The 57,671-nt window shown below is 63.6% G+C and carries 48 protein-coding genes and 3 pseudogenes (2 of these 51 running past the window's edge); 26 read left to right on the top strand and 25 right to left on the bottom strand.

Annotated elements, in window-relative coordinates; all coding sequences use genetic code 11:
• The 7 genes and pseudogenes from OVA12_RS17360 to OVA12_RS17390 all read left to right on the top strand — a co-directional run.
• Positions 1-353 carry the 3' end of an IucA/IucC family protein gene (locus OVA12_RS17360; RefSeq protein WP_268139520.1) on the top strand. Its footprint begins 1,495 nt before the window's first position, so the window shows 353 of its 1,848 coding nt (coding positions 1,496-1,848); the start codon falls outside the window, past its left edge; its stop codon occupies positions 351-353.
• A gap of 15 nt (positions 354-368) precedes the next feature.
• Positions 369-1,325 (top strand): GNAT family N-acetyltransferase, encoded by a 957-nt coding sequence (locus OVA12_RS17365; protein ID WP_268139521.1) that lies wholly within the window; start codon positions 369-371, stop codon positions 1,323-1,325.
• Positions 1,322-3,094 (top strand): IucA/IucC family protein, encoded by a 1,773-nt coding sequence (locus tag OVA12_RS17370; protein WP_268139522.1) that lies wholly within the window; start codon positions 1,322-1,324, stop codon positions 3,092-3,094. Before OVA12_RS17365 ends, OVA12_RS17370 begins: the two co-directional genes overlap by 4 nt.
• 169 nt (positions 3,095-3,263) lie before the next feature.
• On the top strand, positions 3,264-5,477 hold the full coding sequence (locus OVA12_RS17375; RefSeq protein ID WP_268139524.1) for a TonB-dependent receptor: 2,214 nt from the start codon (positions 3,264-3,266) through the stop codon (positions 5,475-5,477).
• A 61-nt stretch (positions 5,478-5,538) separates the two neighbouring features.
• Complete coding sequence (locus OVA12_RS17380) at positions 5,539-6,813, top strand: MFS transporter (RefSeq protein WP_268139526.1); 1,275 nt, start codon at positions 5,539-5,541, stop codon at positions 6,811-6,813.
• Positions 6,810-7,925 (top strand): siderophore-interacting protein, encoded by a 1,116-nt coding sequence (locus tag OVA12_RS17385; protein WP_268139527.1) that lies wholly within the window; start codon positions 6,810-6,812, stop codon positions 7,923-7,925. The genes OVA12_RS17380 and OVA12_RS17385 overlap by 4 nt, the downstream gene beginning before the upstream one ends.
• Before the next feature lie 225 nt (positions 7,926-8,150).
• Positions 8,151-9,246: pseudogene (locus OVA12_RS17390) on the top strand (IS3 family transposase).
• A gap of 119 nt (positions 9,247-9,365) precedes the next feature.
• On the opposite strand, the pseudogene OVA12_RS17395 reads toward OVA12_RS17390, so the two are convergent.
• Positions 9,366-9,629: pseudogene (locus OVA12_RS17395) on the bottom strand (transposase); the annotation flags it as partial.
• A 186-nt stretch (positions 9,630-9,815) separates the two neighbouring features.
• Positions 9,816-11,152 (bottom strand): annotated as a pseudogene (locus tag OVA12_RS17400) (IS1380 family transposase).
• A gap of 134 nt (positions 11,153-11,286) precedes the next feature.
• Between OVA12_RS17400 and OVA12_RS17405 the strand changes: the two are divergent.
• The 3 genes from OVA12_RS17405 to OVA12_RS17415 all read left to right on the top strand — a co-directional run bounded on the left by OVA12_RS17405 (position 11,287) and on the right by OVA12_RS17415 (position 14,937).
• Positions 11,287-12,456: an ABC transporter substrate-binding protein gene (locus tag OVA12_RS17405; RefSeq protein WP_268141395.1), complete on the top strand. Its 1,170-nt coding sequence runs from the start codon at positions 11,287-11,289 to the stop codon at positions 12,454-12,456.
• Positions 12,457-12,547: 91 nt separating this feature from the next.
• Positions 12,548-14,254 (top strand): ABC transporter permease, encoded by a 1,707-nt coding sequence (locus OVA12_RS17410; protein WP_268139529.1) that lies wholly within the window; start codon positions 12,548-12,550, stop codon positions 14,252-14,254.
• Complete coding sequence (locus tag OVA12_RS17415; protein WP_268139530.1) at positions 14,254-14,937, top strand: ATP-binding cassette domain-containing protein; 684 nt, start codon at positions 14,254-14,256, stop codon at positions 14,935-14,937. The genes OVA12_RS17410 and OVA12_RS17415 overlap by 1 nt, the downstream gene beginning before the upstream one ends.
• On the opposite strand, the gene bfr is transcribed toward OVA12_RS17415, so the two are convergent.
• Positions 14,907-15,392, bottom strand: coding sequence for a bacterioferritin (gene bfr, locus OVA12_RS17420; protein WP_268139532.1), 486 nt, complete (start codon positions 15,390-15,392; stop codon positions 14,907-14,909). The genes OVA12_RS17415 and bfr overlap by 31 nt on opposite strands.
• A 75-nt stretch (positions 15,393-15,467) precedes the next feature.
• On the bottom strand, positions 15,468-15,659 hold the full coding sequence (locus tag OVA12_RS17425; RefSeq protein WP_268139534.1) for a (2Fe-2S)-binding protein: 192 nt from the start codon (positions 15,657-15,659) through the stop codon (positions 15,468-15,470).
• A gap of 151 nt (positions 15,660-15,810) precedes the next feature.
• On the opposite strand from OVA12_RS17425, the gene OVA12_RS17430 reads away from it, so the two are divergent.
• From OVA12_RS17430 to OVA12_RS17440, 3 genes are all read left to right on the top strand, one after another.
• The gene (locus tag OVA12_RS17430) at positions 15,811-16,584 is read left to right on the top strand and encodes an SDR family NAD(P)-dependent oxidoreductase (RefSeq protein WP_268139536.1); all 774 of its coding nucleotides are present in this window, start codon (positions 15,811-15,813) and stop codon (positions 16,582-16,584) included.
• 358 nt (positions 16,585-16,942) lie between these two features.
• Positions 16,943-18,556, top strand: coding sequence for a methyl-accepting chemotaxis protein (locus OVA12_RS17435; protein WP_268139538.1), 1,614 nt, complete (start codon positions 16,943-16,945; stop codon positions 18,554-18,556).
• A 391-nt stretch (positions 18,557-18,947) separates the two neighbouring features.
• Positions 18,948-21,395 carry a methyl-accepting chemotaxis protein gene (locus OVA12_RS17440; RefSeq protein ID WP_268139540.1) on the top strand — a complete coding sequence of 816 codons (2,448 nt, stop codon included), beginning with the start codon at positions 18,948-18,950 and terminating at the stop codon, positions 21,393-21,395.
• A 67-nt stretch (positions 21,396-21,462) separates the two neighbouring features.
• On the opposite strand, the gene OVA12_RS17445 is transcribed toward OVA12_RS17440, so the two are convergent.
• The 5 genes from OVA12_RS17445 to OVA12_RS17465 all read right to left on the bottom strand — a co-directional run bounded on the left by OVA12_RS17445 (position 21,463) and on the right by OVA12_RS17465 (position 27,527).
• Positions 21,463-22,260 (bottom strand): FAD binding domain-containing protein, encoded by a 798-nt coding sequence (locus OVA12_RS17445; RefSeq protein ID WP_268139541.1) that lies wholly within the window; start codon positions 22,258-22,260, stop codon positions 21,463-21,465.
• 83 nt (positions 22,261-22,343) lie between these two features.
• A complete protein-coding gene (locus OVA12_RS17450) occupies positions 22,344-24,707 on the bottom strand; it encodes a xanthine dehydrogenase family protein molybdopterin-binding subunit (protein ID WP_268139542.1) in 2,364 nt (787 codons plus the stop codon).
• Positions 24,708-24,846: 139 nt separating this feature from the next.
• Positions 24,847-25,335, bottom strand: a complete 489-nt coding sequence (locus OVA12_RS17455; protein WP_268139544.1) for a (2Fe-2S)-binding protein — start codon at positions 25,333-25,335, stop codon at positions 24,847-24,849.
• Positions 25,336-25,456: 121 nt separating this feature from the next.
• Positions 25,457-26,161 carry an SRPBCC family protein gene (locus tag OVA12_RS17460; protein WP_268139546.1) on the bottom strand — a complete coding sequence of 235 codons (705 nt, stop codon included), beginning with the start codon at positions 26,159-26,161 and terminating at the stop codon, positions 25,457-25,459.
• A gap of 403 nt (positions 26,162-26,564) precedes the next feature.
• On the bottom strand, positions 26,565-27,527 hold the full coding sequence (locus OVA12_RS17465; protein ID WP_268139548.1) for a GAF domain-containing protein: 963 nt from the start codon (positions 27,525-27,527) through the stop codon (positions 26,565-26,567).
• 223 nt (positions 27,528-27,750) lie between these two features.
• On the opposite strand from OVA12_RS17465, the gene OVA12_RS17470 reads away from it, so the two are divergent.
• Genes OVA12_RS17470 through OVA12_RS17480 form a run of 3 tightly spaced genes read left to right on the top strand, consistent with a single transcriptional unit; the run spans position 27,751 to position 30,458 of the window.
• On the top strand, positions 27,751-28,719 hold the full coding sequence (locus OVA12_RS17470) for a class I SAM-dependent methyltransferase (protein ID WP_442793892.1): 969 nt from the start codon (positions 27,751-27,753) through the stop codon (positions 28,717-28,719).
• Positions 28,716-29,552: a TrmH family RNA methyltransferase gene (locus OVA12_RS17475; protein WP_268139550.1), complete on the top strand. Its 837-nt coding sequence runs from the start codon at positions 28,716-28,718 to the stop codon at positions 29,550-29,552. The genes OVA12_RS17470 and OVA12_RS17475 overlap by 4 nt, the downstream gene beginning before the upstream one ends.
• Before the next feature lie 39 nt (positions 29,553-29,591).
• A complete protein-coding gene (locus OVA12_RS17480) occupies positions 29,592-30,458 on the top strand; it encodes an SDR family oxidoreductase (protein WP_268139552.1) in 867 nt (288 codons plus the stop codon).
• 13 nt (positions 30,459-30,471) lie between these two features.
• On the opposite strand, the gene OVA12_RS17485 is transcribed toward OVA12_RS17480, so the two are convergent.
• Both OVA12_RS17485 and OVA12_RS17490 read right to left on the bottom strand, forming a co-directional pair.
• Positions 30,472-30,876, bottom strand: a complete 405-nt coding sequence (locus tag OVA12_RS17485; protein WP_268139554.1) for a GFA family protein — start codon at positions 30,874-30,876, stop codon at positions 30,472-30,474.
• 53 nt (positions 30,877-30,929) lie between these two features.
• Entirely contained in the window at positions 30,930-31,565 is a 636-nt protein-coding gene (locus OVA12_RS17490; RefSeq protein WP_268139556.1) for a peroxiredoxin, read from the bottom strand.
• Between the two features lie 355 nt (positions 31,566-31,920).
• Here OVA12_RS17490 and OVA12_RS17495 point away from each other — a divergent pair, with 355 nt between their 5' ends.
• Positions 31,921-32,121, top strand: coding sequence for a cold-shock protein (locus tag OVA12_RS17495; protein ID WP_268139558.1), 201 nt, complete (start codon positions 31,921-31,923; stop codon positions 32,119-32,121).
• Between the two features lie 94 nt (positions 32,122-32,215).
• Here OVA12_RS17495 and OVA12_RS17500 read toward each other — a convergent pair whose 3' ends face one another.
• The 3 genes from OVA12_RS17500 to lepA all read right to left on the bottom strand — a co-directional run bounded on the left by OVA12_RS17500 (position 32,216) and on the right by lepA (position 36,408).
• Entirely contained in the window at positions 32,216-33,538 is a 1,323-nt protein-coding gene (locus OVA12_RS17500; protein ID WP_268139560.1) for a methyl-accepting chemotaxis protein, read from the bottom strand.
• Positions 33,516-34,043: a PAS domain-containing protein gene (locus tag OVA12_RS17505; protein ID WP_268139562.1), complete on the bottom strand. Its 528-nt coding sequence runs from the start codon at positions 34,041-34,043 to the stop codon at positions 33,516-33,518. Before OVA12_RS17505 ends, OVA12_RS17500 begins: the two co-directional genes overlap by 23 nt.
• Before the next feature lie 559 nt (positions 34,044-34,602).
• Complete coding sequence (lepA, locus tag OVA12_RS17510; RefSeq protein WP_268139564.1) at positions 34,603-36,408, bottom strand: translation elongation factor 4; 1,806 nt, start codon at positions 36,406-36,408, stop codon at positions 34,603-34,605.
• Positions 36,409-36,576: 168 nt separating this feature from the next.
• On the opposite strand from lepA, the gene OVA12_RS17515 reads away from it, so the two are divergent.
• Positions 36,577-37,104, top strand: a complete 528-nt coding sequence (locus OVA12_RS17515; RefSeq protein ID WP_268139566.1) for a GNAT family N-acetyltransferase — start codon at positions 36,577-36,579, stop codon at positions 37,102-37,104.
• Positions 37,105-37,111: 7 nt separating this feature from the next.
• On the opposite strand, the gene mepA is transcribed toward OVA12_RS17515, so the two are convergent.
• The 5 genes from mepA to OVA12_RS17540 all read right to left on the bottom strand — a co-directional run bounded on the left by mepA (position 37,112) and on the right by OVA12_RS17540 (position 41,563).
• Positions 37,112-38,158, bottom strand: coding sequence for a penicillin-insensitive murein endopeptidase (gene mepA, locus OVA12_RS17520; RefSeq protein WP_268139568.1), 1,047 nt, complete (start codon positions 38,156-38,158; stop codon positions 37,112-37,114).
• A gap of 88 nt (positions 38,159-38,246) precedes the next feature.
• Positions 38,247-39,332, bottom strand: a complete 1,086-nt coding sequence (locus tag OVA12_RS17525; RefSeq protein ID WP_268139570.1) for a patatin-like phospholipase family protein — start codon at positions 39,330-39,332, stop codon at positions 38,247-38,249.
• A gap of 178 nt (positions 39,333-39,510) precedes the next feature.
• A complete protein-coding gene (locus OVA12_RS17530) occupies positions 39,511-40,077 on the bottom strand; it encodes a GNAT family N-acetyltransferase (protein ID WP_268139572.1) in 567 nt (188 codons plus the stop codon).
• Positions 40,078-40,154: 77 nt separating this feature from the next.
• Positions 40,155-40,733: a helix-turn-helix domain-containing protein gene (locus tag OVA12_RS17535; RefSeq protein WP_268139574.1), complete on the bottom strand. Its 579-nt coding sequence runs from the start codon at positions 40,731-40,733 to the stop codon at positions 40,155-40,157.
• Positions 40,734-40,765: 32 nt separating this feature from the next.
• Positions 40,766-41,563, bottom strand: a complete 798-nt coding sequence (locus OVA12_RS17540; protein ID WP_268139576.1) for a class II glutamine amidotransferase — start codon at positions 41,561-41,563, stop codon at positions 40,766-40,768.
• Positions 41,564-41,903: 340 nt separating this feature from the next.
• Between OVA12_RS17540 and OVA12_RS17545 the strand changes: the two genes are divergently transcribed.
• Complete coding sequence (locus tag OVA12_RS17545; RefSeq protein ID WP_268139578.1) at positions 41,904-42,491, top strand: hypothetical protein; 588 nt, start codon at positions 41,904-41,906, stop codon at positions 42,489-42,491.
• Between the two features lie 165 nt (positions 42,492-42,656).
• Positions 42,657-43,715 carry an aromatic ring-hydroxylating oxygenase subunit alpha gene (locus tag OVA12_RS17550; RefSeq protein ID WP_106753904.1) on the top strand — a complete coding sequence of 353 codons (1,059 nt, stop codon included), beginning with the start codon at positions 42,657-42,659 and terminating at the stop codon, positions 43,713-43,715.
• Between the two features lie 289 nt (positions 43,716-44,004).
• Here the strand turns inward: OVA12_RS17550 and OVA12_RS17555 are convergent, their stop codons facing one another.
• The 6 genes from OVA12_RS17555 to OVA12_RS17580 form a co-directional block, all read right to left on the bottom strand.
• A complete protein-coding gene (locus OVA12_RS17555) occupies positions 44,005-44,859 on the bottom strand; it encodes a DUF1186 domain-containing protein (protein ID WP_268139580.1) in 855 nt (284 codons plus the stop codon).
• A gap of 118 nt (positions 44,860-44,977) precedes the next feature.
• Positions 44,978-47,515, bottom strand: coding sequence for an ATP-dependent helicase HrpB (hrpB, locus tag OVA12_RS17560; RefSeq protein ID WP_442793893.1), 2,538 nt, complete (start codon positions 47,513-47,515; stop codon positions 44,978-44,980).
• On the bottom strand, positions 47,493-48,524 hold the full coding sequence (glk, locus tag OVA12_RS17565; RefSeq protein WP_268139584.1) for a glucokinase: 1,032 nt from the start codon (positions 48,522-48,524) through the stop codon (positions 47,493-47,495). Before glk ends, hrpB begins: the two co-directional genes overlap by 23 nt.
• Complete coding sequence (locus tag OVA12_RS17570; RefSeq protein WP_268139586.1) at positions 48,521-48,976, bottom strand: methylglyoxal synthase; 456 nt, start codon at positions 48,974-48,976, stop codon at positions 48,521-48,523. The genes glk and OVA12_RS17570 overlap by 4 nt, the downstream gene beginning before the upstream one ends.
• Before the next feature lie 186 nt (positions 48,977-49,162).
• Entirely contained in the window at positions 49,163-49,990 is an 828-nt protein-coding gene (locus OVA12_RS17575) for a DUF1194 domain-containing protein (protein ID WP_268139588.1), read from the bottom strand.
• A gap of 155 nt (positions 49,991-50,145) precedes the next feature.
• Positions 50,146-50,979: a DUF1194 domain-containing protein gene (locus tag OVA12_RS17580; RefSeq protein ID WP_268139590.1), complete on the bottom strand. Its 834-nt coding sequence runs from the start codon at positions 50,977-50,979 to the stop codon at positions 50,146-50,148.
• 537 nt (positions 50,980-51,516) lie between these two features.
• Between OVA12_RS17580 and OVA12_RS17585 the strand changes: the two genes are divergently transcribed.
• The 6 genes from OVA12_RS17585 to OVA12_RS17610 form a co-directional block, all read left to right on the top strand.
• Complete coding sequence (locus tag OVA12_RS17585) at positions 51,517-52,473, top strand: sugar-binding transcriptional regulator (RefSeq protein WP_268139592.1); 957 nt, start codon at positions 51,517-51,519, stop codon at positions 52,471-52,473.
• Between the two features lie 105 nt (positions 52,474-52,578).
• A complete protein-coding gene (locus OVA12_RS17590) occupies positions 52,579-53,577 on the top strand; it encodes a BMP family lipoprotein (RefSeq protein WP_268139594.1) in 999 nt (332 codons plus the stop codon).
• Positions 53,578-53,738: 161 nt separating this feature from the next.
• A complete protein-coding gene (locus tag OVA12_RS17595; RefSeq protein WP_268139596.1) occupies positions 53,739-55,274 on the top strand; it encodes an ABC transporter ATP-binding protein in 1,536 nt (511 codons plus the stop codon).
• Positions 55,275-55,288: 14 nt separating this feature from the next.
• Complete coding sequence (locus tag OVA12_RS17600) at positions 55,289-56,410, top strand: ABC transporter permease (RefSeq protein ID WP_268139598.1); 1,122 nt, start codon at positions 55,289-55,291, stop codon at positions 56,408-56,410.
• Positions 56,411-56,420: 10 nt separating this feature from the next.
• Positions 56,421-57,389, top strand: coding sequence for an ABC transporter permease (locus OVA12_RS17605; protein WP_268139600.1), 969 nt, complete (start codon positions 56,421-56,423; stop codon positions 57,387-57,389).
• Positions 57,386-57,671, top strand: partial view of a cytidine deaminase gene (locus OVA12_RS17610; protein ID WP_268139602.1) — the 5' portion only. 104 nt of this gene lie beyond the right edge of the window; the window shows 286 of its 390 coding nt (coding positions 1-286); it begins with the start codon at positions 57,386-57,388; its stop codon lies beyond the right edge, outside the window. Before OVA12_RS17605 ends, OVA12_RS17610 begins: the two co-directional genes overlap by 4 nt.

The following is a 57,671-nucleotide window of genomic DNA, read 5'->3' on the forward strand; positions in this document are numbered from 1 at the left end:
GCCACGCGGAGAACGTGGTGCCGCCGGAGCTGGGTGACGGGCTCTTCTGCTACTACGTCATCGTCAACAATCTGATGAGCGTAATCGCCACACTGGTGCTGGATGGGCTCATCCCGGAAGAGCGAGCCAACCGCTGCCTTCTGACCTTCCTGCAGCGGGAGAAGGCACAGAGCCGGGGCGACACCAGCCTGCATGACTTCCTGCTGAACTGCCCCACCTGGGTGAGCAAGGGCAATTACCGCACCAGCCTGAGCAACGTGAACGAAGCCTCGGGCGATGGCTCGGGCCAGCTCGCCGCCTTCCTTGAAATGCCGAACCCGCTGCTGCCGCTGATGCGCGCAGACGGGAAGTGACACGGAGACAAGACCATGAACATTCATGCTGCCAGCACCACACAGGCGGAAGCCCTCGTGACCACCCGTCTCGACAGCACCGGGGAAACACCTGTTCTGTCGCTGCGCCTGAACGGAGCAGCGCCCGGCGCAGACGAGCTGACCGGCGCCGTACTGCGGGCACTGGAAGCGGCCTTTGCCGCTGACGGCAGCCTCCACCGGCTGATCCTTGATCCGTCCGGCGTGCCGCTCACCCTCCGCGATCTGCCCTTCGCCCATCCGGTCATGGGCGGGCTGGAGGTGCGCCGTGATGGCTTCTACCAGACAGACATGCTCTGGCTGGGACACAAGCCTGCGGGGCGGCTGCGCACCGGGCTGGTGCCGGGCCCTGATGGCCGCGACCACCCCTTGCGCCCGCCTCATCCGGTGGGCGTGGTCTATGAGCGCTATGACCCGGTGGCCGATCTCACCGTTTCCTTCCGCACCGTGGACATTGACCGGGACCTCGACATCTTCCACCGCTGGATGAACGACGGCCGCGTCGCCTATTTCTGGGAGCTGGCCTGGGAAAAGCCGAAGCTGCGCGACTATATCGCCGCCTTCGCGGAGCGGCCGCACACCTATCCGCTGATCGGCTGCTTCAACGGCGAGGATGCGGGCTATTTCGAGACCTACTGGGTGCGGGAGGACCGGCTTGGCCCCTTCTATGACAGCGGCCCCTGGGACCGGGCCTGGCACGGGCTGATCGGCGAGCGCCGCCATCTCGGCCGGGCCAAGACCGGAGCCTGGCTGCGCGGGCTCATCCACTATCTCTTCCTCGACTGCCCGATGACCGAAAACATCATGGGCGAGCCCCGCGTCGATAACTCCAAGCTTTTGAGCTACGCGCGCGAGGTTGGCTACGAAAAGGTCAAGGAATTCGACTTTCCGCACAAGCGCTCGGCCCTGATGCGCTGCACGCGCGCCCGGTTCTTCTCGGAGGTGCGGCTGTGAACGCGCCCTTCGCAGTGACCGCAGCCGCAGACAGCCGCAATGCCGCTGACGCCCGCTGGCTGGAGGTCTGCCAGACAGCTCTTGCCAAGATGCTGGACGAGCTGACCTATGAGGAGGTGCTGGCGCCGGAAGCAGAAGGCGACGGCGAATATGCCCTGCGCCTCAAATCCGGCGTCACATGGTGCTTTGCAGCCCGCACGGGCGCCTGGGGCAACCTGCTGACAGACCGCCGGACGATCCGCCGTGAACCGGCCGGGGCCATTTCACCCCTGCAGTTCACGCTGGACGCAAGGGCCGAGCTTGGAATGGCGCCGGAAACCCTCGCCACGTTCCTGCGCGAACTTTCCAACACCCTGCGGCAGGACGTGGTCCTGCGGCAGAAGATGGAAGGGCTGAATGCGGAGCGGCTGCTCGACTTGCCGGTGCATGTGCTGCACGGCTTGCTGGAAGGGCACCCCAAGGCCGTCGCCAACAAAGGCCGCCTCGGCTGGGGCGCGGATGACCTTGCCCGCTATTCGCCGGAGGCTGCCGAGCCCTTCTCCCTGTTCTGGCTGGCAGCCACCCGGCAGAATTGCCGCATGGGCGGAGAAGGCGACGAAGCGGCCTTCCTGCGCCGCCAGCTCTTAGAAAATGAGGCGGCAAAGCTTCTTGCCCGGCTGGCTGAAAAAGGGCTGAGCCTTGAGACCCATACGCTGATCCCGGTGCATCCCTGGCAGTGGGACAACGTGATCCAGCAGGCCTATGTTACGGATCTGGCAGCGGGTGATCTGGTGTTCCTCGGCAGCTTCGGCGGGCGCTATGTAGCAGGCCCCAGCCTGCGCACGCTCACCAGCATCGACCGGCCCGGCTCGGCGGATGTGAAGGTGGCGCTGACCATCCTCAACACCTCCGCCTGGCGCGGCATTCCGGGCAAGTACATCGCCATCGGCGCTGCGCTCTCTGACTGGCTGGAAGGCATCGTTGCTTCGGATGATCTGCTGGTCCGGCACGTCACGATCCTGCGCGAGGCGCGCGGCATCTGGTACCGGCATCCGCTCTATGGCCAGATGGAAGATGCACCTTATCAGCACAACGAAACGCTGGGCGTGATCTGGCGCGACAATGCCTCCGGCCGGGTGGGGCCGAACCGCCGTGCCTGCCTTTATGCAGCGCTTCTGCATCCCGATGCGGAAGGGCGGCCACTGGCCGTGGCCCATGCGCGCCGGGCCGGAATGGACTTCGAGGACTGGCTGAAGCGCCTCTTCGAAGTCAGCGTGGTGCCGCTCTACCACATGCTCTGCCGCTTCGGCACGGGCTTCATCGCCCATGGGCAGAACATCACCGTGGTGCTGGAGAGGGACATGCCGGCGGGTATTGCCATCAAGGACCTGCAGGGTGACGTGGATCTGGTCAATGTGGTGCTCCCCGAACAGGCGGACCTGCCGGATGAGGTGAGGGCGGTGCTGCCGTCGAAGCCCCCGGCCTATATCGTTCACAACATCCAGACGGCGCATTTCGTCACGGTTCTGCGCTTCTTTTCTGCCCGGCTCGAAGCGTCCGGCGTGCTGCCGGAAGACAGGCTCTACCGGCTTCTGGCGGATGTGCTTGAGGCTTATATGGCGGCCCATCCGGATCTGGCAGAGCGGCACCAGATGTTCGATCTGTTCAATCCGGCTATGCCGAGGGTTTGCATCAACAAGGTGCGCTTTGCCATCGGCTATGGTGATGCAGTCCAGCGCCCGATGCCTGCTCTGGGGACTGACCTGCGCAATCCGCTACACCGCTCCTGACATGTGACCTGAGCGCAACAGCGCAACTTTTGCAGAGCATTTCAATCAGTCTAAACTTGAATAATAAAATCATATATTGCAGTTATAGCGCCAACATCAGGAAGCCAGGCCACAAAAGCCAAGCCACCGCAGACCAGACTTCAACCGCACATGCAACAGGTGGCAGGCCATGCATTTCAAGACACTCGCGCTGACGACCACGGCGCTTATTGCGGCATTTCCGGCAATGGCGCAGGATGAGGCAGCACCGAAAGCTGCATCTACCCTCGACAAGATCGTCATCACTGCGGGGCGCAGTGAAAGCGAGGTCGGCACACTTGCGCAGTCCGTGGTCGTGATCGACCGCGCCCAGATCGAGGATGGCAATTTCGGTTCCACCGATGCCGCAGATCTCATTGCCCGTATGGTTCCGGGATTTGCTCCGTCAAACCAGACCCTTTCCGGTGCTTCGGAAACCTTCCGCGGCCGTGATGTGCTGATCATGGTTGACGGCGTGCCGCGCAACACGCCGCTGCGCGACAACTCCCGCATCCTGTCGATGATCGACCTGAGCACGGTCGAGCGCATTGAGGTCGTCAACGGTGCATCGAGCCTGTACGGCGCGGGCGCGACGGGCGGCACCATCAACTTCATTACCAAGCGTGGCGCGGAAGAGGGCATCCGCACCACCATCACAACGCAGGCAAGCGCCTACACCCAGGACGTGGGCAATTCCATTGCTCCTTCGGTGAGTGCCAACGTTGAAGGCCGCATCCGCCAGTTCGACTATTTCTTCTCCCTCTCCGGCGACATGACGCGCAAGGCCTATGATGGGCGCGGCAAGGAGATGGCTTCCGATGCCATGCTCGGCCAGGGCGGTGCAGACCGGACGAAGCAGGGCAACCTCTTCACCGGCCTTGGCTACGAGAACGAAAGCCGCCGTTTTGACCTGAGCTTCGACTGGACTTATCTGGAGCAGAATCCCGACTGGCTCACCAACTACACCACGACGCCGGTGTCTCCAGACTTCCAGTCACCCTATACCGGCGATCCGCTCAAGGAAGATTCCAAGTATCTGACTGGCAAATTTACCGAGAATGATTTCGTGCTCGGCAAGCTGGCGGTTACGGCATTCTACAATTCGATCGAAAAGACGAGCCCGTTCAACACACTCTCTGCTGTCAATTCGATCGTCTATTATTCGGGTAATCGCGCGTCGCCGACGTCACCCTATAATCAGAGCGTACTCAAGAGTGACCGCGCCGGTATCAATGCCACTGTGAACAGCCCGGTTGACTGGTTGCGTCAGGGGGCAAACCTGACATGGGGTCTGGACTACACCTATGACCAGACCACGCAGGAACTGACCGACGGAACCACCGTCATCTCCCCCATGACCCAGAACCAGATCGGTGCCTTTGCCCAGCTGGAATTGCCCGTCACCGACCGCCTGACCCTTCAGGGTGGCGCGAGATTTGATCAGTTTTATCTGGACGTGAAGAATTTCAACCGTCCTGCAGCCGTGCAGTACCGCTCGCCCACGGCCTACACGCTCTGGCCTGCCATCAATGTCCGGGGCGGCAGCTTTGAATACAACTCGCCGACCTACAATATTGGCGCCGTATTTGACCTGACGCAGGAGGCTCAGGCCTTTGCCAATTTCTCGCAGGGCTACTCGTTGACGGATATCGGCGGTTTTACCCGCCGCGCCGGTGTCAACAGCATTGGCGAGATCTGTGCCGCCTATGGCGCTCTGGCGCGCGCCTTCGGCTGCTCCGGCACTCCGTCCCTGGCCATCAGCTATGCCTCGATCGCGCCCAAGCCACAGCTGGTGAACACCTATGAAGGCGGCCTACGCGGCGACTGGGGCCGCTTCCGCGGTGCGGCGAGCGCGTATGTCTCCGCTTCGGATGATGGCGTCTCCTACAACGTGACCACTAATCAGGTCTCTCAGCAGAAGGAGAGAATCTGGGGCGTGGAAGCCAGCGCCGAAGCCGACATCTGGGACAATGTGACCCTTGGCACCGTCTTCTCCTATGTGGAAGGCAAGTATGACGCCAATGGCAACGGCCGCATCGATGGGGGCGAATACATGCCGAACAACCGTATCCCGAACAACGTCAAGCTGAATGTCTATGGCGAGGTGAAGTTCATGTACGACATCATGGCCCGCGCCGAAATCGAGCATCTGTCCGGCCGCAAGGAAACGAGCCAGCGCCTGCCGCAGGTCACCCTGCTGCATCTTGGCATGTCGAAGGACATGGGCAAGGCCGGCAAGCTGTCGCTGGGCGTGCGCAACGTGCTGGACACCTACTACGTCAACCCGGTGGCCAGCGCCGTGCGAGGCGCGGAAGTGCCGGGCCTTGGCCGCACGGTGGCCCTCACCTACCGCGTGTCGTTCTGATCCTGAAGCCTCCCGCAATCGCTTGCGGGAGGCTTGACCCTTTGCCGGAAAGACCAGTGCCATGCGGGATGCACCAGCGCCCCAAAGCCAGACAGCGCCACAAGAGAAGAGCCAGATCCGTCTTTATGTTACGCTGGCCGGGCTCTACCTGGCGCAAGGCATCCCGACCTATCTGATCGCCGCCGCCCTGCCGCCCGTTCTGCGCGAGCAGGGCGTTTCGCGTACGGCCATCGGGCTTCTCTCGCTGCTGATGCTGCCGCTGGTGGTGAAATTCGCCTGGGCGCCCTTCGTCGACCGGATCCGTCTTTTGCCCATCGGCCACCGGCGCGGCTGGATCGTGCCGATGCAACTCGCCTGCTCGGCCGCTCTTTTCGCCATGGCCTTCATCCAGCCCTCGGATGTGGTGGGGCTGTTCATCATCTGCATGGTCATTTCCGTTGCCATGTCGACCCAGGACATCGCCACGGATGGCTATGCCACGCAGAAGCTGACGGCAGCGGACCGGGGCATCGGCAACGCCTGCCAGGGCGGGGCAGTCGCCTTCGGCGTTGTCATCGGCGGCAGCCTGTCGCTGTTCCTGTTCGAGCACTGGGGCTGGCAGCCAACGTTGCTTTTCGTCGCCGCCCTGTCCCTCGTTCCCCTCGCCATGACCGTGATGATGGAGGAGGACGAGGACAGCGGCCCTTCCCAAACCAGCGAACGCTCCGCTGCTCCCCGGCCCTCGCTCCGCGCCTTCTTCCGCCGCCCGGAGGCCGTGCAGATCCTCATCGTGGCACTGGTGTTCCGCGCCAGCGAAGGCCTCGTCAAGGCGATGGAAGGGTCTTACCTCGTTGATATCAAGCTGCCGCTGTCCTGGATCGGCTATCTCTCGGGCGTTTCGGCGGCAACGGCCGGGCTTCTGGGTTCCGTGGTGGCCGTGGGCCTGATGCGCTGGCAGGGCACCCGCACGGCGCTGATCACGCTGGGAGGCCTCAGGACCATCTGCTTCCTGATGTTCATGGTCCATGCCCTGGGCATTTCGGACAGCATCTACACCGTCATGGGTGCAGCCGGGTTCCAGACGCTGATCCGTTACATGGAAATCGTCGTGCTCTATTCGCTGTTCATGTCCGTTGCCTCGAAGGATCAGCCGGGTACGGATTTCACCATTCTCGCCTGCGCCCAGCTGGTGGTCTATCTGGCTGGATCAAGCGCCTCCGGCCTGCTTGCAGACAAGCTCGGCTATGGCGCACTCTTCACCCTTTCCACGGTCCTGTCCGGCCTTGCCGTGCTGCTGACGGCCACATTGCTGCGCCGCAAGCCTGCCCCGCACATGTTTGAGGAGGCCCGCCCATGAACGGCCCCACCCCTTTGATCGCCTTCACCACGCTTCCCAGCGGCGCCCCAGTCGGCCTGCAGGAAACGCTCGTGTCCGAAATGCTCCGCAACGGCATGGACGTCACCCGCCCCTCCCCGGAGGAAGTGGTGCTGAACCTCGCCCCCAACACCGTTGGCCTCACCATTCATGAGGGCGAAGGGCTGCGCATCACGGTGCAGGCAAACGGGCTGGTTCCGCTGCACCGGCTGAAGCAGTGGCTGATGGAGCACCTCGAAGAGCTGCAGCCCGGCACGACCGCCGCCTTGCGCTGGTCCGACGATGACCTGCGCGATGACGAGGTGACTCCGCCCTACTTCCACGAGCTGACGGTGCTGAAGAAGGTGGCGCTCAGCCGCGTCCTCCTCCGCCTCACCTTCAAGGTGGAGGGGATGGAATGTTTTGGCAGCGACGGGATTCATGTGAAATTGCTGCAGCCGCCGGAAGGCCGCGCCCCTGTCTGGCCCCGGCTTGCCGCCAATGGCGCGCTGATCCTGCCTGAAGGGCCTGACGGGCTGCACATGCGCTACTACACCCTCAAGGAGACCCGGCCCGAAACGGCAGAGATAGACATCGACGTCGTCCGTCATGCGGGCGGCGCCGTCTCAGACTGGGCCGAGGCCTGCCGTGAAGGCGATGTGATCGGGTTGCTCGGCCCCTCCGGTTTCCAGCACCCGCCGCTCGCAGGCCCGCTGCTGCTTGCCGCCGATGGCACCGGCGCGCCGGCCGTTGCCCGCATGATCGAGGCACTGGCCGCAGACATGGAACGGAAAGGCAATCCCGTTTCCGGCGGCGGACACGTGATCCTCGGGCTCGGCACGGATGAAGAGGCGCTGGCCTATCTTCCCGCCGCCAACGTTGCCCGCCTCGGCCTGACCGTGCATGGCCTTGTCCCGGAAAGCTTCGATGCGGATCTGGAACAGGCCATCCGCACGGCCTTTGCGCAGAGCAAACCCGCCTTTGCCTGGTTCGCTGGCGAACAGCAGACCGCACAGCGCCTGCGCGCCCTGTTCCGCAAAGACTTCGGCCTCGGCAAGGGCAGCCAGTATGCGATTGCCTACTGGACGAAGGGCAAGACCGGGAGGGAGCGGTAGGTCGCTGGCATCATACGGCGGAAGAGGCTGTGAGCTGCCTCACCATCCTCATCCGGACGGAGCGAAGCGGAGATCCGCGACCGGTGAGCCCAAGCCTCTCGGTCAAAACCCATTGAAACAGCATCGGTAATCCCCCCGGCAATTAACGGGCTTCAAAAGTAGAATTTTCTCTGGCTTTATGATCGAGGAGATTTTGATGAAGCGAGCAGATTTAGCGAACCGCAGATATTGGCCATCCTGCGCCAGGCGGAAGGTGGTGTTCCAGTTCCTGAGCTATGCCGGGAGCACGGGATGAGCACGGCCTCATTTTACAAATGGCGGGCCAAGTATGGGGGCATGGACGCCTCGATGATCAGCCAGATGAAGGCTCTGGAAGACGAGAACCGTCGACTGAAGAAGATGTATGCGGAGATGAGCATGCAGGCCGAACTGCTCAAAGAGGCTATGGGAAAAAAGTGACGCGGCCATCTCAACGCCGGGAGATGGCCGGGAAAGCAGTGGCGTTGCGAGGGGTGAGTATTGCGCTCGCCTGCAGCACCTTCGAAGTCCGCGAGACCTGCTACCGTTACAGCGCTAAGCTGAACGAGGAGAACGAACAGATCGCCGATCTCCTCATCGGGCTGACGCGGGCAAAGAAGAGCTGGGGCTTCGGCCTGTGCTTCCTTTACCTGCGCAATGTCCGGAGGCACTTGTGGAATCACAAACGGGTCTACCGGATATACCGCGATCTGGAATTGAACCTGCGGAGTGAGCCATTGAGACGCCATTGGTTCAAGTCCAATGGCGAACGCCAAGAAAGCGCTTGAAGCGGGACAAACCCGATACGCTGGCCGTCCCGGATCAACCGAACATGGTTTGGTCGATGGACTTCATGGCAGACCGCCTGGAGGACGGCAGGCAGTTTCGGCTGCTGAATGTGCTGGATGACTTCAACCGCGAGGGGCTCGGCATCGAGGTGAACTTTTCGCTACCGGCTGAACGCGTGATCCGTAGCTTGAACCAGATCATCGAATGGCGCGGCAAGCCATACGCCATTCGGGTGGACAACGGCCCGGAGTATGTCAGCGGCAAGCTCATGGAATGGGCAGAGAAACAAGGGATTGCCTTGAACCACATCCAGCCCGGAAAGCCGCAACAGAATGCCTATGTCGAGCGCTATAACCGCACCGTCCGGCATGAATGGCTCGACCAGAACATCATCGAAAGCATCGAGGAGCCACAGGAATTCGCCACACAGTGGCTATGGACCTACAACAACCAACGGCCCAATATGGGAATTGGCGGCATCACACCCGCACAAAAACTGAAACTGGCTGCGTGAATTCTACTGCAGAGCCCCGTTAAAAACGGGGGGATTACCCTCCTCGATCATAAAACCCGAGAAAATTCTACTTTTGAAGCCCGTTAATTGCCGGGGGGATTACCGGACGAGGCGGACCATACATTTTTTGACAGAAGCTCGCGAAGTGCCGAGGCTTCCAGCATCTGGTCGGCGAGCAGCTTCTTCAACTTCGCGTTCTCGTCTTCCAGGGCCTTCAGGCGTTTGGCGTCGGACACGTCCATGCCGCCATACTTCGCCTTCCAGTTATACAGCGTCGCCTCCGAAACCCCGTGCTTGCGGGCCAGGTCGCCCGCCTTCGCACCCGACTCGTGCTCGCGCAGAACCGCGATGATCTGATCTTCCGTGAACCGCTTCCGCTTCATCTGTCCGTCCTTCAATCGAGGCCGGCAGCGCTAGCCCGTCTTATGCATGAGCTGTCCGGTTTTCTGGACGGCATTGCCGGGACATGTGGTACCGTTGCGTCTGTTTCACCGCGGTTCAGATGGGACTTTGTGGCACGCGTTTGATGTTGAAGGGTGTGGGCTCTTGGGGCATCGGTGCCCCGGCCTTTATGGCGCGGCCGGCTGCAAGGCGCTGGCGAGGTGGCGGATGATCCCGGCCTCGGGGCATGCGGCGGCGAAGGCGATGCGGATGCGCGAGGCGGTTTCGGTGATGCGGGCGCCGAGCTTGAGGAGGCGCAGCCTGAGCGTGGCGAACTCGGCCTTGTGCAGGCAATCTGTCGCGGGCACGGCGTCGCGCATCGTGAGCATCAGCCAGTAGGCGGCGGTGTGCAGGATGAGGCGGACCTGGTTGGTGATCGGCGAGCGGCAGGAGGTCCGGTCGGAGGCAAGCTGGCTCTTGTGCATCTTGATCAGGTTCTCGGCCTGACCGCGGGCGCAGTAGATGACGTCGTAGATGTGCCCGGCGGAGCCCTCACCAAGGTTGGTGACGACGAACCGGCAGTCGAGGCCCATCGTCGTCGCTTCGATGCGGGCGCAGACGCGGCGTTCCACCTTCCAGGATTTTGCTCCGTATCGGGTTTCGGCGTAGCCACGCAGCACCGGTTTCTGTTCGAGGGCGCGGCGGGTACGGATATCGTCAGCGGTCTCCTCGACGAGACGCTTGAGAACCTTGTTGCCGGCGAAGCCGAACAGATAGTCGATGCCGTTCTTCTCGCACCATTGCATGACTTCCGCCCGGCCATAATGGCTGTCGCCGCGGATCAGGATGCGGGTTGTCGGCCACACGCGCCGGATCATCCGGACGAGGCGGCGCAAATGAGCGCGGATCTCCTTGCCCGCCGGTGTCTTACCGGGACGCAGGATCATGGCGACGGGCCTGCCCGTGGCGGCGTCGTATATGTGGATCGGCAGGAAGCAGCGCTCGTCGTGGTGGGCATTGAAGAGCGAGAGCTGCTGATGGCCCTGAACGACATCCACCGTGCCGTCGATGGCGAGGGTGATGCTTTCCGGCGGCACGGCATAGCTCGACAGCCACAGATCGACCAGCACCCGACCCAGGCGGATGACGGTCCTGAGGCCGGGCAGGTTTTCCAGCCGCGAGCAGGTCGGTTGCGAGGCCAGATCCAGCCCGCTGTCGGGCAAGCGTCCGCAGGCGAGCTTGAAGGCTGGATCGAAACGAAGCCGGTCGAGATCGTTGGCATCTTCATAGCCGCAGGCGATGGCGAAGATGCGGGCGCGCAAAATGTCGGCCATGGCATGCGTCACCCGCCTCGGATCACGCGGATCACGGCGGCAAGCCTGTCGGCCAGTTGCAGACGCCGCTCGGCCGCCGCCAGCAGCATGACGCCGCCGTCCGAGGTGATACGCCCACCGTCAAACACGGCGGTGACTTTCTTGGCGCAGACGGCTGGAAAAGAAAACGGCAGAAACGTATCGCCGGTCATGGCGGGTGTGGCACGGGCGGTGGGATTGCGAGGATTGGCTTCGACAACCAAATCCTACGCCAAATCAGTCTCTTAAGCTACATCCGCCAACCTTTTACACGCCGCGTCATGCATAAGACGGGCTAGTCGCGGTTCTGGCGACAGGCCCAAGCCTCGCGGCCGAACCAGCAGACTGGGCCGGCATCAAGGATGCAGCAAAAGGCCAGACGGTGTACTTCCACGCCTGGGGCGGCGAGCCGCGCATCAACGCCTACATCGACTGGGTCGCCGGCGAGCTGAAGCAGCAGTATGGCGTGACACTGGAACACGTGAAGGTCGATGACACCGCCAATGTGGTCGCGCGGGTACTGGCCGAGAAGACCGCCGGCAAGACCAGCGGCGGCGCGGTTGATCTCGTCTGGATCAACGGCGAGAACTTCGCGGCCATGAAGCGCGAAGGCCTGCTGCAGGCTGAGGCCTGGGCTGAACGCCTGCCGAACTGGGCGCTGGTCGATGTCGAGGGCAAGCCGACGGTGCGCAAGGATTTCACCGTCGCCACCGATGGCCTCGAAAGCCCCTGGGGCATGGCGAAGCTGGTGTTCATGCACGACAGCGCAAGACTGGCCGAACCCCCGGCCTCACTTCAGGCGCTGGCCGAGTTTGCCAAGGCGAACCCGGGACGCTTCACCTATCCGCAGCCGCCCAACTTCCATGGCTCGACCTTCCTGAAACAGGCCTTGAGCGATCTGATCGACGACCGCGAAAAGCTGGCCCGTCCGGTCGACCCGGCGCGGTTTGAGGCCGATACGGCCGCGCTCTTCGCCTGGCTCGATGCCCTCCACCCGAACCTCTGGCGCGGCGGCAAGGCCTTCCCGCAGTCCGTCGCGGCTCTCTGGCAGCTGCTGGCCGATGGCGAGGTCGATATCGCCTTCAGCTTCAACCCCGGCGACGCCTCGGCCGCGATCGCCGCAGGTGAGCTGCCGGATACAGTCCGCAGTTTCGTGTTTGCTGGCGGCACCATCGGCAACAGCCATTTCGTCGCCATTCCCTTCAATGCCAACGCTCCGGCAGCTGCCAAGGTGCTCGCCAATTTCCTGCTGTCGCCCGAAGCGCAGGCCCGCAAGGAAGATCCGGCGATCTGGGGCGATCCGACGGTGCTGAATGTCGCCGCGCTTGCCGACGCCGACAAGGCACGCTTCGCCGCCATTGATCTTGGGAAGGCCGGACTGTCTCCGTCCGCCCTCGGCCCGACGCTCCCCGAACCGCATCCGAGCTGGATGGAGGCGCTGGAGGCCGCCTGGGCCAAACGCTATGGTGCCCAGTAAGCGCCAACGGGAGTGCCTTGAGTGATGAGCCCCCATGCCCAGGTTCGCGTCCAGTCCATGGTCATGAGCCAGCCGCAATGAGGTCGACCGGATGAGCCGGCCATGGCTGCGCCCGGCCGCCCTCGCCACTGCGCTGGTTCTGGTCGTGCCGGTTGCGGCCGGACTGATCGGCACGGCCTTGCCGGCCTTGGGATATCTGCCATCAGCCGGAGCCGCCAGCGCCTCGCTGGATCCTGTCAAGGCGCTGCTGGACGCCCCCGGCCTCGGCCGTTCCATTCTCCTCAGTCTGGGCACCGGCCTTGCCGCAACGCTTGTCTCGCTGCTGCTGGTCATGCTGCTTCTCGCCGGCTGGCTGGACAGTGCGGCGTTTCGCTGGCTCCGCCGCCTGCTGGCGCCGCTGCTCTCGGTCCCGCATGCCGCTGCTGCGCTTGGTCTGGCACTGGTGATCGCGCCCTCTGGGTTTCTGGTCCGTCTGGTCGCGCCGCTCAGCCCGGCGTTGTCTCGCCCGCCCGACTGGCTGATCCTGCAGGATCCCTTTGGCCTGACACTGACGCTCGGTCTCGTCCTCAAGGAGGTCCCCTTCCTCCTGCTGATGGCCCTGGCGGCGCTGCATCAGATTGACCTGCGCCCGCGGCTGCAGCTCGCAGAAAGCTTCGGCTATGGCCGCATTGCCGCCTTTGGGCATACGGTCGCGCCTCTGCTCTACCGGCAACTCCGGCTGCCCGTCCTTGCGGTGCTTGCCTTCTCAACCTCGGTCGTCGACATGGCGCTGGTGCTCGGTCCAAGCCTTCCGGCAACGCTTGCCGTCCGGGTCGTGGGCTGGATGGGCGATCCGGATCTGGCCATCCGCATGAAAGGCGCCGCCGGAGCGCTGCTTCAGCTGTCCGTCAGCGCCGCAGCCCTTCTGGTCTGGTTTGCCGGCGAACGTGCTCTCCGTCTGGTCTGGAGGTCACAGGCCATACGCGGCCACCGTCTTGCCCGTGATCGCATCGCCAGCCGCACCGGTCTCGGTGTCCTGCTGGGGCTGGTCGTCCTCGCGGTTCTCGGTCTCTCCGTCCTGACCCTCTGGTCCCTGGCCACCGCCTGGCGCTATCCTGACCTTCTGCCGTCCAGCCTGACACTCAGGCACTGGCTTCAGTCCGGTCCCGATCTCACCGGGCTGATCGCGACCACCCTTGCCATCGGTCTTGCCGTCAGTCTGACTGCCGCCGCTCTGGTCACGGCCCTGTTGCAGGAGCGGGTTCAGGGGCAGGGCGGGGGCGGTGCCGGTCTTGATACCTGGCTGCTGGATGGCCTCGCCTTCGTGCCGCTTCTGGTCCCCCAGGTGGCCTTCCTGTTCGGCCTGCAGGTGCTGTTCCTGCAGGCCGGTCTTGATGGCAGCCTGTTTGGGGTGGCTTTGTCGCATTTTGTCTTCGTTTTGCCCTATATTCTCCTGTCGCTGCGCGGGCCCTGGGGCGCGCTCGATCCGCGCTACCGGCAGGTCGCCCTCTCCCTCGGCGCATCGGAGCAAAGGGTATTCTGGCGCATCCGCCTGCCTCTCATGCTTCCCGCCATCCTGACAGCCGTTGCGCTCGGCCTTGCGATTTCCGTCAGCCAGTACCTGCCGACCTTGCTGATCGGCGGCGGCCGGGTCACGACCGTAACGACCGAGGCCGTTGCCCTGGCAAGTGGCGGCAGCCGGCCGCTTATCGCCGTTCATGCCCTGGCGCAGATCCTGCTGCCTTTCGCCGGCTTCGCTCTGGCCGCTGCGCTGTCCCGCCTGCTGCTGCCGCGCCTGTTCCCCCGGAGGTCGTCCTGATGCATCCCGATCCGAAGTCCGGCCTGCACCTTTGCGGTCTCAATCTCCGCCTCGACGGCCAGCTTCTCGCCGCCCTCGACGCCAAGGTTGCTCAAGGCGAAGTGCTGACGGTCATGGGGGCATCGGGCAGCGGAAAGTCCAGTCTTCTGGCCGCGCTCGCCGGCTTCCTCGCCCCTCCATTCACGATCGAAGGCCGGATTGTTCTGGCTGGCCGCGATGTCACCTATCTCCCGCCGCAGGCCCGGCGCATGGGGCTGATGTTCCAGCAACCCTTGCTGTTTCCGCATATGAGCGTCGGGGAAAACCTGCTGTTTGCGCTGCCCGCCGGTGGCTCATCCGGTGAGCGTCGGCGCAAGATCGAGCAGGCGCTGGCAGATGCAGATCTTGAAGGATTTGCCGCCCGAGATCCGCAGACCCTGTCGGGTGGCCAGCAGTCCCGTGTTGCGCTGGTTCGGGTTCTCCTCGCCGAGCCGCTGGCGCTCCTGCTCGACGAGCCCTTTGCGGCGCTCGACACCGCTCTGCGGTCCGCGATGCGCGATCTCGTCTTTGCAGCAGCCCGAAAGGCCGGGCTGCCAGTCGTCCTCGTCACGCATGACCGTGCAGACGCTGAGGCCGCCGTCGGTCAGATCCTGCAGCTCGATGCAGCGGCGCCTTACTCCGAGGCGTCTGCCGGTTCGGCCTGAAGCATGCCGTAGCGCTCGATGCCGATCCGGGCGATCAGCTCCAGCTGCGACTCGAGGAAGTCGATATGGCCTTCTTCGTCCGCCATCAGCGTTTCGAACAGCTTCATCGTCACATAGTCACCCGCTTCCAGGCAGACTTCGCGCGCTTCCTTGTAGAGCGCACGGGCGGAGTATTCGCCCGCGAGATCGCATTCGATCACTTCCTTCAGCGATTGGCCGATGCGCAAGGGATCCAGTGTCTGGAGGTTCGGGAGGCCTTCCAGGAAGATGATGCGATCGATCAGCTTATCGGCATGCTGCATCTCTTCGATGGACTCTTCGCGCTCCTTTTTTGCGAGCTTGGTAAAGCCCCAGTCGTCGAGCAGACGATTGTGCAGCCAGTACTGATTGACTGCAGTCAATTCGTGACGGAGCGCACGGTTGAGATACTCGATGACCTTCTTGTCACCTTTCATGGCTTTGTCTCCCTCGTTTCCTGTCGTTTGTAGGCGCAACCAAGCGGTTTGCCCAGTGCGGCCGGGCGCTTACGTCTACCGGTCACAGCACTTGTCGTGGATGATGTCGATCACGTTCGGAAAGCAGCCGCCGCAGCGCGGCCGGCAGCCGAGCTTGCGGAAAACCGCGCCCGGCGTCGGCAGGCGCGCGTCAGGGTCCGACCGCATTTCCTCGGCGGCCTCACGCAGCTGTTTGTCGGACAGGACATTGCAGGAGCAGATGATCATCGTCTTGTCTTGTTTTCCGCCGCACCCTTGCGCCGTGCTTCATCCGGGGCCAAGTCTGTCATGGAACGGACGGGCGGCATAAACTAAAGTTTCTTTCACGAGTCAACTTTTCCCCATCAAGGCCACGCGAACTGAGGCCGGAAAGCACATCATGAGCCAGTTGCAGCAGCCGGACAGCCCGGCGGTCGACGCACGTCCAGCCATCGTTCTCACGGGGGCCAGTCGAGGCATCGGGCACGCCACGGTAAAGAAATTCTCCGCCGAAGGCTGGCGTGTCATCACCTGCTCGCGGCACGCCTTTTCAACCCGCTGTCCCTGGCCAGCCGGTCCCGAAGACCATATCCAGATAGATCTTTCCGATCCGGAAAACCTCGGCTACGCAATCCAGGAAATCCGCCGCCGTCTCGAGCCGAACGGGTCCAGGCTGCATGCTCTGGTCAATAATGCCGGGATCAGCCCGAAGGATGAAGGTGGCAAGCGGCTCGACAGCCTGTCGACACCGATGCACATCTGGCGGCATGTTTTCCAGGTCAATTTCTTTGCCCCGATCATGCTCGCGCGCGGACTGTTCAAGGAACTGGAAGCCGCGCGGGGCTCGATCGTCAATGTCACGTCCATCGCCGGCATGCGCGTACACCCCTTCGCGGGGACGGCCTATGCGACATCCAAGGCGGCTCTGGCCGCGCTGACACGGGAAATGGCCGCCGACTTCGGGCCGCATGGCATCCGCGTCAACGCTATTGCGCCTGGCGAGATTGATACGTCCATCCTGTCGCCCGGAACGGAAAAGCTGATCGATGACATCCCGTTGCGCCGGCTTGGCCAACCCAGCGAAGTTGCCGACACGATCCACTTCCTCTGCAGCGCGCCGTCTTCGTATGTCACTGGATCAGAGATCCACATCAACGGCGGGCAGCATGTTTGAGTGGCGAACAGGCAATTGGCCGTCCTTGGTCTGATCGTGTGACGGAAACGCTCCTTTCCGATCGGTCCGAATCAGCTTGCCCAGAGAGACTGCGCGACAGTTTGTTCTCCTTGCGGCAGTTTCGTCTGGATGCAACACGTCCAGATTGCTTCGCGGCCGGTGGCAGCCAGAGGGTTCAAATCATCAACAAAAGGCGACGAGTGAAACCGGTTTAGGGAAGGTTTAACTGCTCTGGCCTGCAAGATCTCCCTGTGATTGCAACGGGGATTGGCAAATGAATTTGACCCAACGTAAGATTTCGATAGGTTATCGACTGTACGGTCTTCTGGTCTTGTTTGCGCTCGGGCTCGCGGGCCTGATGGGCGTAGAGTCCTGGCGTCAATCGCAGGCTTTGACAGCACTGAAGCAAGAAGAGCTCCGCAGCCTGACTGAAGCCGCTGTTGGTGTTCTCGCGGATCACTACAAGATGGTACAGGACGGCAAGCTGTCCGCGGACGACGCCAAGGCGCGCGCGTTCGATGTCCTGCGTTCGATGCGGTACGATGGCGGCAATTACTTCGTCGTCCAGAGCATGAGCCAGGGCTATCCCGTTGTCATGCATCCGGCGCGCCCAGACCTGGTCGGCACAGACCAGACAACGCTTGCGGACGCCAATGGCAAACTCTTTGCCAAGGAAATGGGCGACATCGCCCAACGTACCGGCAAGGGCACCGTCCAGTATGTATGGCCCAAGGCCGGCAGCGACGAGCCGGTTGGCAAGATCTCGTATTTCGAAGCGTTTCGCCCCTGGAACATGTTTGTCCTGACTGGCGTCTATATGGACGATCTGTCGGCAATCTTCTGGGCCGACTTCCAGACGCGCCTCGGGCTGGGTCTGGTGCTGCTGGCCGTTCTTGCCGTCGTGGCGGGCCTGATCGTGCGTTCGATCACCACTCCGTTGACCTCCTTGCAGCGCGCGATGCAGTCGCTTGCCGATGGCCGCGTCGACGTTGTCGTGCCGGGGCTTGATCGCCATGACGAGATTGGTGACATGAGCCGCACCGTTGAGGTGTTCCAGAGCAACGCCCGGGAACGCAACCACCTGCAGCAGGTTCAGGCCGAAGAACAGCAGACGCAGCAGGATCGCCAGATCCGGATCGAGGCTGCGGTTACCGACTTCCGCTCGACCGTCGAAGCGTTGCTTTCTGCCGTCTCTCAGAGCACCCATGAGATGGAAACGACTGCCGGCACGCTGTCGAACATCGCCAAGGCGTCGTCGGAACGCACCTCGACGGCAGCCAGTGCGTCCACCGAGGCGTCCAGCAATGTTCAGTCGGTTGCCAGCGCGGCCGAAGAACTCTCTGCCTCCATTGCCGAGATCAGCGGGCAGGTTGCCCGTACCAGCGAAATTGTTGCCAAGGCGACCCAGAGCACTCTGGTGACCAACCAGAAGGTCTCCTCGCTCGCACAGGCAGCCAACAAGATTGGTGAAGTCGTGACGCTGATTCAGGCCATCGCTGAACAGACCAATCTGCTCGCGCTGAACGCAACCATCGAGGCAGCGCGGGCTGGTGATGCTGGTCGCGGCTTCGCGGTCGTGGCCGCAGAAGTCAAGGAACTGGCCAACCAGACGTCCAAGGCGACTGAAGAAATCGGCTCGCAGATTGCTGCGATCCAGGCTTCCACCGGTGAGGCAGTGCAGGCGATCCAGGAAATTGCCTCGACCATGCAAACGGTCGACGGCTACACCACCGAGATCGCAGCTTCTGTAGAGCAGCAAGGTGCTGCCACAAACGAGATCAGCCATAACGTGCAGCAGGCAACCCGCGGCACAATGGAGGTCTCGGAAGATATCCACAGCCTGGCAGCGTCGGTCAACCAGACCAATGAAGCCGCGAGCCTGGTTTTGGGTGCATCCGGCAGGGTCAGCGACCAGACCGAGCGCCTGCGTGCCGCCTTTGATCGCTTTGTCACGACTGTCGCCGCAGCCTGAACCAGGTGATCTGGAATCGGGAAAAGGGGGCCTCTTGGCCCCCTTTTTTATTGCCCAGGGGATGGACCAGCTGAAATTTATTTCATCGAGAAGCGCAAAAAATGAAGCGTGGCAATGCGATGGTGTCCATACGTCAGATTATGTCGCATTGCAGCATGAAATCTGTGGTGAGGGAAATTCACGTCCTTGCCGGCGCTACGTAATCCGCGGATATCGGTAAATACTCGTCTGTCAAAAATAACATTGAAAGCAAGAATAGCCGTCAAAATAATGAAAATAGAATGTTGCTTCAGGCTTGGAGAGTCCTTCTGAAAATATACAGGGCATTAATCTAATGATGCGAGGGATGGTTGCAATTCGCGCCGCAAAATCAACTTGGAAAGAGGCTCTGATGTCTAAATTCGTTCGGATGTTCAACAACACCCGTCTGTTTTTCAAGGTTTCCGGCGGGTTTATTTCGATTGTCCTGTTGATGGCCGTGATTGGTGGGATGGCAATCTACACCCTCATCGGTTTGGCGCAGCGCAGCGAAATCTCGGATCTGGCGCTTGCCTCCATCACCGACCTGCAGAGCCTGTCAGCCGAGCGCGAGGCGTTTTTGCGCAAGCCCGGCGCGGAAGCCGGCGACCGGGTCACGCTGGCCCTGACAGCCCTTGATACGACCTTGTATGATCTCGGCGCTGGCCTTGCGAACGACCCTCAGTCGCAGCAAATCGTTACGGAGGCGCGGGAAAAGGCAACCGCCTTTGCCTCGACATTTGTCGCGGTGCGCCGAGACAGCCAGTCTGTCGAAGACAAGCTCAAGGTGGTCGATCGCGCCACGGCGCAGCTCGACAGCCTCACGCGAACCATTGCAAACGAGTTGCAGCGTCAGCAGCGCGATGCCGCCGACGCATCCATGCTCGCCGAAGCGGCACAGAATGACCTGCGCAAGCTCGGGCGCATCGGCAGCGACATGGGCGCGCAGATTGACTTTCTGCTGCCGATGTTTGGCAAGGGCGCAGACTTCAAGCTGAACGAGATGGCTCCCGAGCTGCGTGCGAAGATCAACGACGCGCTTGTCCTGATCAACGATGGAGCGACCAGGTTCGCCACCTCGCGGCTGAAGGTCTTGCCGGAGGACAAGAGCGCTGCGATGACAGCACACGCGCAGACACTCGTGACCCAGTTGCCGGCGATGCTGGACGAGACGAACCTGTTCAATCGCATGGGCCAGAAGAAAGACGTTGCTGACAGTCTTGGTGCCCTCGCGAAGGAAACAACTCAGGCGCAGTTCGCAGTCTATGCGGCGCTCGACAGCGCGCTGGATGGGGCGACGAGCCTGCAGCAGCGACTGGCGGAGCTGACGACGATCGGTCAGCAGGCGCTCGAAATTGCCAGCTCGATTTCGACCGTGAAAAATGGCACGACGAGCTTCCTGACGGGCATGGGCGATGCGGCTCCCGACGCGGTGGAAGCCGAAATCGACATGCTTGGCATGTATGCCATGCAGCTTGACGGTGCGGCCACTCTGGTCCCGGCTGCCGCCGACGCGATTGCCGCCATGCCGAAGGCGTTGGAAGACTATGCGGCGGCGTTCACCGAGATCCGCAAGGCCAAGGGTGATCTGGAGGCCAACCGGAGCGAACTCGACCGGCTGACCGTGGTTTTGCAGGACACGGCAACCGGGCTTGCCAGCGCCCAGTCGGCTGCGAACCGGATGGCCGGCGACATGGCAGTCACAACGATCGGTGTTGCGCTTGGCGTGGCCGTGGTCGTGGCGCTGGCGTTGGCCTTTGTTCTGAACCTTGTGATCACGAAGCCGATCCGGGCCATGACCACCACCATGCGGCGCCTTGCTGAAGGTGACACGGCAACGGCTGTGCCCGGCCTTGAGCGCGCGGACGAGATTGGCGACATGGGCCGCGCTGTCCAGGTCTTCAAGGACAATGCGCTTGAGCGTATGCGGCTTGAAGCCCAGACCCAGGCGGAAACAGAGGCGCAGCGGCGTCGCCAGACGACGATCGAGCACCTGATCGCGACCTTCCGGACGACCTCGCAGGAGCTCATCGGCTCCGTTGAAGGGACGGCCCGTGGGCTTGGGGAAACGGCGCAGAAGCTGACCGAAATCTCCCGTGTCAGCGCAACGCGTGCCGACGAGACCGCAGCTGCCGCAGGAGCTGCGACCGACGGGGTGGAGAGTGTTGCCAGCGCAGCCGAACAACTGGCCGCCTCGATCAACGAGATCGGACAGCAGGTCTCCATGACGACCCAGATCGTTGGTGACGCTACCATCGGGACACGGGACACAAATGGCAAGGTCACCAGTCTTGCCGCCGCAGCCGAAAAGATCGGCGAAGTCGTGACCCTGATCCAGAACATCGCGGCCCAGACAAATCTTCTGGCGCTCAATGCGACCATCGAGGCGGCCCGGGCCGGCGAGGCTGGTCGCGGATTTGCGGTCGTGGCGGCGGAAGTGAAGGAACTGGCCAATCAGACGTCGCGGGCGACGGAGGATATCTCGGCGCAGATTTCGGCGATCCAGCTGGCAACCGATGAGTCCGCTACTGCAATCGCCGGCATCAGCCGCGTGATGGATCAGGTGAACGACTACACCTCCTCCATCGCCTCGGCTGTAACGCAGCAGAGCGCGGCGACAAGCAACATCTCGCAGAATGTCCGCATGGCGGCAGCCGGCACCACGGCGGTGGCCGGGAACATGTCGGCGCTGACCGAGGCTGTCGACGAGACGGCGCGGTCTGCAGAAATGGTCCTCACGGCATCGACCGACGTCAACGGCAAGACGCAGCATCTCAAGCAGGAAGTGGACCGCTTCCTGGCCGCCGTCGCTGCCGCCTGAGGTCAGGACCGAACAAAAATAAGGCCCCGGAGCGTCATCGCGCTCCGGGGCCTCATTGTCTGTCGTATCAGGCTGCTGCGACAGCGCGCTTGGCCATCACCGTGACGAGATTGGCGCGGTAGTCGGCCGAGCCATGGATGTCGGATAGCATGTCGTCCGCCGGCACGCTGATCGAGGCAACGGCATCTGCGGACCAGTTGGCGCTGAGGGCTGCTTCCATGGCCGGGATGCGGAACACGCCGTTCTGGCCTGCGCCGGTCGCAGCGACGCGGACCGAACCATCCTTGAAGCGGGCGACAAAGACGCCGGCCATGGCATAGCGCGAGGCCGGGTTCGGGTACTTGGCGTAGGCCGACTTTTCCGGCACCGGGAAGCTGATCGCGGTAATGATCTCATTTTCTTCAAGCGCGGTATCGAACATGCCGGTGAAGTAATCTTCTGCGGCAATGTCGCGCGCGCTGGTGTGAACCGTCGCCCCGAGCGCCATCACGGCCGAGGGATAATCCGCTGCCGGGTCATTGTTGGCGACGGAGCCACCAATGGTGCCCATATGGCGGACGTGCGGGTCACCAATGCCGCCGGCGAGTTTGGCAAGGCCTGGGATCAGGCGCTGGACCAGCGCGGAGCCGGCCACGTCTGCATGCTTGGTTCCGGCTCCGATGCGCAGGCTGCCGCCTGCCTCGGTGATGCCCTGAAGCTCGGCAATCTGGCCAAGGTCGATGAGATCGCTTGGTGCTGCCAGGCGCTGCTTCATGGTCGGGATCAGGGTCTGGCCGCCGGCGAGGAACTTGCCGTCATCAGCCTTGGCCATCAAGCTGGCCGCTTCGCTGACCGATCCGGCGCGGTGATAATTGGTTTCATACATCGTGTTCGTGCTCCCTTGGGGAAAGCGTGAAGGGGAACCGGGGCTGGCGCTGCCGTATCAGCGCGCCAGCCCGCTGCCGTTGGTCACTCGGCTGCCATCGCCCGGCGGCTGTCCTGGATCGCCTTCCAGACGCGCTCCGGGGTTGCCGGCATGGCCATCTCGCGGATGCCGAGCGCGTCGGTGATGGCGTTGATGACGGCCGGGGGCGAGCCGATCGCGCCGGCTTCGCCGCAGCCCTTCATGCCGAGCGGGTTGCCCGGGCAGATGGTCTCCGTCGTCATCAGCGTGTAGGACGGCACGTCGTCGGCGCGCGGCATGGTGTAGTCCATGAACGAACCGGTGATCAGCTGACCGCTTTCGTCGTAGGCGGCGTTTTCCAGCAGCGCCTGCCCGATGCCCTGGGTCAGACCGCCATGCACCTGGCCCTCGACGATCATCGGGTTAATGATCTTGCCGAAGTCATCCGCAGCCACGAAGTTGATGATCTGCGTCTTGCCGGTTTCCGGATCGATCTCGACCTCGCAGACATAGGTGCCCGCTGGGAAGGTGAAGTTCGACGGATCGTAGAACGCGCCTTCCTTGAGGCCCGGCTCCATGCCGGCCGGCAGGTTGTGGGCCGTGTAGGCGGCGAGTGCCACCTGGAAGAAGGGCAGGGCCTTGTCCGTGCCTGCAACCTTCAGCTGGCTGCCTTCGAAGACGATGTCGCCCTCGGCCGCTTCCATCAGATGCGCGGCGATCTTCTTGGCCTTTGCCTCGACCTTGTCGAGCGCCTTGACGATGGCCGACATGCCGACCGCGCCGGATCGCGAGCCGTAGGTGCCCATGCCGAACTGTACCTTGTCGGTGTCGCCATGCACGATCGACACACTGTCGGTGTCGACGCCGAAGCGGTCCGAGATCAGCTGGGCGAAGGTGGTCTCATGACCCTGGCCATGGCTGTGCGAGCCAGTCAGGACCTCGATGGTGCCAACCGGATTGACGCGTACCTCGGCCGATTCCCAGAGGCCGACGCCTGCGCCGAGTGACCCTACAGCTGCCGAAGGCGCAATGCCGCAGGCCTCAATGTAGCAGGACAGGCCAATGCCGCGCAGCTTGCCGCGCCGTGCCGCCTCGGCCTTGCGGGCGGGGAAGCCGGCATAGTCGACAGCCTTCAGTGCCGCATCCAGCGTGGCGTCATAGTCGCCCGCGTCGTAGCACATGATCACCGGCGTCTGGTGCGGGAAGGCGCGGATGAAGTTGCGACGGCGGAACTCGGCCGGGTCCAGCCCGACTTCGCGTGCAGCCGTCTCCATCATGCGTTCAACCAGATAGGTGGCCTCGGGCCGTCCGGCACCGCGGTAGGCGTCGACCGGCGTGGTGTTGGTGTAAACGGCCTTCACGTTGCAGAAGATGGCCGGGATGTCGTACTGGCCCGACAGCAGCGTCGCGTAGAGGTAGGTCGGCACCGATGACGAGAACAGCGACATGTAGGCGCCGATGTTCGCGATGGTGTTTACGCGGAAGCCAATGATCTTGTGGTTGGCGTCCAGCGCCAGTTCGGCCTCAGACCGGTGATCGCGGCCATGGGCATCCGTGAGGAAGGCCTCGGTCCGATCGCTGACCCACTTCACCGGACGGCCAACGCGCTTGGATGCCCACAGGCAGACCATCTCTTCCGGGTAGATGTAGATTTTCGAGCCGAAACCGCCGCCCACATCCGGTGCGATGACGCGCAGCTTGTGCTCGGGTGCGATGTTGTAGAAGGCCGACAGCACCAGGCGCGCCACATGCGGGTTCTGCGAAGTGGTGTGCAGCGTGAAGTGCTCCTCTGCCGCATCATATTCGGCAAGCGCTGCTCGCGGCTCCATCGGGTTCGGCACCAGACGGTTGTTGGTGATGTCGAGCCTGGTGACATGGGCTGCCTTGGCGAAGGCTGCATTGGTGGCGGCCTCGTCGCCGATGACCCAGTCATAGATCAGGTTGCCTGGGGCTTCCGGATGGAGCTGCGGTGCGCCGGGTTCCAGTGCCGCAGCCGGGTCGACGATGACCGGCAGTTCCTCATAGGAAACGACGACAGCTTCCGCCGCATCCCGGGCCTGGCCTTGGGTCTCTGCGATGACAACGGCCACCGCCTGTCCGGCGTAGCGCACGATCTCCGGTTCCAGCGCACGCCAGGCCCCCATCTTCATCGGCGTGCCGTCGCGCGAATGGATCATCCAGCCGCAGATGAGGTTGCCGACGCCGTCGCCGACCAGCTGCTCACCCGTGAGCACGGCCTCGACACCGGGCATCTCCAGCGCCGCGCTGGCATCAATCCCGGTGATCCGGGCGTGGGCATGCGGCGAGCGTACGAAAGCCGCAAAGGTCATGCGCGCGGCCGTCATGTCGTCGGTGTACCGGCCCTTGCCGGTGATGAAGCGCTTGTCTTCCTTGCGCAGGGCACGAGCCCCGATGCCTTGAACTCCCATGGACGTTCTCCCTCAGGCAGCGTCTTGCTGCTTGTCCGGCCCGGCTGGTGCCGCCTCCTCACGGCCTTGATCCAGCCTGCCGGTCCAGTTCAGATGTCCCGCGCGGCAACCGCGCAGGTGGGAAACTGAAGCGTGCCGCTTACTCGGCCGCCGTGCGCATGCTGGCCATCTGGTCAGCCGCGGCTTTGATCGCCTTGACGATGTTGTGGTAGCCGGTGCAGCGGCAGATGTTGCCTTCCAGCTCGTGGCGGATGGTTGCCTCATCGAGGTTCGCGCCATGCCGCTCGATCATGTCGACCGCGGCCATGATCATGCCGGGCGTGCAGAAGCCGCATTGCAGGCCATGATGCTCGCGGAACGCCGCCTGCACCGGATGCAGATCTGCCCCGTTGGCCAGTCCTTCAATCGTGGTGACGGTCGCCCCGCTCGCCTGGGCCGCCAGCATGGTGCAGGACTTCACGGCCTTGCCGTTCACATGCACGACGCAGGCGCCGCACTGCGATGTATCGCAGCCGACATGCGTTCCGGTAAGGCCCTGGGCCTCCCGCAGATAGTGAACCAGCAAGGTGCGGTCTTCGACATCCGCCGAGACCTTCTTGCCGTTCACGGTCATGGATACTTTCGCCATGCTTTTGTTCCTCCCTCAGGTCTGCCTGACCGGTTCGCGTCACCGCCAGACAGGGTCATGTCACGGATTTCTGTTGTCTTTCTGCGTCCGGATCGGTCTTGCCTCCGCTCCGATGGTCACCTCAACTTGCCAGAGCCAGAACGGCGATAACCGCCGCCAGCGCGATGAGACCCCACATGACGGGGCCGCCGAAACTTCCCTTGGCCGCGGCTTCCTCGACCTTGCCTTCCGCGTCCACCACGGCCTTGCCGAGCCGGTGTTCCACGTCGGCTGCCGCGTGAATGACAGCTTCGCCGGCCTGGTTCATGGCGATGGTCCGGGCCTCTTCTAGGACTGCCACATCAGGGTCGGAGGCATCGGCCTCGTCGTCCTGTGAGGCAGACGCGGCACCGGCAACCATCTGCGAGAACTTACCGAAGAAATCGTCGGCCATCTTGCGTGCGGTGGAATCGATCAGGCGGCTGCCCAGCTGGGCCAGCTTGCCGCCCACCTGCGCCCTTGCGGTATAGGTCAGGATTGTGTCGTCACCGTCCTCGGTCAGCTTCACATCCGCGCCGCCCTTGGCAAAGCCGGCGACGCCGCCCTTGCCTTCGCCGGTGATCGTGTAGCTTTCGGGCGGGTTGATGTTCTCGAGCGTGACGACGCCGGTAAAGTGGGCTTTCACCGGGCCGATTTTCGAGGTGACAGATGCCGTCATCTGTGTCGGCGACGTCATTTCCAGGCTTTCGCAGCCAGGAATGCAAGCCTTCAGCACCTCGGGATCGTTCAGGGCGTTCCACACATCGTTGCGTGGCGCGGGAATGCGATACTCACCCGACATATCCATGACGGTCCGGCCTCCCTCTGTCGTCTCCGGTCAGTCCGGAGCACTTTCGCGTCGCTGCAAACCGGGCGGAACCTTCCCCCTGCTGATAGAAGGGACCGGCTGCGCGCCTGACGTGTAGCGCTGCGCTGCGTCAGCCAAGAGTGTCGGACCTTGGCGCCCCTGACAAGCGGAGACGTGACCCGCATCAGCCATCCGGAGGAACTTGTTCCCCTCGGATAGTTCACACCGGTCACTCGTCTCGCAAGCCGGTTGCGGCCTTGCCCCTCCTCCAGGGGCGGCCCGGCAATGGCTGACGTCCCAAGACTGCGTCCTGAAGCGCAGGCCTGCAAGCGCGGTTCCCTAGAGATAGCCGAGAAATGTCTCAGCCCTGAGACAGGGCACCGACGCCCGGTTTGCTGGCGGCTCAGTCACTGAGTCCGTGTTGCGCCATCTTGCGGTACATCGTTGCCCGGCTGATGCCGAGATCGCGCGCGGCCGCCGAGACGTTGCCCTGGGCGCGGGCCAGCGCCCGGCGCAGAGCTGCCCGTTCTGTTCCGCGGCCTTCGCCTTCCTGCTCGCCGAGGTAGGGCGCGGCTGACGGCGCGGCTGCGAGCAGCGCATCCGTCAGGTCCAGTGCCTTGCGTGCCTGCCGCGTTGCGCCGACGATCACGTCATCCTTGTCGAGGGCGAGCAGGGAAACGCCCGCCGTGCCATGACCTTCGGCCACGACAATACGGCAGCCATGAAACGCCGACCGGAACAGGTCGCTTTCGACGGCTCTTGCGCTCTCTGCCACGATGAGACCCAGCATCTGCGCGTAAGGCAGTTCCAGATCACGGCGGCAGCTGGAAACATCGAGAACGCCTGCCATTTGACCGGTCGGATCGAAGATCGGAGCCCCCATGCAGCTCATGGCGATGTTGTCGGTGCGGAAATGCTGGTCCTGGTGAATGACCACCGCGCGGCGCTCCGCTGCGCAGGTGCCGATGCCATTGGTGCCCTCCATGGCCTCGCTCCAGACGGCACCGGTCGCCAGTCCCCAGCTGTCAAAGTCCCTGGCATCGCCGGCCGCGCGGCGGGCCTCGAGGATCAGTCCGTCGGTATCGGTAAGGGCCACGGAGCAGCCGCTGCTGCCGAGCGTGGAGTAAAGCCGCTCCAGCGTTGGCATGGCGATCCGGATCAGGTCCTGCGATCGTTCACGCGCCTGGCGCAGGGAACCGTCCTCGACACGATGGGCCGACCGGCGGCTGGCAGGGTCAAGTCCGTGATAGACCATCGAACGGCGCCAGGATGCCGCTATGCCTGACGTTGCGGCACAGACCTTGCTGTTGACAGCTTCGGCGACGCGGTCGGCATGGCTGCGCCCGCGTCCAGGAACGCTCAGCATGCGTCTCTCCTCCCTAGACGGGTCTTTCGCCCGTTTGTTCTCCTCTTGAAGGGATAGGCGATCAAATCCCGGTGCTGTTGTCAAAAGCTTTCGCATTTATCGCCGGGAAAGCCGCTCACGTGTCCGTGCAAGGCCGGAAATCGGCCCGGATTGATTGACCGGGCGGCGCGCCCGGCCTAATGGCTTTCTTCTGGTTTTCTTTCGCAGTTGAAAAGGTCACGCCGTGCCCGACACGCCGGTTTCCGCCGCTCCGCAATCTTTGTCCCTTCCGCGCGCCGGCCTGCCGCCGCTGCAGCGCTGGCCCGTCGTGCTCGAAACGGCCGGCTGGAAGGACTACGCCCTCCTCGACATGGGGCGTGGCCAGAAGCTGGAACGCTATGGCCGCTTCACCGTCGTGCGCCCGGAGCCGCAGGCGATGGGCACACCACGCCTGAAGCCGGCCGTCTGGGAGCGGGCCGACGCGGTCTTCACCGGCGACGTGGACGAGGAAGGCCCCGGCCGCTGGAAGTTCGCCGGCAGCGTGCCCGAGACCTGGGAAATGGCGTATGGGCCGGCGCGCTATTTCGGGCGTTTCATGTCCTTCCGCCATGTCGGCGTGTTCCCCGAGCAGGCTCCGCACTGGGACTGGGTGATGGAGAAGGTGCGTGCGGCAAAGGCCGCCGAGCCGGACCGTCCGGTCAAGGTGCTCAACCTGTTCGGCTACACCGGCCTTGCCTCGTTGCTTCCGGCCGCCGCCGGGGCGCAGGTGACCCACGTCGATGCCTCCAAGAAGGCCATTGCCTATGCGCGTGAAAACCAGGACCTCTCGGGCCTGAACGATCTGCCGATCCGCTGGATCCTCGAGGACGCGAGCAAGTTCGTGGCCCGGGAAGTGCGCCGCGGCAGCACCTATGACGGCATCATTCTCGATCCGCCGAAGTATGGCCGCGGTCCGAAGGGCGAGGTGTGGGACCTGTTCGTGAACCTGCCTGAGATGCTGGGCATGCTGCGGCAACTCCTGTCGCCCAACGCGCTGTTCATGATCCTGACCGCCTATGCCATCCGCGCCTCGTTCCTGTCCGTGCATGAGCTGATGGCCGAGACGCTGGCCAAGCAGGGCGGCCTGCTGGAATCGGGCGAACTGGTCATCCGCGAGGAGAACGGCCCGCGCGCGCTCTCCACCTCCCTCTTTTCCCGCTGGAGCGGCGCATGAGCGAAACCTCCCGTCCGCGCGCCGGCGCGGTGAAGCAGATCACCAGCCACTCCAACCCGATCATCAAGGACATCAAGGGTCTGGTGGCGTTGCGCAAGCACCGGACCCAGACCGGCCTGTTCGTGGCCGAGGGGCTGAAACTGGCCACCGACGCGCTCGCCGCCGGCTGGACGGTGCGCTATCTCGCCATCGGTCCGGAAGCGCGCGACAACCCGGTGGCGCAGAAAGCTGCCGCCACGGCCAAGGCACGCGGGGCGCTGATCCTCGAGGTCAACACGCCGATCCTCGAGGCGATCACGCGCAAGGACAATCCGCAGATGGTGGTGGGTGTCTACGAGCAGCAGATGATGCCGCTCGAGGCCATCGATCCGCGCGCTTCCACGGTCTGGATCGCCCTCGACCGGGTGCGGGATCCCGGCAACCTCGGCACGATCATCCGGACCGCCGATGCCGTGGGCGCGTCGGGCGTCATCCTGATCGGCGACTGCACCGATCCCTTCGCGGTGGAAGCGGTGCGCGCGACCATGGGCTCGCTGTTTCACGTGCCGCTGGTCAAGACCAGCCCGGAGGCCTTCAAGGCCTTCGTTGGCCGCTGGCCGGGCACGGTGGCGGCGACACATCTGGAAGGCTCGGTCGACTACCGCACCGTCGACTACACCGAGCCGGCGCTGTTGGTGATGGGCAATGAGCAGCAGGGGCTGTCAGCAGACCTCGCCGCTGCCTGCAAGACCCTGGTGCGCATCCCGCAGGCGGGGCAGGCGGACAGTCTCAATCTCGCTGTCGCCACGGGAATTGCGCTTTACGAGATCCGCCGCAAGCATCTCGCCCTATAACGGGGTCAGTGATCAGACTTTCGCAGCAGGAGCCTTGGCATGCGTCTCTTCGTCTTCGGTGTCGGGTTTTCGTCCCGCGCCTTCATCGAGCGGGTGAAGCACCGGTTCGAGTGGATCGGCGGCACCACGCGGTCGCAGGACAAGGCCGAACGGTTGAGGGCCATGGGCGTCGAGCCTTTCCTGTTCGACGGCGCGGCGCCGGGTGCCGGCGTTGCCGCCGCACTGGCAAGCGCCACTCATGTGCTGTTGTCGATCGGACCGGACGAGGCCGGCGATCCGGCGCTGGTGCACCATGGCCGCGACATCGCCGCCGCCCGGCCGGAGTGGATCGGCTATCTCTCGACCGTCGGCGTCTATGGCGATTATGACGGGGCCTGGGTCGACGAGGACACGCCCTGCAAGCCGGTTTCCAAGCGCTCGGTGCAGCGCGTCGACGCTGAGAACGCCTGGCTCGCCTTCGGCCGGGAGGCTGACCTGCCGGTGCAGATCTTCCGCCTGTCTGGCATCTACGGCCCCGGGCGCAACGCCTTCGAGAACCTCAAGAAGGGCACGGCAAAACGGCTGATCAAGCCGGGGCAGGTGTTCAACCGCATCTATGTCGCCGATATTGCAGGCGCACTGGAGGCCTCCATGGCCCGGCCACGCACGCGCATCTTCAACGTCACCGACGATGAGCCCTGCCCGCCGCAGGATGTCGTGACCTATGCGGCCGAGCTGATGGGTATTAGCCCGCCACCGGAACAAGACTTCGCCACGGCCGAACTGACCCCGATGGCGCGCTCGTTCTACGGCGAGAACAAGCGGGTCGCTAATGTCCGAGTGAAGGAGGAACTGGGCTACAGGTTCCAGTTTCCCAATTACCGTGTCGCGCTGGAAGCCCTGAAGGCGGCCGGCGAGGCCGACTGACCGGCGACGCGGATCAGGTGTATTTTGCGACCTGTTCTGCGTCCTCCGGTAGCTCGTAGTAGTCACCCTTGTCGGCGCAGAAGATGTGGCGACCGATGCCAAAGCCGGTTGGATCTTCGAAAAGTCCCGGTGACATCGAGATCTGGCTGGTGCCGTCCATCTTCCAGAACAGGTGACTGCCGCAGGCGCCACAGAAGGCGCGGCGTGCTGTTTCCGAAGACCGGTACCAGACGATCCGATCCTCTCCTTTGGTCACGGCAAGACTGTCATCGGGGCAGGCAGTCGCGCCCCAGTAATAGCCCGTCCATTGGCGGCACTGCTTGCAATGGCAGGCAACAACCTCGCGCATCGGCCCTGTGACGATGAGTTCGACGGCGCCGCAGAGGCAGCGCCCGTGACGGATTGGGGTCGCGGTCATGTTCCCTCCCGACAAAGGTGCAGCGCCGGAAGCAGGCTTCCGGCGCTGGCGGATCATTTCGGCTGTGCAACCATGCGCAGGTAAGGTTTCAGCGTCTTCCAGCCATCCGGGAACTTCGCCTTGGCCGCCTCGTCATTGAGCGAGGGAACGATGATGACGTCGTCGCCCGAGGTCCAGTTGGCCGGCGTCGCGACCTGATGCTTGGCGGTGAGCTGCAGCGAGTCGATAACGCGCAGCACCTCGTCAAAGTTGCGGCCCGTGGAGGCCGGGTACTCGATCTTCAGCTTGATCTTCTTGTCCGGGCCGATGACGAACAGCGAACGCACGGTGAAGGTGTCGCTGGCGTTCGGATGGATCATGCCATAGAGGCTCGCAACCGTGCGGGCGGGGTCGGCAATCAGCGGGAAGTTGAGGGCAACACCCTGGGTATCCTTGATGTCGCCGATCCAGGCATGGTGATCCTCGATCGGATCCACCGACACGCCAAACACCTTGACGTCGCGCTTGTCGAACTCGTCCTTCAGCTTGGCGGTCATGCCAAGCTCGGTTGTGCAGACCGGCGTGAAATCCTTCGGATGGGAAAACAGCACGGCCCAATGGCCGTCGATAGCCTCGTGGAAGCGCAGCGGACCAGAGGTGGTGTCGACTTCGAAATCGGGGGCGAGATCGCCGAGAAGCAAGGCGGACATGTGACTTCCTTTTTGACAGGCAGAGGACCGGGCCAGGGCCCGGACATGCAATCAAGAACCAACCCCTGTTACCTATCACAGGGTGAATGCGCTGACGCCCCTTGAAATTGCCGCAGTCATGTACCACCTTAGCGTGGCGAGTGAGTGATGCGTCCCGTTCTGGATGCGCCTCGTGGCAATCTGCAAGCGGATTAACCGCTGATTAACCAGAAGTCCGCAAACTCGCGTAAGGTTGCCACAAGCCAAAGCTGGCTAGATGCGGCGACGTTTCAATCAAAACTGTCATCAAGACGTTTCAAAGTCCGGCTATACAGTCGGTGTATAAGACGTAGTGAGTATTAACGGAAGTAAGTCCATGGATCATGGAAACGTAAAATGGTTCGACATGCACCGCGGTGTCGGTGCAATCGAACCGCATGAAGGCGATGATGTGCTGGTCGAGATCGACAGCCTCCGCCGCTCTGGCATCGAAACGCTGAAGGAGGGCCAGCTTGTGGCCTTCGACATGGCGTATCGTGCAGGGCGCGGTCTTGCCGAACACGTCAAGGTTCTCTGAGCCTTTTGACAAGGGCGCGCCCGACCGGCTGCGCCAAACGACGAAGGGCGGATTTCTCCGCCCTTTTTTGTTGCCGTCAGTTTGCCGGGTACCGTCAGGCGGCGTCCTGTTCCTCCAGTGGCCCACGCTTCAATGTCTGGACAAAGCGGGCGACGACACTGGTCAGCTCACTCGCGGTCTCGGCAACATTTCCTGCCGAATGAAGCACGATACCGGCTGAATCCTGCGTGCTTCCAACTGCACTGCTGACGCCGACGACATTGTCGCTGACTTCGCTGGTTCGCCGCGCCGTCGCTTCGACGGTCGATGCGATCTCAGCGGTGGCCCGGCTCTGTTCACCGGAGGCCGAGGCGATGATCGATGTAATTCCCTCAATCTCGGCGATGGTGGTGGAAACCGCGTCGAAGGCAATCACAGTCTCACGGCTCGCACTTTCCACTTCAGCAAGCGAGTCGGTGATTTCCTTGGTCGCCTTGGCGGTCTGACCAGCCAGCTGTTTTACCTCGTTGGCGACCACGGCAAAGCCGCGTCCCATCTCGCCCGCGCGGGCGGCTTCGATCGTTGCGTTGAGAGCCAGCAGATTGGTCTGGTCGGCAATATCGGAAATGAGCGCGATGATCGCCGAAATGGCCTCGGTGGAGGCGGACAGTCCCTTGGCCTTGGCCTGGCCCTGTTCCACCTGCTGGACGGCCTGGCGCGCGATGGTCGCCGAGCGGTTGATCTGGGCACCGATTTCGCGGGCCGAGTGGGACAACCGTTCTGTCGCCTGCGATGCGACCAGGACATGCTTGGAGGCGTCGCCGGTTGCTGTCGCCACCGTGGTCATGCGCTCGCTGTTGGACTGAGCCACGTCGTTGAGATCGCGGGCGGTTTCGGTCATCTCGCTGGCTGCGGCTTCCAGCTTGTGCGCAATCTCGCTGACCTCAGCCTCGAAGGCGCTGGTCGAATGATGGAATGCACCGACGCGCCCCTGAATGGTCTCGGTCGCGTCGTTCATGATGGAAGCGTTGCGAAGAAACGCGCCAGCCAATCCGCCAGGCTGGATCCGGCGATAGTAGCGGTTCTGGTGGATCGCCGACATCGAGGCCGCGGCTTCGCGCATGAATGCGTCGGTGCGGTCAATCAGATGGTTGAGGGCCAGCAGAAGATCGCCCAGCTCGCCCTTCGCCGACAGGTCATTGGCCCGGACCTCGAAATCGCCCCACCCAACGCGCGAACAAACATCTGCCGCATGGGCGATCGTGGCCCGGCTGCGGACAAGAAAGGCCACACACCCCGCCAGAAGCACCGCGCCGATGGCCGCTGCCACGAGGGACGCAGTGGTCATGCCCCACAGTCCGGCTGCGATGGCGACAATGTTGGCGATGAGCGCGAGCGCGGCGGCAACGATCGCCTTAGAGAGTGTGGATGAATTCATCATAGCTCGTGCCCTTGTCCTTCAGAAGTCCCGCGAGGACGGCGTGACCGGCCTGCATTCCCACCTTGCGATCGGCTGCCTGTCGCTCGGTGGACAGCAGCTTGGCGTAGAGGGGTGTAATCGTTTCGCGGACAATGGCCGCGTTCGGGACCCGGCGGTTGGAATGGTATCCGATCATGCGTCCGGCCGCGTCATAGGAGGGCGTCACATGCGCCAGCACCCAATAGTGATCCCCGTTGGCGCAGATGTTCTTCACATAGGCAAAGATCTCTCCGCCAGCTTCGATCGTGTCCCAAAGGAGCTTGAACACGCATCGCGGCATATCCGGATGGCGGATGAGGCTGTGCGGGGCGCCGTCAAGTTCTGCCCCGGAAAAGCCGGAGATGTCCCGAAAGACCCGGTTGGTATAGGTAATGCGCCCCTTCAGATCGGTCTTTGAGACGATCAGGTCGTTTTCGTTGAAGAACCTCTCCACGCCGGTCGGCTGGATTGCCTGTCTTGCCATGTGATCCCGTCCTGGTTTCAGGCGTGCGGGAAAGCCCCTCCGGCTCCCCCCAGTCCGCTCGCGACTGATCGAACTGTTGCACGTTATAAGGGAAGTCATATGCAGATGCCGTTAATCAGACATGAAGCCGGCGTATAAATTTGTTCCGGACTGCGAAAAAACGCTGAGGATACAAGTTACGGCATGAAACCTGATAAGGCATGTATTCGGCCGAAAAGTATATCTTGTAAATAATGCGATATGTAAACTCACATAGCGGAACTGCGAAATCAAATTGGGCGCCGCCAAGTGTTGTGGTTGGGTGGGCGAAGTATATAATTCAACTTTAGAAAATGCGAATTTCCGACGTCGGCTTGATGCTATGATGGTACGCTCCAGCTTCAAGCTTGAGCAGGATCATCGTGACGCACCGGTCTGCACAAACGAAAAACCCCTGCGTGACATCCCGAGAGGAAGGTCAACGCAGGGGTTTGTATTCTGCTGCCGAGTTCAGCCTGACTGGTGTCAGGAGACTGGTGTCCGAAGGCTGGCGCGATGAGGCCATCTATGGCCGCAGCGCTCACTCGTCCATCTTGAGGGCCTTGATGAAGGCTTCCTGCGGGATCTCGACCTTGCCGAACTGCCGCATCCGCTTCTTGCCTTCCTTCTGCTTTTCCAGAAGCTTGCGCTTGCGGGTGGCGTCGCCGCCATAGCATTTGGCGGTCACGTCCTTGCGCAGGGCTGCGAGGGTTTCGCGCGCGATCACGCGGGCACCGATGGCGGCCTGGATCGGGATCTTGAACATGTGCCGCGGGATCAGGTCCTTCAGCTTCTCGCACATGGCACGGCCACGGCGCTCGGACTGCGAGCGATGGATCAGCATCGACAAGGCGTCCACCGGTTCCTCGTTGACGAGGATCGACATCTTGACGAGGTCGCCTTCGCGATAGTCCGTCAAGGTGTAGTCGAAGGACGCGTAGCCCTTGGAGATAGACTTCAGCCGGTCGTAGAAGTCGAAGACGACTTCGTTGAGCGGCAGGTCATAGGTGACCATCGCGCGCGAACCGACATAGGCCAGATCCACCTGCACACCGCGCCGGTCCTGGCACAGCTTGAGGATCGCACCGAGATACTCGTCCGGCGTCATGATGTTGGCGCGGATCCACGGCTCGCGGATTTCCTTGATCTTCACCACATCCGGCATGTCGGCCGGGTTGTGCAAGTCAACCTCGGTGCCGTCCGTCAGGGTCATCTGATAGACCACCGAAGGGGCGGTGGCGATCAGGTCCAGATCGAACTCGCGCGACAGGCGCTCCTGGATGATTTCGAGGTGCAGCAGCCCAAGGAAGCCGCAGCGGAAGCCGAAACCGAGTGCGGCCGAGGTTTCCATCTCGAAGGAGAAGCTGGCGTCGTTGAGGCGCAGCTTGCCGACGGCGGCACGCAGATCCTCGAACTCGGCCGCATCCACCGGGAACAGGCCGCAGAACACAACCGGCTGCGCCGGCTTGAAGCCCGGCAGCGCCTCGTCACAGGGCTTGCGCTCGTCGGTGATCGTGTCACCGACGCGGGTGTCGGCCACTTCCTTGATCGACGCGGTCAGAACGCCGATCTCGCCGGGTCCAAGCTCGTCGATGGGGATGAACTTCGGCGTCATGACGCCGATGCGGTCCACTTCATAGGCCGCGTTGGTGCCCATCATGCGCACGCGCTGGCCACGCTTTAGCGTGCCGTCGATGATGCGCACGAGCACCATCACGCCGAGATAGGCGTCGTACCAGCTGTCGACCAGCATGGCCTTCAGCGGCGCGTCGCGGTCGCCCTTCGGCGCAGGCAACTTGTTGACGATGGCTTCCAGCACATCATCGATGCCAAGGCCGGTCTTGGCCGAGATCATCACCGCTTCCGACGCGTCGATGCCGATCACCTCCTCGATCTGCTCCTTGACCCGGTCCGGTTCGGCGGCGGGAAGGTCGATCTTGTTAAGGACGGTCACGATCTCGTGGTTGTTGTCGATCGCCTGGTAGACGTTGGCCAGCGTCTGCGCTTCCACGCCTTGGCTGGCGTCGACCACCAGCAGCGAACCTTCGCAGGCGGCCAGGGAGCGCGACACTTCGTAGGCGAAGTCGACGTGACCTGGCGTGTCGATGAGGTTCAGCGTGTATTGCTTGCCGTCCTTGGCCACGTAGATCAGGCGCACGGTCTGCGCCTTGATCGTGATGCCGCGTTCGCGCTCGATGTCCATCGAGTCGAGAACCTGATCGGTCATCTCCCGGTCCGTCATCGTGCCCGTCATCTGGATGAGACGGTCGGCGAGAGTGGACTTGCCGTGGTCGATATGGGCCACGATGGAGAAGTTGCGAATATTGGAAATGGGCTGGCTCGTCATGGTCGAGCGTTTACCACTCCCTTTGATTTGCGCAAAGGGGATTGCGGAGCGAAGACGCGGAGAATTTGAGCTTTTGCCGACGAATTCGCGGTTGCGGCAACTGGCGTATTCCCACCTGAGGGCAAACAGGCTAGGCGGATTGCGAACACGACCCTAAAGGATGCCACCATGCTTCTTCGGCCCGCCACGCTCGATGACGTCCCCGCCCTTCTCGACATTCACAATGATGCGGTCCGGCGCCTCGCCGCGATCTGGACGGACAAGCAGGAAACGCTGGCAGAGCGTCAGGCCTGGTTCAATGGCCGGACCGGTGCTGGGCTGCCGGTGGTCGTGGCCGTGGACGATGCCGGAACGATCCTAGGGTACGGCAGCTATGGTCCCTTCCGCGCCAAGGAGGGCTACCGGCTGACCATGGAGCATTCAGTCTATGTGACTGAGGCTGCGCAGGGTCGGGGCGTCGGCAAGGCGCTTATGCAGCGGCTCATCGCCGAAGCAAAGACCGCAGGCGTCCATGTGCTCGTCGGCGCGATCGACGCCGAGAATGCGACCTCGATCGCCCTGCACGCGCGACTGGGTTTCGAGACGACCGGGCGCCTGCCACAAGTGGGGTTCAAGTTCGGCCGCTGGCTCGACCTTGTGTTCATGACCCTGATCCTGGACAACGCTCCGGCTCCAGCCGCCGGAACGGCCGTCTGAGCCTGTCTCAGCGTGCCGTCAGCACGCTGGTGCAGTCCTTCGGCAGGGCCGAGAGGGCCATTGGCCGCTTCTTCTCGACAGGGGGCGGGGCGCCCGTTATCGGATCTAGCTTAGGCACCCAGGGTTCGTCCGACAGCCACCAGGTGAGGTCCGCGCCGCAGCCGTCGCCGGGAGGCGGTGCGTCCTGGTCGGAACAGCCGGCGCTGCCGGCCGGGCAGGCGATGCGGACATGGAAGTGATAGTCATGCCCCCACCAGGGCCGGACCTTGTTGAGCCAGGCCCGGTCACCGGTTTCGAATTCGCACAGGGCCTTCTTGATCGCCGGATTGACGAAGATCCGCGCAACACGCTTGTCGCGCGCCGCAAATCGGATCAGCGCGGCATGAGTGTCCGTCCATTTCGATGGATCAACGCTGCGGTCTGCCCCGGCCTTGTCCTGCGGATGCTTGACCATCGAGATGGCGGAAATGTTCTCCCGTTCTTCGGCGCTCAGGATGCGGTTCGGCATCGGCGTGAGCCAGAGGTCTGCATCAAGGCCAATCTGGTGACTGGAATGGCCTGATGTCATAGGCCCGCCGCGCGGCTGTGCCAGATCACCGACCAGCAGCCCGTTCCAGCCGAGCGTCGGGGCCGCCTTGGCAAGGTCCTGAAGATAGCGGATCAGGTCCGGATGTCCCCAGTTTCGGTTGCGCGACAGGCGCATGACTTGCCACGTCGGACCGTTGACCGGCAGTGCGTTCGCTCCGGCAAGACAGCCCTTGGCGTAGGATCCGATCGAGCGGGCCGCAAGCGGTGCCGGGCCCTTCATCGCGCCGAAATAGTCCTTGGCCGGAGCATCGCCTTTCAGCGCCGCTGGCGTCACAGGCGCTGCGTCGGGCTGGGGCGACGCTGCCGGCGCAGCTGCGGCGCTGCTGCTGGCCGAGGGCTTTGCAGTGGGCACCGGCCCTGCAGCCACTGCCGGTCCGACAAGCAGCGCAAAGCCGGTGGCGACGGACACCATGCCAAGGGCAAGCCTTGACCGTGTGCTGCAACTCGGACGGCGGCGCAGTGTCATGATCGGATCTCCGCGATGGGCCAGTGGCCCCGGCTTCGAATCCTGCGCCGGAGGCATTTACGTTTCCTTAATCATGCCCTGGCTGCGGTCAAGCTGCGGCAGAGCAGGTTGTTCCGGCCTGCGGCGCTGTATCCCCATGAAGGGCAGCGGCGATGATGGCCGCGAGCCGGTCCAGCACCTGCGCGTGGTCGCGAATGATGAGGTCCGCTGCGCCGTTCAGCAGCAGAAGGTTGCCGGGCCGGGCATTGTCCCAGTCTTCCGCTTCGGCCGGGACGGTGCCGTCGATGCGGATGTAGGTCGGTCCATCCATTTCGTTGAACAGCAACTGGGCCGCTTCGGCAACGCCCTCCGCCTGCGCGCTGGTCAGGATCGACCAGACCGGCGCACCATTAGAGGGCAGCATCCAGCCATGCGCGCCCCAGTTTTCCGCCTGAGCCGGGTTGATGGCGCGATCTGGGGCATGGCCGACGCCAAGCGACAGGATGACGATGTCACGTGGCGCCCAGCCCTGCCGGCGCGCAGCCGCATAGGCGACCAGAACCGGATCGGCATGGACGACGCTGCCGTCGATGATCGCCTCCTGGCGGCCGAGCGTCAGGTTGTCGAGCCGTGCCGGCTCGAAGAACGAGGGCGCAGCCATTGCGCCGCGCACACCTTGCCAGATGTAGTAATCGTCTGGTCTTGCGCCTGTTACGGTCGGAGTCGTGCCCATCAACAAGGTGCGGCGGTGCTCGATGTCATAGCCGGTCAGGACCAGGTGCGTCAGGGCGCTCTGCATGGAGGTCCAGCCGAAGCGTTCCTTCAGCATCTGTTCGAGCAGGCGGGCGTCGTAACGTTCATCGAAGACACCGAACGGATGCGTCACGAAGCGCGAAATCCGCTTGCGCAGGCTGTGGCTGAACAGGGCGCGGGCATCTTCCTCGAAGAACCTGCGCAGCTCGGCAAGCGTTGCCGCAACCTCGCCGTGGCCACCGGTTGCCTTGGGTGCGGCAAGACCAGCGGCAATCAAACCGCCGGTGGAGCTGCCGCACATCAGGTCGAACAGGCGATACATCGGCAACTCGACGCCAGCCTGTGTCAGCTTTCCCTCCAGCGCTTCCAGAACACGCAAAGGGATCAACCCCCGCATGCCGCCGCCGTCGATGGAAAGAATGAACCGCTTTGTCGCTGCCATGTCCTGCCTCATTCGTGTGCCGTCAAGCGCCCCCGCATGCGCCCCGAGCCGGAGATCCGGCTGCGAGGATTGCAGTTTTGGTGAGGAATGAGACCTGGGCAAGGCCGGGGCAAGGCAGTTGCCCCGGAACGTGAAGTCAGGGTTAGGGAATGGCAAATGCGCCAAACCCGTCCAGCCGTCAGCCGGGCAACTGGACAAGCTGCTTGTACATGAAGGTGCAGTCCTCGAACCGCTGCTTGCGCGGGTCGAGGGCGTAGGCCGGGATGTGGCCGATGACCTGATAGCCGAGGTCAAGGTAGAGCTGCTCACCGGCGTCGCCGGTTCGGGTGTCGAGGGTGAGAAGGCTCCGCGACCGGGCTGCGGCACATGTTTCGGCTTCCAGCATCAGCGATCGGGCAATGCCCTTGCGGCGGTGCTTGGGGTGAACCAGAAGCTTGCGCACATCGGCGCGCTGCGGCTGGTTGGCCGGCGTATCGGCAGCCAGCTGCACGGTGCCTGCAACCTCATCGCCGACCAGCGCGACGATCAGGTCAACGTCGCCGGTTACAACGCCCGGCAAGACCTTGCCGCGCCAGAAACGCAGCGCGTCGGCGGGGCTGAACGGGTCAACGAAGCTGACACTCGCCCCGTCGAGGACGCAGGCGGTCAGCACTTCGGCAAGGCCAACGACGTGATCTTCAAACGTGTCCGCGGTCAGGCGGACAAGGCGTGCGGCAGGGGCCGGCGTTTTCTCGGCAAGGGTCATCTGTCACCTCTGTTTGTCGGGATTCTTGGGTCGGGATCACGCCCGGACCTGATCTGTAGTTTTGGAGCTGCTGTCGTTCACACCAGAAACAGCAGGTACCGCGCGCCACTCTCGCCGGGCGTCTCGTAGGAATTGCTGCCGGTCAGGCGGAACCGAAGGCAGTCGCCGGCGGAGAGGTCATGCCGGACGTTGCCTAGTGTCACCGACAGCGTGCCTTCCAACATCACCAGGTGATGCTCTAGGCCGGGCCGGGGCGGGGCGTCATAGGCAATGCGGGTCGCAGGGGGGAGGGTGGACTCCAGCACCTCTCCGGCAAGCGATCGGGCTGGCGGCGAAACGATCCGCCGGCGATAGCCGGTGTCGGGATCCGTCCATAGCACTTGCGCGGCCAGCGGAACGCGTGCTGGCGCCTCGTCTTCGACCATCTGCATCAGCCGGGACAGGGTGATGCCATGCGCCGTTGTCAGACGGGCCAGCACCTGGGCCGTTGCGCTGACGTCGGCGTTCTCAAGCCGGGACAGGGTCGCCCGGCTGACGCCACTGCGTTTGGCGAGGTCATCGAGTGACCAGCCCTTGTCCAGGCGCAGCTGACGCAGTCGCTGGGCAATCTGTGAATCGAGGTCAGTCTCGGGGGGAGATGCGTGCGTGTTTTCCATATTCGGGAATATTTCCCAAATATGGGCGGCCGTCAAGCCTCGGCGAAGGCGTTCTCCAGGCGAAGCGGGCGGGTCATCGCGCCGTCGCAGCTCAGAACATACAGCTTGTCCGGTTCCACCGCACGCCACCGGGCGCAGGCCCCCTCCAGCGGCTCGGATGCAAAGGCGCGGCCGCCGTGGTCCAGGCATTCGGAGAGATAGAGGGTCGGGGCCTGACCATCGTCGGCGAAACGGAACGCGTAGAGTTTCTCGCCTTCGGTGAACACGCAGGTCAGCCGGATCGGCTTTTCCCCGGTCGTGCGACGCGCGGCGATGTCCAGCACCTGCGACAGTGTCTTGTCCAGCGCGGCCTGCGGATCGGTGTTGAGGCCATTGGTCATCAGCAGCAGGAAGAACAGTTCGCTGTCCGTCGTGCCTTTCCGGCAGGCGTAATAGTCCTCGTCGATCAGCATCTCCATTTCACGGCGAATGCGCGTGAAATCGCCGATGTTGCCGTTGTGCATGAAGGACCAGCGGCCGCAGGAGAATGGATGGCAGTTGTCGCGCGAGGTAGCGCCCGTTGTCGCGGCCCGCACATGGGCGAGGAACAGTCGTGCCTTCACCAGACGGCAGATGCTCTGCAGGTTCGTGTCGGCCCAGGCCGGCAGCACGTCCTTGAAAAGGCCCGGCTCTGTCTGGTGGCCATACCAGGCGATACCGAACCCGTCGCCATTGACCCTGAGCTTTGCCTCCTGCGCATCAAGGCTCTGGACAAGCAGGGAATGTTTCGGCTTGGCGATGATGTTTTCGAGGGGGATCTCGGTCCCCAGGTAGGCAGCCAGACGGCACATGGATCAACAGGACCTGCAAATGGAGAAACGCACCGAAGGTACCCGGCAAAGGATCCCTCCAATCCCGGCAAGATTAAGGAGGTAGGGTTGGGATGAGATCCGGATTTTTCGGTATTCTTCAGCGGCGACGCTCAAAGTGTCCCATCTGATCGTTAATGGTTCGATACTTTTCCCATGCTGCAAACGGAGCATTGGAACGAATTCGCTTTGACTGCTTGCGGTTTCCGGGTCGCCCCAGGTTCGAGGCCTCGCAGTGGTTAACGTGATGTTAACCATTCTTTTGCAAGGCTGATTTCAGGATCTGCCGCAACCGGTGCGCAGACCATGCCGGAGCCATCCGATGCAGCTCTCGATCCAGTCGACGACCACCAGTGCAAGCCTCTTTGCCATGCAGCAGGGCAGTCTCGACGCAGGCGGGCGCGGCAAGGCGGGCGGAGCAGATGAAGGGCCTGCCAAGGCTGTTCCGGTGACCAATGTCCTCGACCTTGCCGCGAAGAAGGCAGAAGAAGACGCCGTCGTCATTTCCGCGCTGCAGGAAGCCGTCGAGAAGGGCAAGTCCGAGAAGGACGACGACGACAAGTCCGGCAAGCTGGCCACGATCGAGGACTATCTCGATACGGCAGGCAAGATCCGCGGTGCTCTGGGTGAAGAAGGCGGACAGGGCGCGAGCGCAGCCTATGAAAGCGCCACGATCACCGAAACCGTGATCGAAGGCGAGATCGGTGGCCAGAAGATTTCCGCCTCTTTCGTCTCGTTTGACCGGGTCTCCTACAACAGCCAGACCGGCCTGACGTCCCGTTCCGCCAGCGCGATGAACATCGAAGTCAGTGGTAACGGCGTTTCCTCCAGCTACCAGAGCGCATCGGTGTCCTCGCTTTACGCTGGCACCGACAAGCAGCTCGGCAACCTGATTTCTGGCTTCGCCTGAGCGGGTAGCCACACCCCAGTCCCGTTGCACCGCGCCACGCGTCCGGAATTGACCGGACAGCCTGCCCCCTTGAGCGACTTCGCCTGACCGGCTACATCCGCATCAACCGGCCGCGTTCCTTGCGGCGGACGCAGCCAATCGTGTGGCAGTCTGGGAGATCAGCGCGTGGACAATCTGAAGGCGGAACTGCTGCGCGGCCTCTGGTACGTGGCCTGCCTCGGCGCCGAGATCAAGCCGGGCGCCATGACCGGCAAGAAGCTGATGGGCGACATGGTGCTGCTTGGCCGTGACAAGGCCGGCAAGGTGTTTGCCCTGCGCGACATCTGCCCGCATCGCGGTATTCCTCTTCGCCACGGCAAGTTTGATGGCGAAACGGTGCAGTGCTGCTATCACGGCTGGCGGTTCAATACGGACGGCGTCTGCGTCGACATCCCCTCGACCCATGAAGATCAGGTCATCGACTTCTCCAAGATCACCTGCGGTGCCTATCCGGCGATCGAGCAGCAGGGCCTCGTCTGGGTCTATTTCTCTGCCGCTGGCGAACGCCCTGAGGACGGCCGCCAGCCACGCCCGCCGATGCTGCCGGACTTCGATGCCGCCACCGGCCCGGCGCTGCATATCATGCAGCCCTTCGTCTGTTCGGTTGACCATGCGGCGCTGGGCCTTATGGATCCGACCCACGCCGCCTTCGTGCACACATCCTGGTGGTTCAAGAAGAACGCCACAAAGCTGCGTCCCAAGCGCAAGGAATTCGAGCCGTCAGAGCTTGGCTGGGCCATGGTGCGCCACAAGCTGCCGCCGCAGAACATCGCGTACAAGCTGCTGGGCGACGACGTGACCACTGAGATCCGTTACGCCCTGCCAGGCCTGCGCATCGAGCATATCAAGGGCTCGAAGCACTCCGTCGTCGGCCTCACCACCATCACCCCGGTCACGGAAGACGAGACGGAGGTCCGTCAGATGTTCTGGGCGTCGATGGGCTGGATCGGACCGTTCAAGCCACTGATGCGGCATCTGATGAACGTGTTTCTCGGCCAGGACCGGCGCGTGGTCATCCAGCAGCGCGAGGGGCTGGAGTACAATCCGAAGCTGATGCTGATCAACGATGCCGACACCCAGGGCCGCTGGTGGATGCAGCTGAAGCGCGAGTGGACGGATGCGCAGGCCGAAGGCCGGGAGTTCCAGAACCCGGTACGTGGCCGGGTCCTGCGCTGGATGAGCTGACCGGCAACCGATCTCAACAGGATGAGAAAGCCCTTTTGGAGGCAGGGGCTTCAGACTGCTGACAAACCTTTTGTCGTCATCCCGGGCGCAGCGAAGCGGAGACCCGGGATCGGCGAGTCACGGTCTTCCAGTTTTAACTCGTTGAAATATTTATGCCTCGGCTCTCCGGTCCCGGCTCGGCGCTTCGCCCGGCCGGGATGACGCCGGAGAGGTCCAGGCCTGTCATCATGCTGAAACGCCCGGCTTGCGACCGGGCTCTTTCCGTTTTGATGATCTGACGCGAGGCGTCTCAGTTCTTGTCGAAAGGCGTATCGTCTTCGGCGGCCAGCAGCATGGGGACATCCTCCCACTCGGCCTCGTCACCATCCCAGGACCAGTCGCCCAGCATTTCGATGGTGTCTTCGAACGCGTAATAGCGGTTTGCTGCCAGCCAGAGCGTATGGGTCTCTTCGCTCTCCTTCGCAACTTCCGCTGCTTCCAGGTGATAGCCGAAGTCTTCCGGGTCGGCCGGCCGGAAACCGCCTTCGTCCATGGCGATGGCGCCGTTCTCGAACAGGACGTCGATCGTGGGGCGAAGATCGGCAAAGCCAAGATCGCCGGCAACCGCCACATAGGTGCCCCAGACGAAGCTGTCCGGCGCCGGCTTGACGGCCGTCGGGAAGGCGGCGAGCTGGGCATGGGCATGCGCGCGGTCAACAGCACCGGTCAGCACGCCATGCGCCCAGGCGACCATCATGGCGTCGCGAGCGAATTCATCGGCTGCATTGTTGCTGAACCCGGCTTCGAGCGCAGCGTGGTTGCCCGGGTTGAGGGCAATCAGGATCGGCCCCATCGTCTCGGTCATGGCATCGCCGAACAGCGCCTCGAGGTCGAGGTTTTCCGTCTGCAGCAGGCGCATGAGCGGTGCAAAGGCCTCGCTTGCGCCGATGTCGGCCAGAATGTGCAGGGCGATGAAGCAGGCATCGCCCTTGACGTCGCGCTGGCTCAGCGGCCCGGTTCCGCCGTTGGCGCGATCTTCCAGGATGGCGAGCAAGCCCGGCTTGGCGGCTTCGGGCGCATCAAGGCAGGCCTTGACCGCGTCTTCCGGGAAGCCTTCTCCGGCGGTAAAGGCATCGATCAGGCTGGCAGCATCGAGCGCGGTCATGGTGAAGTCCTTGTCTTGCGGGCGGCTTCCTTTGGGCCGGAAACCTGATTGCGAGTGTCTTATCACGGCGCTCTAGCCGTGGCGATGACGGTTGCACAAGCACAAATTGACCGAAGCTTCAGGTTCCCCGGGGTTTTGCCCGGCGCGTTGCCTCGGCATTCAGCGGATCGTCCGGCCAGGGATGCTTGGGATAGCGGCCCTTCATCTCGCTCTTCACATCCGCCCAGGAGCCTGACCAGAAACCGGGGAGATCGCGGGTGATCTGGATCGGCCGGTGCGCGGGCGACAGCAGCTCCAGCGTCAGCGGAATGCGGCCATTGGCGACCGAGGGATGCTGCGCCAGGCCGAACAGCTCCTGCACCCGGATCGAGATTGTCGGTCCGGCTTCCGAGCCGTAGTCGATCGGCACGCTGGAGCCGGTCGGCGCGGTGAAATGCGAGGGTGCCAGCCGGTCCAGCTCCGCCGCGCCGCCATAGCCCAGAAGCCCCGCCAGCGCGTTGCCCAGCACCTCGGCCGAGACATCGCCGACCCGGCTTCGGCCTGCCAGATAGGGCGCCAGCCAGTCCTGCATCGTCGCCCCCAGCGCCGCGTCCGACAGGTCGGGCAGGGTGGTCTCGCCGGCGGCCCGGACAAAGCCGGCCCGGGCGCGCAGCCGCAGCTGGTCGTTGCTCCAGGGCAGGCGCGCGACGCCCCGGCGCGCCAGTTCCTCCACCAGCGCGGCGGTGACCAGTGCCGGGTCCGGGGCATTGATCTGTCGGCTCGCCAGCTCCAGCGCCCGCATCCGCCGCACCCGGCGCGCCCGCACGGCGCCGGAGGGCTCCAGCTTCACCTCGTCTTCCTCGGTGATGTCGGCGGCAAACAGCGTCTCGATGTCATCAAGGCCGAGCGGGGCGGCCAGCAGGATGCGCCCGCTCGCAGCCTTGCCCTGGATGTCGGCCACGGCGAGGAAAGGTTCGGCAGCCAGCGCCAGTTCTTCCGGCATGTCGGCCCCGCGCCCGTTGGCAAGACGGAAGCGGCCCCGCTGGCCGCGCTGCTGCGCGACGCGCTCGGGATAGGCCAGTGCCAGCACCTCGCCGGCCTGCTCAGGCAGATCCGCATCCGTGCTTCCCCGGCTCCGCCCGGCCAGATCGCGCCAGCGGGTGGCCAGCGCCCGGGCGTCGCGGGCGCGCGGGCTGCCGTCGGCTCTGAGGTGCCGCACCCGCTCGCGCAGGTCCACATCCTGCCCGCCGAGGCCCGGCTCGCTCAGGATCGCGGCGACATCGGCCGCCAGCCGGCCGAGGCCCAGTCCTTCGGCCTCCACCAGCATGTGCGCCAGTCGCGGTGCAAGCGGCAGCCGGGCAAGGCGCTTGCCATGCGGCGTCAGGCGGCCGGCAGCGTCCAGCGCGTGACAGCCCTGCAGCAGGCTGCGCGCCTCCTGCAGCGCAGCGGCGGGGGGCTGGTCGGGAAAGCTCAGGCTGGCCGGATCGCTCGTGCCCCAGGCGGCCAGGTCCAGCAGCAGCGAGGAGAGGTCCGCCTCGAGGATTTCGGGCCGCTCGGCGGCGGCCAGCGCCTGTGTCTGCGCCTCGTCCCACAGCCGGTAGCAGACGCCCGGTTCGGTTCGCCCGGCGCGGCCGCGCCGCTGGTCGGCGGTGGCACGCGCGACGCGCACCGTTTCCAGCCGCGTCAGCCCGGTCTGCGGCTCATAGCGCGGCACCCGAGACAGTCCGCTGTCGATGACGACGCGCACCCCCTCGATGGTCAGCGAGGTCTGGGCGATGGCAGTGGCCAGCACCACCTTGCGCAGGCCCGGCCCGGCCGGCCGGATCGCCAGATCCTGCGCCTTGCCGTCGAGCGCGCCATAGAGCGGGGCAATCTGGACCGTGGGGCCGACCTGGCCCTCCAGCATCTCCGCTACCCGGCGGATCTCGCCCTGACCGGGCAGGAAGACGAGCAGCGACCCGCTTTCCTCGGCCAGCGCCTTGCGGATGGCGCGGACCACCTGCGGCTCGATGCGCTCGTCCGGGCTGCGGCCGAGGTAGCGCGTCTCCACGGGGAAGCTGCGGCCCTTGCTCTCGATCACCGGCGCATCGCCGAGCAGCCGCGCAACGGAGGCCGCATCCAGCGTCGCCGACATCGGCACCAGCCGCAGGTCGTCGCGCAGCGCGCCCTGCACGTCGAGCGCCAGCGCGAGGCCCAAGTCGCCGTCCAGAGAGCGTTCGTGGAATTCGTCGAAGAGGACGCAGGCGATGCCGGGCAGTTCCGGCTCGTCGAGGATCATGCGGGTGAAGACACCTTCGGTCACCACCTCGATGCGCGTGCGGGCCGAAACCTTCGCATCCATGCGCACCCGGTAACCGACGGTCTCGCCGACCGGCTCTCCGAGCGTCTCCGCCATGCGCCGCGCCGCCGCACGCGCGGCCAGCCGCCGGGGTTCCAGAACGAGGATCCGGCGGCCGTCGGTCCAGTCGGCGGCGAGAAGCGCCAGCGGCACGCGCGTTGTCTTGCCGGCACCGGGCTCGGCGACGAGCACGGCCGAGGAGCTGCGCTGCAGCACGGAGAGCAGCTCCGGCAGCACCGCATCAATCGGCAGGGGTGCAGTGGCCTCGGCCAACGGAGAGGGCCTTTCCGGCTTGCGCCCGCTCAGTGCGGCACGGTCAGGGCCCCGGCCCGGGTCCATTGCCGGTGGCGGTGCCGACCGCGAACAGGGCCGGCGTGCGGGCAAAGGCCGCAAGCCCTTCCAGCGCCGGGTTCGGATGCCGGATCAGGAAGGTCGGGATCGAGGCCATCAGGCCAGCATGCGGGGCCTTGGCCTCGAAGGCCGCCCGGAACCCGCCGTCACGCAGGTAGTCGGCAATGTAGGACGTCACGCCCCCGGTGATGTAGACGCCGCCGCGCGCCAGCACGGTCAGGGCGAAATCGCCGGCGACACGGCCGAGGCAGCGGGCAAAGACCTGCAGTGTTTCCACCGCCACCGGATCGCCGTCGCTGGCGGCACGGGTGATCTCGGCCCCCTTGCGGAAGTCGCGGTCGGCCTTGCGCGCGGTGGCCACGGCCCGGGCCAGCATCGGCAGGCCGGTGCCGGAGAGAAGCTGTTCGGCGCCGACGCGCCCGCCGGCGCGTTCCACATGCGGCCAGATCAGGAAGTCGTCGTCGGTGACGGGTCCAAGCTCCACATGGCCGCCTTCGCCCGGAACCGGGATCCAGGTGTCCGCCGCATGGATCATGGCGGCCGCACCGAGCCCCGTGCCCGGTCCGAGCACGAACTTGGACGCCCCGGCCAGTGCCGTGCCGCCGCCGATCTGCTCGATGTCGGTCCCTGCCAGACCCGGCAGCGCCAGCGCCTGCGCCTCGAAGTCGTTGAGGATCACCACGTCTTCCAGCATCAGGCCGTCGATCATCTGCAGCGGTTCGACCACCCAGTGGGCGTTGGTCAGCGGGATTCGGTCACCGGTGACCGGTCCGGCCACGGCGATGATCGCGCTGCGGGGCTGCGGCGCGCGGGCCTCGGCGATCGAGGCCTGGATCGCGGCGGTGATGTCCGGATAGTCGGCGGTGGCGACCGCCGGCAGCGGCAGCGCCGGCTGCGTGGCGTCCATCACCAGCGCGAAGCGGGCATTGGTCCCGCCCACGTCGCCGACCAGGACGGGAAAACGGAAACCGCGCGGGCGCGAGGAGGAAAGGCTCATGGGCGGAGATCCGCAATCTGGGGCGTGGTCGAAGTGGACGAAAGGCCTGTCAGCCGGGCCGAGCGCAGCAGGATCTCGGCGGTGGACAGGTTAAGCGCCATCGGGATGTCATAGACGAGGGCGAGGCGCATCAGCGCCTTCACGTCGACATCATGCGGCATGGGCGAGAGCGGATCGACGAAGAACATCAGCCCGTCGAGCTGGCCTTCGGCGATCATGGCGCCGATCTGCTGGTCGCCGCCGAGCGGGCCGCTCTTCAGCCGGGTGACGTCAAGCTCCGGGCAGGCATCCTTGATGCGGCCGCCGGTCGTGCCGGTGGCAACCAGGCGATAATCGACCAGCTTTTCCCGATTGCGTTCAGCGAAGGCCACGATGGTGTCCTTCTTGGCATCATGCGCCACAAGCGCCAGCACGGGTTTCTGTACCGAGCGCTCCGAGCCGTCTGCCTGCATGCCGTCGTCTCCCGTGTCACGGGGCCTTGCCGCCACCGTCCCGTATGGTTCGGCACAGCTTTAGCGATTTCAGCCGGCAAACGCAAAGCTGGACGATGCGTCATCGGAAAGTAGGGCTTGCTAAATTGGGGAGGACTCGCCTGGCGCAGCCCGGATGCCCCCTGTCAACACGCTGGTTGGTGCGGATCAGGGTTCATAGTTGCGGTTGCGCTGCTGCCAGCGCCGTTCGCCCTCCAGGCAAAGCGGATCGATGCTGGTGGAGACCCGCTGCACCCGCAGTGCACCCGGCGACGCTGCAGGCGCAGGCGGTGTGCCGGCAATCTCGAGCACCAGCTTGCGCCGGATTGCCTCGGCGAAGCGTTCGGCCCCACGGACCGGGATCACGAAGGCACCGGGACCGCCGATGACGCAAGTCTGGTAATAGACATCGAGGTTCTCCATGTCGCCCCAGCCGTCCGTCCTCAGTTTCAATTTCAGCGGCAGGCCGTTGATCACAATTCCTCTGGCAACCACTTCGTCGCGGGCAATCGGAGCAAACGTGCCCTGGTTGTTGGGGCCATCGCCGGAGATGTCGATGACCTTCTTCATCGCGGCGACGGGCAGGGTGTCAAACTGCTGGGCGGAAAACAGCAGCGCATCGCCGATGGCCGTGCGGTAGGCGCGCCGGATTGGCGCTTCGCCGAGGATGCTGGCGAAATTTTCCGCGTCTTGCGGCGTGGCGATGATCTGCCAGTCGACAAGGATCGACTGTGAGGCCGATCCGGCCCATTCCAGATAGCTGACGGCAATCTTTCCTGTCAGGCCGCTACGGATTGCCGACATCACTTCAGGAGAGGTGATTGCCGTCATGTATCCACTGCGCTGCAATGCCTGTTCGTCGGTGTCCATCGAGTGCGAAATGTCGACGGCCAACACCAGCGCGACATCCACTTCCTCGCGCACCTGTGCCGATGCCTTTGGGGCGGCCACCAGTCCCACCAGCACCAGAAGCCCGGCAACAAGAGTTGCCAACATGCGCGGCGCATGCCGCCTGGTTCCCGAGTGAAGTCCGCAGCCGTGAGAGGATCTGCCCGCCATGCCGCCCTCCTGCCGGCGCCGCACGGTAGCGGCGTCCGGCAAAGAGTGTCAGGCGACACGGTGTCCAAGCCAAATCGCGTTTGCGTGAGCGGTCAGTCGAACAGGGCGCAACTGACGGGCTTGCGCGCCGCCGCCGGGATAACAAGCGACTGGTGTTCCATCAGGCCTGCGATTTCCAGCACCAGCTTCATCCGGATGGCATCTGCGAAGCCCTCCTTCGAGCGCACCGGAATGGCAAAGGATCCCGGACCACCGATAACGCAGTCCTCGTAGTAGTGATCCAGATGCAGCATCGCCTGCCAGGCGGACGATTCCGACTTCATCATCAGCGGCAGGCCGTTGATGGTGATCCCGGCGGATGTCACCTTGTCCCGCATCTCTGTAATGGTGCCGCCCTGGTTGTTCGGTCCGTCGCCAGAGATGTCGATCACTTTGCGCATGCCCTCATACTTGTTGTCAGCAACAAGCTGGGCAGACTTTTCGAGGGCGGAGAAGATCGATGTGCGCTGAACCTGGCGCAAGGGGGCTTCCGCGATGCGGGCAGCAAAGGCTGCGGCAGTCGCCTCGTCCTCGATCACCATCCAGTCGGCAACAGTGAAATGCTCACCAACGCCGCCCCATTCGAAATAGGTAATGGCGATGCGTCCGGTCGGTCCGTACTTGATGGCATCAAGCACCTCCTGCGACGTGATCGCGGCGATATAGCCTGCGCGCTGGACCTCCTGTTCGTCGGTGTCCATCGACTGGGAAATGTCGACCGCCAGGACCAGCTCGACATCGACTTCGCTGGCCGGATCATAGGCCGCGAGCGACCTCGGCAGCGTCCTGTCAAACGCCGCAGCGGAAAGAGGGTTCATAACAAGCATCACCGCCGTAACCAGGGCGGTGAGGATGGCCTTTTGGTTTGTGCACAGCGTGAGACGCATGGTTGTTCTCCTTGCCTGGCCGAAGCCGATACCCACGCCTCCCTTGTTCATCGTTGTTGTTGCGGCTAAAGGTCCCGTTAATTTCAAGAACAGCCGATACCTTACGCAGCGAACCGGGTTAGAGTTAGCTGGCGCATGGATAATTTATTGCAAAACACATGCCAGAAACTTAGCCGGCAGGATTATGTCGGCAAAACAATGAGCGCACCCATTGCGCTTTTTTGCGAGGGCGGCAATTCTTGCCTGATCGCTAGGCAATTATTGCCGGGTTCCTGCGCAATGGCGGGAACGGTCGGCAAAAAATGCCTGCCGTAGCGGCAACTGGTCGACGCGGTAGCCGACCCGGTCTGGTGGCGTCATTTGTGCGAAAAACGAACAGAATTTGCCGGTTCTCCGTCGCGTTATGTGCTTGACGGCGCGGCTTCCTGTGGGCAATCTCTCTGAAGAAATTCTCAGCCGGTGAAGAAATTTTCATCGAGCGGCGCGCCGGATCAACCGGCGGGAGAGTGGGCACAATGTCCGCAACGGGGCAAGGCAGTGCAGGACGAGGACTGGACCACCTATTTGTCGATCAGGGCGGCCTGGCTGTCCTTTGTCGGCGGATGCACGCAGGGCGACATTGCCGCCCGGCTGGGGGTTTCGCCTGCCAAGGTGCACCGTCTTATCGCGCATGCGCAAAAGGAAGGCCTGATCCGGTTCCAGATCGATGGTCGTCCGATCGAGTGCCTCGAGCTGGAAGAATTCATCACCCGCGCCTTCGGCTTGTCGACATGCATCATTGCGCCGGACCTTGGCGCGTCTGATCCCGCGACGTCGATCCGTGCCGTAGCTTCGGTGGCAGGGCCATATCTCGCCTCGGTCTTGTCTGCGCCGGAGGTGACCCGCGTTGGCGTTGGCATGGGGCGGACATTGAAGGCGGCCGTCGGTGCGATGCCGCGCATCAGCCGTGCCAACCTCTCGGTCATCTCGATCTCCGGTTCGCTGATGCGCAAGCTGTCGGCCAACCCGTTCGATGTGGTGCAGCAGCTCGCCGAGCGCACGGGCGGCGAGGGATACTTCCTGCCGGTGCCGTATTTTGCCGAGAGCCTTGAGGAGCGCGACATGTTCCTCGGCCAGCGCAGTGTCCAGGACCTTCTCGCACTTGCGCGCCAGTCAGATGTCTTTGTCGTCGGCATTGGCTCGATCGACAACGAGGGGCACCTGGTCCAGCGCGGCATGATCAACAAGACAGACCAGGACGGGCTGCGCCGGTCACGTGCTGTCAGCGACCTGATGGGTCGATTTGTTTCGCTCGATGGAAAACCTGCCCCGACCCCCCTTGAGGAGGTGGCGGTGGGACTCCATTACGAGGAAGTGCGCGGTTCGCGCGTCATTGCGCTTGTGGGCGGTGAAAGCAAGGCGGAAGCCACACTTGCTGCATTGCGTACCGGCGTCATTACCGATCTTATTGCGGACGAAACCCTCGCCAGGGCTCTTCGTGACAGGATCGGCTGATAGGCCGTTTTCCGCCCGGGGCAAGCTCCGTGCGGAGGCAATGGCTGAGGGGAAGTGTACGGGGCTGGCCGCGGTGGCTGGACCCACGTGTCGGAGGATTGAAGCGTGAAGAAGTTTCTGATGATCAGCGCGGCCTTCGCTGGCCTTGCCATGTCTGGCGCTGTGCAGGCGGCCGATATCAAGCCGGCAGTGCTGTACGATCTGGGCGGCAAGTTCGACAAGTCGTTCAACGAAGCCGCCTACACCGGCGCTGAGCAGTTCAAGAAGGAAACCGGGATCGAGTACCGCGATTTCGAAATCCAGAACGACGCCCAGCGTGAGCAGGCCCTGCGCAACTTCGCCAAGCGTGGCCAGAGCCCGATCGTCGCCATCGGCTTCTCCCAGGCGAACGCCGTCGAGAAGGTCGCCAAGGAATTCCCGGACATCCAGTTCGCCATCGTCGACATGGTCGTTGACCTGCCGAACGTCCGTTCCATCGTCTTCAAGGAACACGAAGGCTCCTACCTGGTCGGCGTGCTCGCCTCGATGGCGTCCAAGTCCGGCAAGGTTGGCTTCGTCGGCGGCATGGACATTCCGCTGATCTCCAAGTTCTCCTGCGGCTACAAGCAGGGCGTGAAGGCTGCCAATGCCAAGGCTGAAGTGTTCGAGAACATGACCGGCACCACCGGTGCAGCCTGGAACGACCCGGTCAAGGGTGGCGAGCTCGCCAAGTCCCAGTTCGACCGCGGTGCGGACGTTGTCTACCACGCAGCCGGTGCCACTGGCATCGGCGTGCTGCAGGCAGCAGCGGACGCCGGCAAGCTCGGCATCGGCGTCGACAGCAACCAGAACGGCCTGCATCCGGGCAAGGTCCTGACCTCCATGCTGAAGCGCGTTGACGTCGCTGTGAACAAGGCGTTCTCCGACTCCAAGAACGACAAGTGGTCGTCTGGCGTGGAAGTTCTCGGCCTTGCTGAAGGCGGCGTCGACTGGGCTCTGGACGACAACAACAAGGCGCTTGTGACTGCCGACATGAAGGCTGCCGTGGAAAAGGCCAAGGCCGACATCATCTCCGGCACCGTCAAGGTCCATGACTACATGGCCGACAAGTCCTGCCCGTTCTGATCGGATAGCCAATAACCGGGCGCGCCGGGCTTCGGCGCGCCCAATTCTTGTTTCATCTGGTCGTGCCAGTCACGGCCGGTTTTCACGCCGGACATCGCGCCAGATCGCACGCCAGACCAGACGTCAGGCCGGCGGTTGTCGCCAAGCGCCCGGGAGCGCCCATGACCGCAGCAATCGAGCTTCGCAAGATCAACAAGTCTTTCGGGGCCGTTCACGCCAACAAGAACATTGATCTCGTGGTCGGCAAGGGCTCGATCCACGGCATCATCGGCGAGAACGGGGCCGGCAAGTCGACCCTGATGTCCATTCTCTACGGCTTCTACAATGCCGATAGCGGAGACATCATCGTCGATGGCCAGAAGGTCACGATCGCCGACTCCAAGGCAGCGATCTCGCTCGGCATTGGCATGGTGCATCAGCATTTCATGCTGGTCGATACATTCAGCGTGCTCGAAAACATCATCCTCGGCGCCGAAGATGGAACCCTTCTGTCCGGTGGCAGCGACAAGGCGCGCAAGGAACTTGCCCGCCTCGATGCCGATTACGGTCTCAAGGTCGACCCGGACGCGCTGATCGAGGATCTGCCTGTCGGTCTGCAGCAGCGGGTGGAGATCCTGAAGGCCCTCTACCGTGGCGCGGAAGTTCTGATCCTTGATGAACCGACCGGAGTGCTGACGCCAGCGGAAGCCGATCATCTGTTCCGCATCCTCGAGGTGCTGAGAAACCAGGGCAAGACCGTCCTTTTGATCACGCACAAGCTGCGCGAGATCATGGCCATCACCGATACCGTCTCCGTCATGCGCCGCGGCGAGATTGTCGCCACGCGCAAGACGTCCGAGACCAGCATGGAAGAGCTGGCCGAGCTGATGGTCGGCCGCCGGGTGCTGCTCACCGTCGACAAGGGCACCGCGGCGCCGGGCGCACCGGTGCTCAAGGTCGAGAACCTGACCGTTACCGATGCGCGCGGCGTGACCGTCGTGAAGAACGTGTCCTTCGAGGTCCGCGCGGGCGAGATCGTCGGCATTGCCGGCGTGTCTGGCAACGGTCAGTCCGAATTGCTGGAAACACTCGCCGGCATCCGCCACCCGAAGTCCGGCACCGTGACCATCGGCGGCGAAGTGCTGGATCTGGCCCATCATCCGGTTGATGCTGCCGGCATGCGCGCCAAGAGCGTCGGGCATGTGCCCGAAGACCGCCATCGCATGGGCCTCGTCACGTCCTTCGCCGAGTATGAGAACGCCATTCTCGGCTATCACGACGATCCCGCCTACTCGAAAGGCCCGTTCCTGAATCTTGCCGCCATCAAGGAGGCGGCAAAGGGCGAGATCGCCAAATACGACATCCGCCCGCCCAATCCGATGCTGAAGACCGCCAATTTCTCTGGCGGCAACCAGCAGAAGATCGTGCTTGCCCGCGAGATCGAGCGCGATCCCTCCGTGCTGCTGATCGGCCAGCCGACACGCGGCGTCGACATTGGCGCCATCGAGTTCATTCACAAGCGCATCGTCGAGCTGCGTGATGCCGGCAAGGCCATCCTGCTCGTGTCCGTGGAGCTGGACGAGATCCGCTCCATGTCCGACCGCGTGCTGGTGATGTTCGACGGGCGTATCGTCGGCGAGCGTCTGCCGTCGGCAAGCGAAGGTGAGATCGGCCTGCTCATGGCCGGTGTCGACGACGCCCGCACCGCGAAACTTTGACAGGGAGACGCCGCATGAGTGCCGGACAACTGCCGCGCTGGGCCGATCTCGGCCTTATTCCACTGCTGAACCTGACCGCCGCCTTCCTGGTCTCCGGTCTCGTCGTGCTCATCATCGGCGAGAACCCGATCGAGGTTGTCCAGATCCTGCTCTGGGGCTCGCTCGGCTTCGGCGAAGGCATCGGCTTCACGCTGTTCTACGCCACCAACTTCATCTTCACCGGCCTTGCTGTCGCCGTGGCCTTCCATGCCGGGCTGTTCAACATCGGCGGTGAAGGCCAGGCCTATGTCGGCGGTCTCGGCGTGGCCGCAGCCTGTCTGATGCTTGACAGTCTCGTGCCCTGGTGGGTGACGCTGCCCTTCGTGATCCTCGGTTCTGCTGCCGCAGGTGCCGCATGGGCCTTCATTCCGGCCTGGCTGCAGGCCAAGCGCGGCAGCCACGTGGTCATCACCACGATCATGTTCAACTTCATAGCTGCCTCGATGATGGTCTACCTGCTGGTGAACGTCATCGGCAAGGAAGGCTCTATGCAGCCGGAAACCCGCACCTTCGAGGATGGTGGCCGGCTGCCGATGCTGAATGACATCTTCCCCTTCTTCGATTTCGGTACCGCGCCGGTCAACCTGTCGCTGATCCTGGCGCTGCTGGCGGCCTTTGGCGTCTGGCTGCTGATCTGGCGCACCCGCCTCGGCTATGCGATCCGCACACTGGGCGCCAATGCCACGGCGGCTGTCTATGCCGGCATTTCGCCTGCCCGCATCATCATCATCACCATGATGATCTCCGGTGGCCTCGCCGGCATGATGGCGATCAACGAGATCATGGGCTCGCAGCACCGCCTTTTGATCGAATTCGTCTCCGGCTACGGCTTCGTTGGCATCGCCGTTGCGCTTATGGGGCGCGGTCATCCGGTCGGCATCGTGCTCGCGGCAATCCTGTTCGGCATGCTGTACCAGGGTGGTGCGGAACTCGCCTTCGAGATCCCCGCCGTCACCCGCGACATGATCCTTGTCATCCAGGGTCTGGTGATCCTGTTCGCCGGTGCGCTGGAATACATGTTCCGTCCGGCGCTGATCCGCATCTTCACCTTCGCCCGCACGCCGGCCTCCGCCGCGCCTGCCGCTGCAACCAAGTGAGAGGTCAGAGATGTTCGAGACCCTGATCCTCATCCTCGACAGCACGGTCCGCCTGTCTACGCCGCTGCTGCTCGCCTGCCTTGCCGGCCTTTATTCCGAGCGCTCCGGCGTCGTCGACATCGGCTTGGAGGGCAAGATGCTCGGCGCAGCTTTCGGGGCGGCCTGTGTTGCGTATCTCACGGCCAATGCCTGGCTTGGCCTTGCGGCCGGTATCAGCGTCGCCATCGGCCTGTCGCTCATTCACGGCTTTGCTTCGATCACCAATCGCGGCAACCAGATTGTGTCTGGCGTTGCGATCAATTTCCTCGCCGCCGGCCTGACGGCCCTGCTCGGCCAGGCCTGGTTTGGCCAGGGCGGGCGCACTCCGTCGCTGCCCGATGGTGGCCGGTTCCGCGAGATCACGCTGCCATTTGCGGACAGCGTTGCGTCGGTGCCGGTCCTCGGTCCGATCTATTCCGGGTTGCTGTCCGGCCATAACATCCTTGTCTATGGCGCGTTCCTGGCGGTGCCTTTCACCTGGTGGGTGCTGTTCCGCACCCGCTTCGGCCTGCGCCTGCGTGCCGTCGGTGAGAACCCGGCTGCGGTCGACACGGCAGGCATTTCCGTCACCTTCCTGCGCTACCGCGCCGTGATCATCTGCGGTGTCCTCTGCGGCATGGCCGGTGCCTATCTGGCCATCGCCCAGTCCTCCGGCTTCATCAAGGACATGACCGCGGGCAAGGGCTTCATTGCCCTGGCTGCGCTGATCTTTGCCAAGTGGAAGCCGGTCAACGCCATGTTCGCCTGCCTGCTGTTCGGTTTCCTTGATGCGGTGGCCATACGTCTGCAAGGCCAGTCCATCCCCGGCGTTGGCGAGGTACCGGTGCAGGTGTTCCAGGCGCTGCCTTATGTCCTCACCGTCATCCTGCTCGCCGGCTTCATCGGCAAGGCGATCCCGCCGAAGGCCAGCGGCATTCCCTATCTGAAGGAGCGCACATGAGCCGCGTTGATGAACTCTTCGCCGCCGCCAAGGCCGCGCGCGAAAATGCCTACGCCCCCTATTCCAGCTTCAAGGTCGGCGCGGCCCTCCTGACCGAGGGCGGACGCATCGTGCCCGGCTGCAATGTCGAAAACGCGGCCTATCCGGAAGGTGTCTGCGCCGAGGCCGGAGCGATTTCCGCCATGGTCCTCTCCGGCGAGCAGCGCATTGCCGAGGTGGTCGTCGTCGCCGACGCGGCGCTCTGCACCCCTTGTGGCGGCTGCCGCCAGAAGCTGAAGGAGT

It is taken from the genome of Pannonibacter sp. SL95 (assembly GCF_026672425.1).
Classification (GTDB): Bacteria; Pseudomonadota; Alphaproteobacteria; order Rhizobiales; family Stappiaceae; genus Pannonibacter.

Excerpts from the sequence above, each read along its gene's own strand:
- OVA12_RS17365 (WP_268139521.1), top strand. The coding sequence starts at position 369 with ATGAACATTCATGCTGCCAGCACCACACAGGCGGAAGCCCTCGTGACC.
- OVA12_RS17375 (WP_268139524.1), top strand. The coding sequence starts at position 3,264 with ATGCATTTCAAGACACTCGCGCTGACGACCACGGCGCTTATTGCGGCA.
- OVA12_RS17380 (WP_268139526.1), top strand. The coding sequence starts at position 5,539 with ATGCGGGATGCACCAGCGCCCCAAAGCCAGACAGCGCCACAAGAGAAG.
- OVA12_RS17385 (WP_268139527.1), top strand. The coding sequence starts at position 6,810 with ATGAACGGCCCCACCCCTTTGATCGCCTTCACCACGCTTCCCAGCGGC.
- OVA12_RS17410 (WP_268139529.1), top strand. The coding sequence starts at position 12,548 with ATGAGCCGGCCATGGCTGCGCCCGGCCGCCCTCGCCACTGCGCTGGTT.
- OVA12_RS17415 (WP_268139530.1), top strand. The coding sequence starts at position 14,254 with ATGCATCCCGATCCGAAGTCCGGCCTGCACCTTTGCGGTCTCAATCTC.
- bfr (WP_268139532.1), bottom strand. The coding sequence starts at position 15,392 with ATGAAAGGTGACAAGAAGGTCATCGAGTATCTCAACCGTGCGCTCCGT.
- OVA12_RS17425 (WP_268139534.1), bottom strand. The coding sequence starts at position 15,659 with ATGATCATCTGCTCCTGCAATGTCCTGTCCGACAAACAGCTGCGTGAG.
- OVA12_RS17430 (WP_268139536.1), top strand. The coding sequence starts at position 15,811 with ATGAGCCAGTTGCAGCAGCCGGACAGCCCGGCGGTCGACGCACGTCCA.
- OVA12_RS17435 (WP_268139538.1), top strand. The coding sequence starts at position 16,943 with ATGGGCGTAGAGTCCTGGCGTCAATCGCAGGCTTTGACAGCACTGAAG.
- OVA12_RS17440 (WP_268139540.1), top strand. The coding sequence starts at position 18,948 with ATGTCTAAATTCGTTCGGATGTTCAACAACACCCGTCTGTTTTTCAAG.
- OVA12_RS17445 (WP_268139541.1), bottom strand. The coding sequence starts at position 22,260 with ATGTATGAAACCAATTATCACCGCGCCGGATCGGTCAGCGAAGCGGCC.
- OVA12_RS17450 (WP_268139542.1), bottom strand. The coding sequence starts at position 24,707 with ATGGGAGTTCAAGGCATCGGGGCTCGTGCCCTGCGCAAGGAAGACAAG.
- OVA12_RS17455 (WP_268139544.1), bottom strand. The coding sequence starts at position 25,335 with ATGGCGAAAGTATCCATGACCGTGAACGGCAAGAAGGTCTCGGCGGAT.
- OVA12_RS17460 (WP_268139546.1), bottom strand. The coding sequence starts at position 26,161 with ATGGATATGTCGGGTGAGTATCGCATTCCCGCGCCACGCAACGATGTG.
- OVA12_RS17465 (WP_268139548.1), bottom strand. The coding sequence starts at position 27,527 with ATGCTGAGCGTTCCTGGACGCGGGCGCAGCCATGCCGACCGCGTCGCC.
- OVA12_RS17475 (WP_268139550.1), top strand. The coding sequence starts at position 28,716 with ATGAGCGAAACCTCCCGTCCGCGCGCCGGCGCGGTGAAGCAGATCACC.
- OVA12_RS17480 (WP_268139552.1), top strand. The coding sequence starts at position 29,592 with ATGCGTCTCTTCGTCTTCGGTGTCGGGTTTTCGTCCCGCGCCTTCATC.
- OVA12_RS17485 (WP_268139554.1), bottom strand. The coding sequence starts at position 30,876 with ATGACCGCGACCCCAATCCGTCACGGGCGCTGCCTCTGCGGCGCCGTC.
- OVA12_RS17490 (WP_268139556.1), bottom strand. The coding sequence starts at position 31,565 with ATGTCCGCCTTGCTTCTCGGCGATCTCGCCCCCGATTTCGAAGTCGAC.
- OVA12_RS17495 (WP_268139558.1), top strand. The coding sequence starts at position 31,921 with ATGGATCATGGAAACGTAAAATGGTTCGACATGCACCGCGGTGTCGGT.
- OVA12_RS17500 (WP_268139560.1), bottom strand. The coding sequence starts at position 33,538 with ATGAATTCATCCACACTCTCTAAGGCGATCGTTGCCGCCGCGCTCGCG.
- OVA12_RS17505 (WP_268139562.1), bottom strand. The coding sequence starts at position 34,043 with ATGGCAAGACAGGCAATCCAGCCGACCGGCGTGGAGAGGTTCTTCAAC.
- lepA (WP_268139564.1), bottom strand. The coding sequence starts at position 36,408 with ATGACGAGCCAGCCCATTTCCAATATTCGCAACTTCTCCATCGTGGCC.
- OVA12_RS17515 (WP_268139566.1), top strand. The coding sequence starts at position 36,577 with ATGCTTCTTCGGCCCGCCACGCTCGATGACGTCCCCGCCCTTCTCGAC.
- mepA (WP_268139568.1), bottom strand. The coding sequence starts at position 38,158 with ATGACACTGCGCCGCCGTCCGAGTTGCAGCACACGGTCAAGGCTTGCC.
- OVA12_RS17525 (WP_268139570.1), bottom strand. The coding sequence starts at position 39,332 with ATGGCAGCGACAAAGCGGTTCATTCTTTCCATCGACGGCGGCGGCATG.
- OVA12_RS17530 (WP_268139572.1), bottom strand. The coding sequence starts at position 40,077 with ATGACCCTTGCCGAGAAAACGCCGGCCCCTGCCGCACGCCTTGTCCGC.
- OVA12_RS17535 (WP_268139574.1), bottom strand. The coding sequence starts at position 40,733 with ATGGAAAACACGCACGCATCTCCCCCCGAGACTGACCTCGATTCACAG.
- OVA12_RS17540 (WP_268139576.1), bottom strand. The coding sequence starts at position 41,563 with ATGTGCCGTCTGGCTGCCTACCTGGGGACCGAGATCCCCCTCGAAAAC.
- OVA12_RS17545 (WP_268139578.1), top strand. The coding sequence starts at position 41,904 with ATGCAGCTCTCGATCCAGTCGACGACCACCAGTGCAAGCCTCTTTGCC.
- OVA12_RS17555 (WP_268139580.1), bottom strand. The coding sequence starts at position 44,859 with ATGACCGCGCTCGATGCTGCCAGCCTGATCGATGCCTTTACCGCCGGA.
- hrpB (WP_442793893.1), bottom strand. The coding sequence starts at position 47,515 with ATGGACCCGGGCCGGGGCCCTGACCGTGCCGCACTGAGCGGGCGCAAG.
- glk (WP_268139584.1), bottom strand. The coding sequence starts at position 48,524 with ATGAGCCTTTCCTCCTCGCGCCCGCGCGGTTTCCGTTTTCCCGTCCTG.
- OVA12_RS17570 (WP_268139586.1), bottom strand. The coding sequence starts at position 48,976 with ATGCAGGCAGACGGCTCGGAGCGCTCGGTACAGAAACCCGTGCTGGCG.
- OVA12_RS17575 (WP_268139588.1), bottom strand. The coding sequence starts at position 49,990 with ATGTTGGCAACTCTTGTTGCCGGGCTTCTGGTGCTGGTGGGACTGGTG.
- OVA12_RS17580 (WP_268139590.1), bottom strand. The coding sequence starts at position 50,979 with ATGCGTCTCACGCTGTGCACAAACCAAAAGGCCATCCTCACCGCCCTG.
- OVA12_RS17595 (WP_268139596.1), top strand. The coding sequence starts at position 53,739 with ATGACCGCAGCAATCGAGCTTCGCAAGATCAACAAGTCTTTCGGGGCC.
- OVA12_RS17600 (WP_268139598.1), top strand. The coding sequence starts at position 55,289 with ATGAGTGCCGGACAACTGCCGCGCTGGGCCGATCTCGGCCTTATTCCA.
- OVA12_RS17605 (WP_268139600.1), top strand. The coding sequence starts at position 56,421 with ATGTTCGAGACCCTGATCCTCATCCTCGACAGCACGGTCCGCCTGTCT.